Raw genomic sequence first — 57,671 nt, 5'->3', positions numbered from 1 at the left:
GATAGCCGACCTGGGCGTTGGCCGTGACATAGCTGCTGAGCGTATCCTGCGGCGCGCTGCCCAGGCGGGCCATGAAATCGTCCGTGTATTTCGCGTCCGCGCCGATGAAGAAGCCGGAGCGGTGCTCGTACAGCGCGCCCAGCGCCACGCTCCATTCCGGCGCTTCCGGGAAGGGCAGGCCGGACAGATTGCCGGCGCTGGCGCTGTCGAAATCCTCGAACTCGGTATCGACATACCCCACCGACAGAAAGCCGGTCAGCTCCCGCGTCAGCGACGCCTGGGCCTCCACCTCGAAGCCGTAGGCGCGCGAGCTGGCGGCATTCACGACCGACGAGGAGGAGAAATCCCCCGGCGTCGCCAGCGTTTCCACCTGCTGGTCCTTGTAATCGACATAGAACAGGTTGGCGGCCACGTTCAGCCGGTTGTTCAGGTAGCGGCCCTTGTAGGAAAGCTCATAGTTCCAGGCATATTCCGGGTCGAAGGTGTAGACTTGGCCGGTCGAGCGCTGAAGGCCGGCGCCACCCGCGCGGAAGCCTTCCTGGATCGTGAAGCCGACCGAATGGTCGGGACCCAGCTCCTTGATGATGCCGATCTTCGGCAGCAGCACCGTCTCCCGGACCGTATAGTTGAAATCGGTCGACGCCACGCCGTTGCGCGAAAAGAACTGGGTGCCGTCCTGGTCGGTATAGTCGACGCGGCCGCCAAGCACGAATTTCCAGCTCGGCACGAACTCGTAGGTCGCCTCGCCGAACATCGCCAGATTGCGCGTCTCCTGCGTCGACTGGCTGATGTCCGAGGAAGCGCCGAAATAATTCGGCCGCAGATAATTATTATCGTCGTCCTGGTAAGAACCATACAGGCCGAACACGGCGTCCAGCCGGTCGCCGTAATAATTCAGCCGGAACTCCTGGGTGATCAACGACTGAACGAACCGCCCCAGAGTGATATCGGTCTCGCCCGGCGTGCCGGCATTGACCGACGGCCGGTCGGTCTGCGAGCGGGTGAAGCCGGTGTGCGAGGTCAGCATCAGGCTGTCGCTGAAATCATGCGTGACCTCCAGCCCGGCATTATGCACGAAGCCGCGCCGAATCTCGGCGAAGTTCGGCGTGTTGAAATCGCCCCGCTTCTCGTCGAACGCGAAGCCGAGCCCGGGCCCGGCGATATCGCGCAGCGCCGGCGCGTCCTCGGAATAGGAGTAGGTCACCAGCGCCCGCGTATCGTCGAACTTGTCCGGTTCCAGCAGGAATTTGCCGCGGATGGTGAAATACTCGTCGGTGAAGATATCCTCGTAATTGGCGAAATTGCTGTAGGTCGGATAATTGATCTCGCTCTCGCTGCGCTGATATTCGGCCGTCAGGCGCAACGCCGCCTGGTTGTCCACCAGGGGGGCATTCACCATCAGCGCGCCGCCGCGCGTATCCATGTTGCCGACCAGCCCCTCGGCCTCGGCCTCGTATTCGTAGGTCGGATCCTTGGTCTTTACATAGACCGCGCCGGCCAGCGCGGCACGCCCGGCCAGGGTGGATTGCGGGCCGCGATAGACCTCCACCTGCTGCGCATCGAACAGGCCGCGCGCGCCGCGCCGCGCGCCCATCACGGTCTGCTGCACGCCGTCGATATAGAAACTGGCCAGCGGCGCGCCGCCGGGCGTCAGCCCCTCGGAATTCAGGCCGCGAATGACGAAGCCGGCATCGTTGAAATCCGAATCCTGCACATTCGCCATGGTGCGGAAGCTGCTGCGGATATCGCGGATTTCCCGGCGCTCGATATCCTGCTGGCTGACGATGCCGACGCTGGAGGTGACATCTTCCAGCGTGGTCGTCGTCTTGGCGCCAAACACGGTCACCGGCGCCAGCGCGAGCGCCGCAGCACCGCTCGCCGCGGCGGCAGGCGCGGCGCTTGGCGCGCGCGCGGGAGCCGGCACCAGCGTGACCGTGACGGCATCGACATAGCGATAGGTCAACCCTGTGCCGGCCAGCAGCGCGACCAGCGCCTGTTCCGCGCTGTAGATGCCGCGCGCGCCGGGCGACGCCACCCCGCGCGTCAGATCGCCGCTGACCAGCACCTGGATGCGGGTGGCGTTGGAGAAAGCCGTCAGCGCATCGTCGAGCGGCTGCGGCGCGATGGCGAGGGTCTGGCGGGCGCTGTTGGCCTGCGCCTGCTGCGGGGCCGTGGCCTGCGCCATGGCCGTGGCGATCCCCGTCAGCATCGTGGTGCCGGCCAGCACCGCAACCATCATCGACCGGAGACCGGCCGCCCCCGCCATACGCTTGTTCATCGTCCAACGCCCCTATCGTTCTAAAAATGCGACGCACTCGCATTCCCCTGCCGATAGGACGACAAAGGCGGGCCGATTACGGGGTGATTTTTTACGACCGCGCCGAAATCACCGTGACCAGGGGCGAGAACCGGCGGATTTCCAGCTTCATCACCGCCGCCAGAGCGGAGAGCGCGCGGTCGGTATTCTCGATATCGAACGCGCCGGTCACCGGCCGCTGCGCCAGCGTGTCGTCCAGCAGCAGGATCATGCCGGGGCGATAACGCTCCAACTCCGCCAGCACCTGGCCCAGCGGCCGCTGCCGGAAAACGATCCGACCGCCGCGCCAGGCCAGCAGGGAGGCGACATCGACCGTCTCTACCGGCCCCGTCGCCATCGCCTGGGTGCGGACCGACTGGCCGGCGCGCAGCACGACCGCCCCTTCGTCGCCCTGTCCCACGCCCTCCCCGTCGCTCCTTCCGGGTAACACCTCGACCGTGCCCTGCGCGACCGTCACCTTGGCCCCTTCCGGCAGCAGCCGCACCGCAAAGGCCGTGCCGGTCACCCGGACCGCGCCATAGGCGGTCTCGACCACGAAGGGCCGATCCGCATCCGGCACGATTTCGAAGAAGGCTTCCCCACGCAGCAACCGCACGCGCCGTTCCGTCGCGCTGCCGGCGATCTCCAGCGCGCTATCCACATTAAGTTCCACCCGGCTGCCATCGGCCAGCACTTGCTGGTGCCGTTCCTGCCCGCCGGTGCGGTAGTCGGCGCGCAGATCGATCCAGATATCCGGCCCCACCCGCGCCCCGACCATCAGCAGAATGGCGGCCGCCATGGCCCAGCGGGCCGGTCGCAGGCCAGGACGCGGCGCGCGCGGCGTCATGCCGGCGATGCGCGGCTCCATCGCCACGGCGCCGCTGGCGGCAAAGATCGCCTCGATCTCGCTCCAGGCGGCCGCGTGACGCGGGTCGGAATCGTGCCATGCATGGAAGGCCCGCCAATCGGCCGGGGTCGCATCGTCGGCATGCAGCCGGGCAAACCAGCCACTGGCATCGTCCACGATGCGCTCTTCGTCAGGTGCAGACGGGTTCGGCATGGCGACGCGGCTTTGTCCGATCCGGGAGGGAAACAGAGTCATGATTATAGGACGCTCGGCCGTCACGAATCACGGGGTCAGCCGCCGCGCATTTTGCGATGGCACAGGCGCAGGGCGTGCTGCACGTGATATTCCACGGTGCGCGGCGAGATGCCCAGACGCCCGGCGATGTCGCGATAGCTCAGCCCTTCCAGGCGGAACAGCAAGAACACCTCCCGGCTGCGTGGCGGCAATTCGGCGATGGCGTCGCGCACCAGCGCCAGCCGCCGCCGCGCCTCCAGCGTCACTTCCGGCGAGGCGGCGGGACTCGGCAGCGATGCCGCCACCGTCACGATATCGACATGCGGCCGGCGCGCCTGCTGGCGGCGCACGTCGCGGGCCAGATTGGCGGCAATGGTGAACAGCAGCCCCCGCCCATCCTGGGCCGGGGTCTCACGCACCGCCTTCAGGAAGCGAAGATAGGATTCCTGCGCCAGATCAGCCGCCTGGTCGCGCGAGCCCAGGAAGTGGGTCAGGAACCGGCACAGCGCCTGATGGTGCTGCGCGAACAGCGCCGCCGCCTCTCCGGCTTCTCCATGCTTATCGACCGTCACCGGCGCTTCCCTCTCCTGGACCCTTGAGAGGTATCGTTATTGCTTCTTACTCGCAATCAACAAATGGCGGTTCCGCCGACGGCGAGGGCGGCCTTGCGCAGATTCCCGCAAGCGCTTGTACCTCTCGATTAACGGCTGCGCCACACGATTTCCGGGGCTTCGCGCCAGCCAAACCGGGCGACATGGTCGGCGATCACCGTCTGCAACTGGTCTAGTGCTGCCGCATCCGGCGATTCGCAGCGCATCAGCAACGCCGCTGGCTGCGCCTCCAGCCGGCAGATGCCGATGGAAAAGGCGATGCTGCCGACGGTGTCGTCCAGCTCCACCGGCAGCTTATGGGCGAAATGCTTGCACAGCTGGGCCAGATAACGGCCGGCATTCTGCGTTTCCACCCGGCTTTCCGAGATCTTCATGAAACCATCCTTTCCTGGTTTAAAACTCTCCGCAGGCGCTGGAACAGGGCGGCGGAGACGAGCGCCATCGCCACCAGCATGCCGGTCCAGATACCGGGCAGCCCCACGCCTTGGCCAAGGCTGAGCCAGGCCGCCACGGGAATGCCGGCGCTCCAGAGGCCGAGAATGGCGATGCCGGCCGGCCATCGGGCATCGCCCAGGCCGCGCAGGATTCCGACCAGCGCGATGCGTCCGCAATCCAGCGGCAGGCTGGCGGCGGCGAACAGCAGGACGAGCTGGGCCAGCGCCGCCGTCTCTGTTGCGAAAGGCACGCCCGGTTCGAGCACCAGCGCGACCAGCGGCCCGCGCGCCAGCGCCAGGAAAGCGCCATACAGCGCCGAAACCGCCAGCGCCGCCGCCAGCGCCTGGCGGATGGCCCGACGGTAGCGCGCGCCATTCTCCTGCCCGCGATGGAAGGCGATGACGATGGTCGCGGCCTCGCCGATGCCGAACAGGAAGGCGATGCCGACCTCCGCCGCCTGCAGCGCGATGGCGTTGGCGGCCAGCGCCGCCGCGCCCAGCAGGCCGGTCATCATCGCGATGGCCGCGAAGAAGCCCATGGTGGCGCCTTCCAGCACCGCCATCGGCGCGCCATAGGACAGTACTTCCGGCAGATGCCGCCGCAGGCTGGCGAGGCTCCATCCGCCGAGCAGCCCGGCCAGCGCGCCGCGCCGGTACAGCCAGAAGAGCAGCGCCAGCATCTTCAGCAGGACCGTCAGGAAGGTGGCCACGCCCGCGCCGACAAGGCCCAGTTCCGGCAGGCCCAGCAGACCGAACATGAACAGCGCATTGCCGGCGGCGTTCACCGGTATCGCCAGCAGCGAAATCCGGCTGACGGCGGCGGCATGGCCGCGCACGGCGGCGATTGTCCACAGCGCCGCGAACACCGCGATACAGGGCGAGGACCAGGCAAGCCAGGCAAGATATGGCCCAGCGGCCAGCGCCAGGCCGGGTTCCTGGCCGAAGGACAGCAGCAGCGCCTCCCCGGCCACCGACAGCGCCAGGATCGGCAGCAGAAGGACGCCCCCGACGGCCGCCAGCGCCGTCACCGTGCCGCGCGCGTCCGCCAGATCGCCCGCGCCGAGCAGCCGGGCAAGCGGCGCGCCCGCCCCGCCGACGAAGCCCAGCAGGCAGAACAGCGGCAGATAGAACAGATGGCTGGCCAGCGATGCGGCGGCCAGCTCCGCCGGCCCCAGCCAGCCGATCATCACCAGGTCGGTCGCCGCGATGGCGATATGCGACAGATTCGCCAGCCCCAGCGCGAACGCCAGGGGCACAAGGCGCAGTCCCGCTTCAGCCATGCCGGTGCAGCGCCCGGGGCAGCGGCCGCACGATATGGACCAGGATGCCGCCGCCGGGCCGCGCCACGATCTCCGCCTCGACCTGGAAGACGGCGGCCAGGGTCTCCGGCGTCAGCACCTCGGCCGGCCGGCCGGCGGCGACGATGCGGCCCTGGCTCAGCAGGGCCAGCCGGTCGCAATAGCGCGCCGCCAGGTCGATATCGTGCAGGGCGGCGATCGCCACCCCGCCACGCTGCGCCAGCCGCTCGCGCACCAGATCCAGCACCACCATGCGCCAATGCAGGTCGAGGGCGGAGGTCGGCTCGTCGAGCAGCAGCAACGCCGGCTCGCGGATCAGCGCCAGCGCCAGCCCGACCAGCTGGCGCTTGCCGCCGGACAGGGTGTGCAGCGGCGACAGCGCGACCGAGGACAGGCCAAGGGCGGCGAACATCGCCTCGATGCGCGCCGCCAGCGCGGCATCGGGTATGTCCAGCGCCAGGGCGCGCGCGGTGCTCCACATCAGCTCCGTCGGCAGCAGGGCGGATGGCGAGGGCGGCGATTGCGGCATCGCCGCCACCTTGTCGCGCCAGCCCGTCGCGCCGTAATCCCCTTGCGCCACACCGTCCAGCGCGATCAGCCCCTCGGCCCGCATCTCGCGCGACAGGCAGCGCATCAGGGTGGATTTGCCCGAGGCGTTCGGCCCCAGCAGCCCCAGTATCTCGCCCTCAGCCAGATCCGGCAGCGTGACGTCGAACAGGATCTGCGTGCGGCCATAGCGCGCCGATACGCCCTGCGCCCGCAGCCTGGTCATGGCCGCCTCCGCTGGCCGATCAGCAGCGCCAGCAGCACCGGCACGCCGACCAGCGCGGTCAGGATGCCGACCGGGATGATCGCGCCGGGGATCAGTGCCTTCGACAGGAAGGAGGCGGCGGAAAGGATCAGCGCGCCGCACAAGGCCGAGCCGGGCACCAGCATGCGGTGATCCTCGCCCAGCAGCAGCCGCGCGATATGCGGGCCGACCAGCCCGATGAAGGCAATGGTGCCGACGAAGCAGACCGCGAAGGCGGTCAGGATCGACGATCGCAGGATCACCCAGAGCCGCAGCCGGGCAACATCGATGCCGACGCTGCGGGCATGCGCCTCGCCGCCGCGCAGCAGCGTCATCAACCAGACATGGCGCAGGCTGAAGGGCAGCACGGCCAGGAAGCAGGCGGTGACGATCCACACCTCGGTCCAGCCCGCCTTGGTCAGGTTGCCGATGGTCCAGAACACGATCTGCTGGATGCCGTCGGCATCGGCGATGTAGTGCAGCGCCGAGGTCAGCGCATTGCACAGGAACACCATGGCGATGCCGAACAGCACCACGGTCTCCCGCGCCCCGCCGACGAACCGCACCACCAGCAGGATCAGCCCGCCGCAGCCTAGCGCGAAGATCAGCGCCATGACCGGCAGCACCGCGGTTTCCGGCACGAAGGGCAGCGCCGGGGCCAGCACGATGGCGATACCCGCCCCCAGCATGGCGGAGGAGGAGACGCCCAGCGTGAACGGGCTGGCCAGCGGATTGTCCAGGATGGTCTGGGTCTCGACCCCCGCCAGCCCCAGCGCCGCGCCGACCGACAGCGCGATCAGCGCATCGGGCAGACGCACCTGCCACAGGATGATGCGGTGGCGCAGTTCCAGGCTTTCGGGATCGAACAGCCCACGCAGAATCTGCTCGGCGGTCAGCCCGGCCGGCCCGGCCATCAGATCGAGGCCGAGGCACAGCAGCAGGGCCAGCGTCAGCAGCCCGAGGACCAGCGCCCGCCGGCGCTGGATATGGCCGAAGCGGGCATGCAGCGACGGGGCGGCGTCAGTCACGCGGCACCGTGGCGAAATAGGTGCCTTCGAGCGTGAAGGGCAGATAGGCCTCGTAGATATGCGCCAGGGTGCGCTGCGGGTCGAGATCGCCGAACAGATCAGGATGCATCCACACCGCAAAGGCTTCCAGCGCCACGATATTGAACGGCGAATTATAGAAATTATGCCAGACCGCGTGCGCCCGCCCGCCGCGCACCGCATCCATCGCCTGGAATTCCGGGGCGGACAGATAGCGCTTCAGGCTATCGGCGGCATCCTGCGCTGAGATGCCCGCGCCGAGCGCCACCGGGCTGCCGCCGGCGCGATATTCCGCCGGCGTGCCGCTGGCAGTGCCGATCCATACATCGGGATTCTCGGTCAGCAGGAACTCCGCCGTGTGCTGCGCGGTGGGGCCGGGGGCGACGGCATCGGCTATATTGTGCCCACCCGCCAGGCCGACGAAGGGGCCCAGCATGCCCTCGGCCATGCCCCAGCAGCAATCGAAGCGGCCAGGATGGGCCTGCACGAACACGCTGGGGCGGGTCTTCGCCTGGGCGACGCGCTCGCGGATAGTCTTCAGCCGCCCGCGATAGAAGGCGGCATAGTCGGCGGCGCGGTCCTCTGCCCCCAGCAGCCGGCCAAGAAGATCGATGGAGGGCAGCGTGTTGGTCATCGGGTTGAGCCGGAAATCGATGAACACCACCGCAATGCCGGCCGCTTCCAGCTGGCGCAGCAATTCGGCATGCTTCGCCCCCGGCCCATGATCGCTGAGGCCGAAAATGGCGAGCTGCGGCTGCAGATCGATGATCTTCTCGACCGACACGCTGTCGGCGCTGTTGCTGCCGAACAGGGCGATGTCGCGCGCCGCCGGGAAGCGCTCGAAAAGCTGCGCCTCCAGCGCCGGCTCGGTATGACTCAGCGGCGACATGGTGCCGACCAGCCCGGCCACAGGGTTTTCCGGGCGCAGCAGGGCCAGCAGCGGAATATAGCGCCCCTCGCCGATGACGAAGCGCTCCACCGGCAGCTGAACCGACACGGCGCGGCCGGCCCGGTCGACAATGTCGATCCGTTCCGCCCGCGCCGGGGAGAACAGTGCCGCCAGCAACCCGGCGACGATGAGGAACGCCCGCATGCTCAGAAGGTGACCTTCGCTTTCACGAGAAAGGAACGGCCCGGCTCATAGAGCGGGATCACATTGCCGAATTCCTGGCCATAGGTGGCACGGTCGGCATAGGTCTCGTCGAACAAATTGTTCGCCTCCACCCGCAGGGTCAGGAATTGCAGCGTCGGCGGCTGGTATTCAGCAAACAGGCTCAGGGATTCGTAGGAACCCAGCGGCTGCAGCCCGACGCCGGCGGGGTCCTCGTTTTCCAGCGCCACATCCAGAGTGCCGCCAAGGGTCAGGCCGGTGCGGGCGAAGCTGTGGGCGACCTCGAAAGCGAAGATCTGGCCGATCGGCGTGCCGAGATATTGGCCGAAATCCGAATCGCCGGTGATGCCGTCGATCTCGAAATCGGTGTCGGTATAGGTCAGCCGGGCGAAGCCGGGACCCCAATTATAGCCGACCGAGATGTTGTAGCCCTGGGTCTCGAAATCCGAGGTGATCTGCGGGCCGCCGCCGAAGGTCTCGTTGCGGGCATTGTCGAAATCGCTGCGGAAGATGCCGGCCCCGAAGGTGAAGCCGCGATGATGCGTCTCGAAGCCCAGGGTCATGTTCTCGGCGCGCACCGGTTCGATGCCGCCGGCATAGGACCAGTTCTCGTTCAGGATGAAGTTCTCGGCCAGGGTGATGCCGCCGAAAACCCGGGAATAGCCCGCCTTCAGCGTCAGCCAGTCGGTCGCGTCATAGGCCGCCGAGGCGTTGCCGGACAGGCCGGCATGATCGATCTCGGTGCCGTCGGTGCCTTCGAACCAGTTCTGGTCGCCGCGCATGCCGAAGGACAGCCGCAGCCGGTCGACCGGGGTTATGCGCGCCTGGGCGTACAGGCCGACATTGGTGGACGCCTCGTAGATGCTGACCGTCGGATCGTCGTATTCCGCCTTGTCGTCGTAGAAATCGACGCCGACCGTCAGCGTGTTGCCGGGGCTGAAGTTGAAGTTGTTCTCCAGCTTGCCGGACAGGCTGCTGGTCTCGCCGACGCTGCCGAACGGCGTCGGCACGCCGACCTCGGTGCGGCCATAGCCCAGCACCGCCTTCGGGTCCCACATGCCATCGGCATTCGGCGTGGAATAGTTGAAGGCGAAGTTCTGGCGCTTCAGATCGTAGAGCCGCAGCCCTTCATTGCGGTTGGTCAGCCGGCCGATATTGGCGCGGAACGGGCGCACCGCCTCGTCATGCACCTGCTCGGCGGAGAATTCGAAGCGGTGGCCGCTGTCGCTCTCGAAGCCGACCTTGCCCAGCACGCTTTCCAGGCCGGCGCCGGTGCCCTCGACGGAACGGCCATCGCCATCCTTGTAGTTGCTGCCGTCGGAATTCTTGTAGAAGCCCAGCACTTCGAAGCCCTGGGAACGGCCATAGGCCGAGCCGCTATAGGCCAGGCTGTCGCCATTCGTGTTGTACTCGCTGCTGAGGAAGCCGCCGACCGAACGGCCCGGCTCCAGCACATCGGCCACGTCGACCGTCTCGTAGACGATGGAGCCGCCCAGGGCGCCGGGACCGGCATCGGCCGGGGCGACGCCCGGATCGACGCGCGCCAGCTTCAGCAGCGACGGGTCGATCAGATTGGTGGCGTTGTGGTGGAACACCTTGTTGTTCTGCCGCGCGCCATCGATGGTGATGGCGAGGTTGGTCTCCTCCACGCCCTGCACATAGACCTTCTGGCTCATCGGCTGGCCGCCGCCGACGGAAACGCTGGCCTCGCCGGCGAACACTTCCTTCAGCGAACTCGGGTTACGCCGCTCCAGATCCTCCAGGCCGATGGTGATCGAGTTGGCCCGGTCGGCCGCCCCGGCATGCTTGTCCGCGACCGCCGCACCCTGCACCATGACGGGGCTCAGCATGGTCGCCGAACCGCTGGTCGACGGCGCGGCGACAATCACCGCGCCGCCCTGCTCCAGGCGGAAGCTGAGGCCGGTACCGGCGAGAAGCTGCTGCAAGGCGATTTCCGGGGCCATCGTGCCGCTGACGCCCTGGGTGCGCGCGCCGCGCACCGCATCGCCATTGGCGGAAACCTGCATGCCCGACTGCCGGCCGAACAGGGACAGCGCCTCCGGCATTGGCTGCGGCGGAATGTTGAAGCTGCGCTGCTGCGTCTGAGCGGTGGCTGGCCCCGTGCCTTGCGCCTGGCCAGCCGTCGGCAGCGCGACAAGCGTGGTGGCCAGCGCGGTCGACATTGCCAGCGCCGCGGCCCATCGCCGCGAATTCCCGTGCCCCTTCGTCATCTCCGTCAACTCCCCCTCCAGACAGGAAATTGCGCGCAATCATCAGATGCGATTACGACGCATTTTTAATATCTGACTTAGAGACGATTGCGGATTGCCCGGCGTTCAAAAAAAAAATCAGCCGCCCGAAATCAGCACGACCCAGGGCGATAGCTGATGGAAGGATGCGCCCTGCGCGCTGGCGATGGCGCGGAAGGCCGCTACCGGGTCGGAAAGATTGTACACCCCGGTCAAGGGCCGGCCGGCCAGCGCGTCGCCCTGGACCAGGACAATGCCGGAATAATAATGCCGCAGCTCGGCCACCACCTCGGCCACCGGGAGATCCTGCACCACCAGCTGCCCGTCCAACCAGCTCGCGACGTTCTGCGCCGGCATATGGCCGCGTCCGTCGTCACCGCCATCCCATGAAAGGCGCGCCCAGTCACCGGCGCTCAATGTCTCGTTCACCGGCGGCACGACGCCGTCGCGACTGACGCGCACACTGCCTTCGCGCACGGCGACGCGCGTGGCCCGATGCGCCATGCGCACCTCGAAGGCGGTGCCGATCACCGTGGCCTCGACCGCATTCGCCGTCACCCGAAAGGGTCGCTCCAGATTGGCCGCGACCTCGAAAAATGCCTGGCCTTCCAGCAGCCGCACGCGACGCTCGGCCTCGGTATAGACGATTTCCAGGGCACTATCGGGGCCGAGCCGGACGATGCTGCCATCTTCCAGTCGCACGGTTTGCCGCTCGGCCGTCTCCGTTGCGTAATCGGCGGTCCATCGCAGTATCATGTCCGGCAATAGCGCGAGCGTCAGACAGGCCGCCATTGCCACGCCCGCAAGCCCCAGCCCGACGCGGCGGCCCGCCTTGCGGCGTGGCGCCACGGTCGGCAGCGGCCGGGACACGGCCTCACGGTCGGCCCAATAGGCGCGATGCAGCGGCGCCACTTCGCCCATCGCCTCATAGGTCTGGGCAATTTCCTCCCAATCCCGGGCGTGGGCGGCACTGGCCGCGATCCAGCGCGCGAAATCGGCGCGCAACTTCCTGTCATCCGGCTGATCGAGCAGGGCAACCAGCCATTCGCTGGCGCTGCTCGGTTGGCGTCGGTCATCCATGTCCGGCTGCATCCTCTCGCCGCGGCACTATTTTATAGACGCTCCGGCGACCGGCCCCGTTCAAAGATTGGCCGATCATCGGCCGCGGAACAGCCGGCGGCGGCAATGTTCCATCCCGTCGATGACCAGCGCATGCGCCGTACCGACCGAGATGTCGAGTCGGTTGGCGATCTCACGAATCGAGCAGCCGGCGAAGCGGTGCATCTCCAGCGCTACGCGCGTACGATCCGGCAGCTCCGCCATGGCCTGGGCGAGGAGGCGCACTTCCCCGCGCGCTCCCACTTCGCTCTCCGGCGAGGGACGGTCCTCGGCGATCTCATCCATCGCCGCCTCCCCGCCCGACGGCATCCGGCCACGCTCTCGCATCAGGCGGCGGCGCACATCTAGGGACAGGTTGCGCACGATGCGATAGAGATAGGCCAGCGGCTCGCGCAAGGGCTGATCGACAATAGCCGAATCCAGACGCAGGTAAGCCTCCTGAACCACATCCTCGGCATGCGACCGGTCGCCCAGGATTCTGCTGGCGTAATTCACCAGCTCGCCCCGATGCGCTGAAAACAGCTCCACAATGGTTGGCTCGTGGTTCAAAAAGGCCCCTGAATTGCGAATCATTCTTAGGCCTTAGAAATAGAAGCTATCGGCTCCCAAGGCAATCGGGAGCTGACCGCCATCCCGCGCCAGCGCATGCATGGCCTGAAGAACCGTCAGGCCCTGCTCGCGAGCCTGCGGCCTCGCTTTATGGCCGCCAATCGCCAGACATTCGAGCCGGCGTGGAATTGCGCAGCGCGCGCGACAGATTGTCGGCCGCCGCCCGCATCATCTCCAACGATTCATCCAACGGGCGGGAATTCAGCCGCTCGATCAGGCCGGATGCGCCCAGGCTGTAGATCACCCCGACATCCGGCAGCTCGATCGGCACGGCCAGCGCGCCCACCCCCGGCTCCATCTCATTCCAGCAGGTGGCGTAGCGGCGGTCGCGCACCTCAGCGTAGTCGGCCTTCACCGCGGCCGGGTCGGTCTTGGTTTCCTGCGCCAGCTTCACCAGCGGCTGGGAGAGTATTTCATCGATAAAGGCCGGCGCCTGATACGCCAGGATCGCCTTGGCGGAGGCCGAGGCGTGCGGCGGCATCATATGGCCGGGAAACACATAGCCCCGCAGCCCCTTCTCCGGCACCGCCCAGGCCAGCGACATGACATGATTGCCGGTCAGCCGGGTCACGAAGCAGGTTTCGCCGAAGCGGTTGGCCAGCCGGTCCAATACCGGCTGAACGGCGATCTGCACCCAGGCGTCGTCCGCACCGGCATGCAGCAGCCGCAACAGCCGCATCCCCAGCTGGTAATCCTTGCGCTTGCCGCCGCTGGCAGTGACCAGGCCGGTCTTCTGCAAGGCCTGAAGCAGCCGGTGCGTGGTCGCCACCGGCAAATCGCATTGCTGGGCCAGGCTGGACAGGCTCAACCCGTGCGGCGAGGCGGCGACCGCCTCCAGCGCCATCACATAGCGCTCCAACCCCGTTTGTTTTTCTGCAGTCACGACATTCCCCGACCCGAGTTCCTTGAGACTTCTTAGAAAAATCGACTTTAAAGCCCAGGGCGGCGGCGACAGGAGAAAAATCCACCCCAGAGCCTGTTGACTCTCGCGAAAGGCTAATATTAAACTTTCCGTAAATCAATAAAACTTTCCGAAATTCGGAAAATATGAATAGGCGAACAGGCTGAAGACAGGGCGCTCGCTTTCGTCATCTCAGCAGTCTTGGTGGAACCCGGACCCCCTTGATGGGGGCCGAATCAGGGGAGATTTACCTATGCATCGCATTATGAAGACGGCCGTATTCGGCCTGTGTCTCACGGCAATGGTCGGCCTGGCCGACGCGGCACGGGCGGATGCGCCCGGCGTTACCGACAAGGCGATCAAGATCGGCGTTCTCGGCAGCCTGACCGGCCCGTTCGCCATTTTCGGGACTGGTAACCTGGCCGGCGCCACCCTCGCCTTCGAGGAGGCGAACACCGCCGGCGGCATCAATGGCCGCCAGATCGAGTGGATATCGCTCGACGACGAATCATCGCCGCCGAAGGGCATCGCCGCCTATAAGCGCCTGACTGAACAGGAGAAGGTGTTTGCCGTGTTCGGCCCGGCCGCCAGCGCGGTCGGCCAGGCCCTGGTGCCGACCTTCAAGGCGTCAAAGACCCCGACCTTCATCTCGGTCTTCTCCACGCCGGTGGTGACCGAGCCGCCGATTCCCAACGTTTTCCGCACCGGCCCGATGAACGATCGCCAGCAGGGCACCGCGATCGCGGATTACGTCATCGACCATCTGAAGGGCCAGAAGATCGCGCTGATCCGCCAATCCGACGAGTATGGCAAGCGCGGCGCCGACAGCGTCGTGGCGCGCATCAAGGCACGCGGGCATAAGCTGGCGGCCGAAGAGACCTTCAACCTGACCGACACGGATTTCAGCGCCCAGCTCTCGCGCATTGCCCAGGCGACGCCGGACGTTCTCGTGGTTTATGGCTATCCGAACCCGTCTGCCATCATCACCCGCCAGGCCAGCCAGCTCGGCCTGAAGGCGACCATCATGGGCGCCAATTCGGCCGGCAGCCGGCGCTATCCGGAAATCGTCGGCGAGGCGGCGGCTGGCACGCAGAACATCATTACCCTCGAAGTGCTGCCGGAATCGGACGATCCGGCCGCCAAGAAGTTCCATGCCGCGTTCGAGAAGCGCTTCCCCGACCTCGCCCGCCAGGGCCGTCCCGACCTGGGCGATGTGCTGGGTTACGGCGGCGCGCTGACCTTCCTGGAGGCGCTGAAGCGGGCCGGCAAGGACCTGACGCAGGAAAAGCTGATCGCCGCGCTGGAAAGCCTGGACAACTACGCCACCGGCCTCAGCCTGCCGACCACCTTCGGCCCGAATATCCGCGAGGGCAACCAGTCGGCCCGCGTGGTCGAAATCCAGAAGGATTTGAGCCGCAAGATGTTGCCGGTCGTGGTGCGCGCCAGCGAAGGGGCCGCCAAGTGACCACGGCCCAACACCGCGTCGCGCAAATATTTGCCGACGATCTGGCGGTGGGTCAGGTATTCGCCGGTGAGCCGCGCGGAATCGGAGAAGAGCACTTCTCCGGCTTCGCCGCCCTCACCGGCGACAGCCACCCGATCCATTACCACGAGGCCTATGCGGCCAAGACGCAGTTCGGCAAGCGTCTGGCGCACGGGCTGCTGCTGGTCTCGATGGGCGCGCTGGGCGCCACCCCGCTGTCGCACCGGCTTGAGGATGCGATGATCGCCTTCGTCGAGCAGGGCTGCCGTTTCGTGAAACCGGTCTTCATCGGCGAGACGCTGACCAGCCGGTTCGAGGTGACGGCCATCGACCTGAAGCCGCATCGTAACGCCGCCCTGGTGCGCTTTGCGCTAACGCTGCTCGACCATGCCGGCAGCCCCGTGCTGGAAGGGCATCACACCTATCTGCTCAAATGCCGCCCGCAAGGCACGGACAAGGTGGCCTGAAACGATGTCCGCAATGACCTATCAGGCGGTGCGCCAGGCATTTAGCTGGCAAACGGTGCATGACACGCTGGGCTGGACCGGCAAGGAGACGGTCAATCTTGGCGCCACCATCATCGACCGCCATGCCGATAGCGACGCCACCGCGCTGATCTGGGTGGCCAGGGATGGCGCGGAGCGGCGCATCGCCTATCGCGAGCTGGCGGAAGCCAGCAACCGCTTCGCCAATCTGCTGACCCGCCTGGGCGTCCGCAAGGGCGACCGGGTGGCGGCGCTGATGCCGCGCGTGCCGGAGGGGCTGGCCGCCCTGTTGGGAGCGTTCAAGGTCGGCGCGATCTATGTGCCGATCTTCACCGGCTTCGGGCCGGACGCGGTGCGCTTTCGCCTGGAGCATAGCCAGGTGAAGCTGCTGGTGACCCATCAGGAGGTGCGCAGCCAGGTGCCCGCGGATGCCGCGACGCGGATCGTCTGCGTAAATCCCGACCCGGCGGCGCTACAGCAGGGCGACCTCGACTTCGCCGCCGAAACGGCGCGCGAGAGCGAGCGGTTCGAACCTGTGCAATGCCGGCGCGACGAGGTTGCCGCGATCATCTACACCTCTGGTTCCACCGGGCAGCCGAAGGGCGGGGCGATCGCGACGAACTTCCTGGCCGCGATCTGGCCCTATGTCACCTACGGCGTCGATCTGCGCGAGGACGACATCTTCTGGCCGACCGGCGATCCCGGCTGGGGCTATGGCTTCGTGTGCTACCTGGCGGCGCTGACCGCCGGCGTCCCCATCGTCTCGGTACAGGCCAATCCCACGCCGGCCCTGTGCCTGGAACTGATCGAACGCTACGGCATCACCAACCTCGCCACCACGCCGACATTGCTGCGCAGCCTGATGGCCGCCGACGCCGCGCCGAAGAGTCCGGTGCGCACGATATCGAGCTGTGGCGAACCGCTGAACGACAAGGTCGTCGATTATTTCCGCCGGGTCTGGTCGGTCACGCCGCTCGACCATTTCGGCGCCACCGAATATGCCCTGCCCATCGGTAATTATGCCGGCATCGACATGGCGGTGAAGCCCGGCTCGATGGGGCTGCCCTGCCCCGGCTTCACCATGGCCGTGGTCGACGAGGCGGGCAACGAGCTACCCGCGGGTAAAGTCGGCATGATCGGCAAGAAGGCCGACGAGAATTGCCTGTACTGGCTGCTGTACTGGAACGACGAGACGGCGACGCGCAATTTGGTACGCCAGGGCTGGATCGTCACCGGCGACCTCGCCAGCCGCGATGCCGACGGCTACTTCTGGTTCGAAGGCCGGGCAGACGACATGATCAAGAGCGCCGGCTATCGCATCGGCCCGTTCGAGGTCGAAAGCGCGCTGCTGAAGCACCCCGCCGTCGCCGAGGCCGGCGTGATCGGCAAGCCCGACGCGCTCAAGGGGCAGATCGTGAAGGCCTTCATCCTGCTCAAGACCGGCGTGGCGGCCAGCGATGCGCTGTCGGACGAACTGGCCGGCTTCGTGAAACGCACGCTGGGCCGCCACCAATATCCGCGCGAGATCGAATTCGTCGACAGCCTGCCGAAGACCGCGACCGGCAAGATTCAGCGCTTCGTGCTGCGCCAACGCCCCTAAGTCCGCGCCTCAAGGAGACACCGAGCCATGACCGTTTATGAACCGATCGTCCCCAACCCGAACTGGCCGAAGGGCTTCACCTTCTCGCCGGCGGTGCGGGTTGGCAATCTCGTCTTCCTGTCCGGCACCACGGCGGGCGATGAAAAGGGCAAGATCGTCGGCGTCGGCGATATCGCGGCGCAGACCCGCTACATCTTCCAGAAATTCGCGATCATCTTGGAGAGCCTCGGCGGCAGCCTGGCCAATATCGTCGAGACAACGGACTATTACACGACGCTGGAAGGCTACGAGAAGACCGCCGATGTGCGGCGCGAGCTGCTGAAGGGTCCGCCCTGGCCGGCCGCGACCGGAGTTCAGGTCGCCGGGCTGATCCGCAAGGACGCCCTGATTGAAATCAAAGCCATAGCCGTGCTGTAGGGATCGGCAGGCATGCTCGCCCAGCTCCTCGTCAGCTCGCTGACCGCCGGCGCCGTCTATGCGCTGATCGCGCTTGGCTTCGTGCTGCTGCACAACGGCACGGGCGTGGTGCATTTCGGCTATGGCGATCAGGTCACCTTCGGCGCGTATCTCGTGCTGATCGCGCAGAATTTCGTCGGAGTGCCATTTTCCGCCGCCATCATGATGGCGCTGCTGGCGTCGATGGCGCTGGGCGCCGCGATCTACGCCGTCTTCATGGTGCCGCTGCGAAACGCCTCGCTGCTGGCGCGGCTGATCGCGACATTGGCCATCGGCACCGCCTTGCGGGAATGGCTGCGCGCCTTCATGGGCCCCAATGCCTGGCCCTTCCCGTTCCTGCTGTCCCCTGCCCCGGTCGAGGTTGGCGGCCTGATGCTGGTGCCGGCCAACCTGGCGATCATCGGCGTCGTGCTGGTCATCCTGGCGGGACTGTACCTGTTCTTCGAGAAGACGCTGCAAGGCAAGGCAATCCTGGCCGCCTGCGAGAACCGCACCGGCGCCAGCCTGATCGGCGTGCGGGTGTCGCGCGTGTTCCTAGTGATCTGGGTGGTCGCCTCGCTGCTGGCCACGGTGGCGGGCATCCTGGTGGCCCCGCTGCTGACGCTGAGCCCGGATATGGGGCTGATCGCCATCAAGGGCTTCACCGCCGCCGTGCTGGGCGGCTTCAGCAGCCTGCCGGGCGCCGTTGTCGGCGGCTTGCTGCTCGGCGTGCTGGAGGCGCTGACCGGGGCCTATATCTCGACCGCACTCAAGGACATGATCAGCTACGCCATTCTGATCGCCGTGATCCTGGTGCGGCCGCAGGGCCTATTCGGCGGCCTAGCCTTGAAGAAGGTATAGGCGCATGACCGGCAAGACCCTGCTTTTCGCCGTGACCGGCATCGGCCTGTTCTTCGCGCTGCCGCATATGCTGGCCGACTTCCAGCTATTCCAGGTCTGCCTGATCGCGGTCACGGCGCTCATCGCGCTGGGGCTGACCGTGGTGACCGGACTGGCCGGCCAGGTGTCGCTGGCCCAGGCCGCCTTCGTGGGCATCGGCGGCTATGGCGCGGCGATCCTGGCGACCCGTTGGGGCGTGCCTCTGTGGGCCGGCATTCCGCTCTCCGGCATCGTCGCCGCGATGGCCGGCTTCGTGCTGGGGCAAGTCACCCTGCGCGTCTCCGGTCACTACCTCGCGCTGGCGACCATGGCGGTGACCGCCATCGTGCAACTGGCCTTCATCCATATGGACGACATCACCGGCGGCGCCGCCGGCATGCCGGTGCCCAGCTTCGAGATCGGCGGCCGGGCGCTGACCAGCGGCGGAGAGCTGTATTACGTGATCGTCCCCACCACGGCGGTGCTGTTTCTGATCGTCGGCAACATCATCCGGTCCCGTTTCGGCCGTGCCTTCGCGGCGACCCGGCAGAGCGAGATCGCCGTCGCCGCGATGGGCGTGGACGTGCTGCGCTACAAGGCGCTGGCCTTTGCCGGCAGCGCCTTCCTGGGCGCGGTCGGCGGGGGGCTGCTGGCCCCCCTGGCCAGCTATCTCGACCCAATGCAGTTCGGCATTCCGCAATCCATCTACTACATGGCCATCGCGGTGGTCGGCGGGCTGCGCTCCCCGGCCGGGGCGATCATCGGGGCGGTGGTCTTCATCCTGATCCCGGAATTCCTGCAGGCCTTCCAATCCTATCTGGGGCTGGTCTTCGCGCTGCTGCTGCTCGGCTTCATCGTGCTGTGGCCGAATGGGCTGTCCGGCCTGATTTTCCGGCGTCCCGGAGCCCGCTGGTGGGGAGGTGCCGCCCGATGACCGCGCCTCTCCTCAGCATCCAGGATATCGGCGTGCGGTTCGGCGGCATCGTCGCGCTGGACGGGATCAACATCGATGTCGAACCCGGCGCCATTCACGCCATCATCGGGCCGAACGGCGCGGGCAAGAGCACGCTGATCAACGTCGTCACCGGCATCTACACCGCCGGCCAGGGCTCGGTCACCTTCGCCGGGCAGACGCTGAACCGGCTTAAGCCGCACGATATCTGCCGGCTGGGCATCGCCCGGACCTTCCAGAACACCGAGCTGTTCGGCGAGATGACGGCGCTGGAGAACGTTATGATCGGCGCGCATCGCAGCGGCGGCTACGGCCCCTTCGTCGCGGCCACGCACGGTTTTGGCTTCGCCGCCGCCGAAAGCCGGATGCGGGCCGAGGCGATGGACCTGCTTGAACTGGTCGGCATCGCCGAGGATGCGGCCATGCTGGCCGGCGCGCTGCCGTTCGGCAAGCAGCGCCGGCTGGAGCTGGCGCGGGCGCTGGCGACGCGCCCGCGCATGCTGCTGCTGGACGAGCCGGCCGCCGGACTGAGGGCAGCCGAAATCGAGGCGTTGAACAATATCCTGCTGGATTTGCGGGCCAGGCGGGGCCTGACCATCCTGCTGATCGACCATGTCATGGCGCTGGTTCTGAAGATTTCCGACCGGGTCACCGTGCTGAATTTCGGTCGCAAGATCGCCGAGGGCCTGCCCGCCGAGGTGCGCGCCAACCCCGATGTCATCAAGGCCTATCTGGGCGAGAGGGCGGCCAATGCTATCGCTTCGTAATGTCCGCGCCGGCTATGGCGGCAAGGAAGTCCTGCATGGCCTCAACCTAGCGGTGCCGCGCGGCGCCGTCGTCACGCTGCTGGGGGCCAACGGAGCGGGGAAAAGCACGACGCTGAACGCCATCGTCGGTCTTGCCCGCTGTTCGGATGGCAGTATCGAGCTGGATGGCGTCCCGCTGACCAATGGCACGCCGGACCAGGCGCTGCGGCGCGGCATCGCCCTGGTTGCCGAGCAACGAGAGCTTTTCGGCGGCATGAGCGTTTCCGACAATCTGCGGCTGGGCGGCCTTTTGCGGGGGCGGTCGCGGGCGGTGGCGGAGGATTTCGAGAAGCTGCTCGATACGTTCCCCCGGCTGCGCGAGCGCCTGGCGCAACCGGCGCGCACCCTGTCCGGCGGCGAGCAGCAGATGCTGGCCATCGCCCGGGCGCTGATGGCCCGGCCCGCCTATCTGCTGCTGGACGAGCCGTCGCTCGGCCTCGCGCCGCGCATTGTCGACGAAATATTCGACATCATCCGGCGCATCAGCGGCGAGGACACGACGATCCTGCTGGTCGAACAGAATGCCATGCTGGCCCTGGAAGTGGCCGATTACGGATATGTCATTGAGACTGGCGAAATCACCTTCGAGGGCGACGCCGATGCGTTGCGCGGCTCCGCCGCCGTGCAGGAATCCTACCTGTGACGATACCGGCCCTGTTCACGCCCATCCGTCTCGGCGCGCTGGAACTGCCCAACCGCATCGTCATGGCCCCGCTGACACGCAGTCGCGCCCTGCCCGAGGGGGACGCGCCCGGCCCGCTGAGCGTCGATTATTACCGGCAGCGCGCCAGCGCGGGCCTGATCATCACCGAAGCCGCGCAGATATCGCCCGAAGGCAAGGGCTATGCCGGAACGCCCGGAATCCACAGTGCGGCGCAGACCGAGGCCTGGAGCCGGGTGACGGAGGCCGTGCACGCGGCCGGCGGCCGCATTTTCCTTCAACTCTGGCATGTCGGGCGGGTGTCGCACCATTCCCTGCAGCCGGACGGCCAGCCCCCAGTCGCCCCATCGGCCGTGATCGCCCGGACGCGCACCTATGTCGGCAGCGGCTTCGTGCCGGTCTCCCCGCCCCGCGCGCTGGAAACCGGCGAGATCGCGCGCATCGTCGCGGATTACCGGCACGCCGCCCGGAATGCCCGTGCCGCCGGCTTCGACGGCATCGAGCTACATGGGGCGAACGGCTACCTGATCGACCAGTTCTTGCGCGACGGCCCCAACCGACGGACCGACGCCTATGGCGGATCGCCGGAGAATCGCTGCCGCTTCCTGGTCGAGGTGCTGGAGGCGTTGACCGAAATCTGGCCGGCGGACCGCATCGGCCTGCGCCTCAGCCCGTTCAGCCCGGCCAACGATGCCGGCGACAGCGACCCGATGGCTCTTTTCAGCCACGTCATCGAGCGGATATCGGGCTTTGGCCTGGCCTACCTGCATCTGATCGAGGGCGAAACCGCCGGCTCCCGCGACAGCGCCGACCGGGCATCGGTGCGCGCCTTGAGAGGCCGCTTCGGCGGGCGCTATATGGCGAATAACGGCTATGACCGCTATCTCGCCATCTGCGCGGCCGAGACCGGCGCCGCCGACCTGATCGCTTTCGGGCGTCCCTATATTGCCAACCCGGACCTGGTCGACCGGCTGCGGCGCGGCCTGCCCCTGGCTATCGCAGACCGCTCTCATTATTACGGCGGCGGCGCAGCCGGATATACCGACTACCCGGCGGCTCAAGATCGTTAATCCCGGCCGCCTATTTCAGCGGGATCGTTTACCAGCGGCGGAAAATCACACTCGCATTGACCCCACCAAAGCCGAAGCCGTTGGATATTGCGTACGCCATCGCCATCGGTCGGGATTGGCGCGCGACGAAATCAATGCCGTCACCGGCGGGGTCCGGCGTCGTGAGATTAAGTGTCGGCGGCGCCACCTGATCCCTGAGCGCGAGTATGGCGAAGATTGCTTCCAGCCCGCCTGCGGCCCCAAGCAGATGTCCCGTGGCCGACTTCGTGCTGGTTACGGCGATGGAGCGGCTCGTGCCGAACACACTCTTGATTGCCTCCATCTCGCCCTTGTCGCCAATCTGCGTGGATGTGGCGTGAGCGTTGAGGTGCCTGATCTCTCCGGAATAAATGCCCGCCTGGGCGATGGCGATTTCCATCGCGCGCCGCGCGCCGTTGCCGTCCTCCGGCCCGGAGGTGATGTGGTGTGCATCGGCCGTCGTGCCATAACCGACTATTTCGGCAATCGGCGTCGCGCCGCGTGCAAGCGCGTGGTCAAGCGCCTCGATCACCAGGATGCCGGCGCCTTCGCCCATGACGAAGCCATCGCGCTCCCTGTCGAAAGGTCGGGAGGCCTGCGTCGGGGTGTCGTTGAAGCCGGTAGAAAGCGCGCGCGCCGCCGCGAAACCACCAAGGCTGACATCATTTATGCAGGCTTCCGTTCCGCCGCATACAGCAACATCGGCTTCCTCGTTACGTATGAGCCGCGCCGCGTCGCCAATCGCCTGAACGCCCGCAGCACAAGCCGTCACCGGTGCCCCGAGAGGCCCTTTGAGGCCATGACGGATTGAGACCTGACCAGCGGCGAGGTTCACGAGAAAGGACGGGATGGTGAACGGGGACAATCGCCGCGCGCCACGCTGATCGACCGTGCGGACGGCTTCGGACATGGCCGGGAACCCGCCGACACCCGACGCGATGATCGTCGCTGCGCGCAGCCGGCCTTCTTCTGAAGCCGCCGTCCATCCAGCCTGGGCCAGCGCCTCGTCTGCCGCGGCGAGCGCGAATAGGATAAAGCGATCGACCTTGCGCTGTCCCTTCGGGTCGAGCACGCCATCAGGATCGAACCCCGCCTCCGCATCGTCTTCCCGTGAGGGTACGATGCCTGCGATCTTTGCCGGCAGATCTCCGACCACTTCGTCTGACAGCCTGCGTATACCGGAGCGTCCTGCCAACAGCCGGCCCCAGGAGGCCTCCACACCTGTCCCAAGAGGGCTCACCGCCCCCATGCCTGTCACCACAATACGCCGCATCTTTTTCAGACTTTCATTCCGTATAAACAGCGCCTTATGCGCCACGGCGCGCCACCGTCGCGCTTAGTCCGCAAGCACGTCGCGGACGCCGGCGAGTATTTCGTCCGACAACGCCGGGTCGTCGACGGCGCGCGCCAGGATGAGCGCGCCCACCGCCGCCGACAGCAGATGGATCGCATTCTGACGCGCGGGCCGGTCCTTGCGCGCGGAATCGTCCCAGGCGAACCGCTCCGTCATATCGGCAATCATCCGCGCGACCTGCTCGGTGAAGGGGGCGCGGCTGGCCTCGCCACGCGCGACCTCCGGGCCGAGGGCGGCAATGGCGCAGCCGGCGCCGGGCCGGTCGCGATGCGCCACACTCAGATACCGGTCGAGGAATGCCTGCTTCGGATCGCCGGCATCGGTCCGCATGCGCGCGCTCGACTGCTCGAAGGCACGGACCAGCGCCGCGCCGGCCAGCGCGTCCTTCGAAGGGAAATGCGCGTAGAAAGCGCCATGGGTCAGGCCGGCCGCCTGCATGATTTCCGCCACGCCAGCCCCGGCAAACCCGCGCTCGCGGAACAGGCGGGCGGCCTCGGTTAGAATCTTCTCATGCTTCTCGGCGGTTTCCTCGACGGAATAGCGCATTCTTCTGGCCTTCCAAAATTGCGATTGACGGTGCTTTTGCTGTCTTGACTTTAAATATGATGACCATCATGTATGTTCAAGTATGACAGTCATCATATTTAATTTTACACGCTGCCACCACTGGTTCGGCTAGCGTTTTGGCAGGAGCTATCCCATGAAAATCGCAGGATCGACCGCGCTGGTAACCGGCGCGAACCGGGGCCTCGGCCTCGCCTTCACCCGCGCCTTGCTGGCCGCCGGCGTGACGAAAATTTACGCCGGCGCGCGCAATCCGGCATCGATCACCCTGCCCGGCGTCGTATCGCTGAAGCTGGATGTCACCCGCGAGGAAGACATCGCCGCCGCCGCACAGGCGGCCGGCGATGTGACGCTGATCGTGAACAATGCCGGCATCGCCCTGCCCGGACCCTTCCTGGGCGAGGGGGCCATTGAGGCGGCGCGCGAGCAGTTCGAGGTGAATTTCTTCGGTCCGTTGCGCATCGCACGCGCCTTCGCGCCGGTGCTGAAGCGCAATGGCGGCGGGGCTATGCTGAACGTGCTGTCGGTCGGCAGCTGGATCAACGGGCCGATGCTGGCCACCTATGGCGCGTCGAAATCGGCCGCCTGGGCCCTGACCAACGGCCTACGCATCGAGTTGCAGGAACAGGGCACCCAGGTCATCGGGCTGCATGCCGGCTTCATCGACACCGACCTGACCCGCGACATCACGGCGGCGAAGAGCACGCCCCAGGCCATCGTGCAGGCGGCGCTGGAAGCGCTGGAGCGCGGCGAGCAGCAGGTGCTGGCCGACGAAATCAGCCGCCAGGTGCATGCCGGACTGTCGGCCGCCCGCCCGATCTATCTGGAAAACGGCGCGGCGCTACGCCCCTGATCGCCCCGCCATGGCAGGAGAGTTCCGTGTCCACGCTCAATGCTAACGACATTCCCGCCGACATCCCGGCACAGCGAAAGCTGACCGGCGGCGTGCTGACGCTGCTGGCCGGCCTGGCGGCCATCGGCGCGCTGTCCACCAACATCACCCTCCCCTCCTTCCCGTCGATGGCGGCCGAGTTCGGCGTTTCGGCCCGGGATATGGGGCTCACGCTGTCCAGCTTCTTCGTCGCCTTCGCCATCGGCCAGCTGCTCGTCGGGCCGCTCTCCGACCGGTATGGCAGGAAGAAGCTGGTGCTGGGCGGGCTGATCGTCTTTCTGGCCGGCACCGCCCTATGCGCCGCCGCCGACACGCTGGAGACGATGATCATCGGTCGGGTGGTGCAGGCGCTCGGCGTCTGCGCCGCGTCCGTTCTGTCACGCGCCATCGCCCGCGATCTGTTCGACGGCGACGCGCTGAGCCGCGCCCTGTCGCTGACCATGATCGCGATGGCGGCGGCGCCCGGCTTCTCGCCGCTGCTGGGCAGCACGATGGACGCCACGCTCGGGTGGCGTTCGACCTTCCTGCTGGTCGGCCTCAGCGGCGGCGCGCTCGTCCTGTACTACCTGTTCGGCATGGGGGAAACCCACCCGGCCGACCGTCGCGCCGCCCATACGGCGCGAACGGTCGCCGTGGCCTATGGGCGGCTGGCGACGGACCGGCGCTTCATCATGCCAGCGCTGGCCGTCAGCCTGATCGTCGGCGGCCTCTACGCCTTCTTCGGCGCGGCGCCGGCCATCCTGATCGGCCTGATTGGGCTGTCGCCTGTACAACTGGGCCTGTTCTTCGCCGCTACGGTCTTTATCGTCTTCGGGGCCGGCCTGCTGGCGCCGCGCCTGGCGCATCGCTGGGAAGCGACGAAAGTGGCGACGGCTGGCATCGCCATCGCCCTGGCCGGCGGGGCGATCTTGCTGGCCGGCGGCGGCACGCCAAGCCTGCCCCTGTTCACCGCCGCCATCGTGGTGTTTCTGTTCGGCATGGGGCTGGTCAACCCGCTGGGCACCGCCATCGCCCTGCAACCCTTCGGCAAGCAGGCCGGACTCGCCTCAGCCCTGCTCGGCTTCCTGCAGATGGCCTGTGCCGCGTTGGCGACGGCCTTGAGCACCGCCCTGCCCTACGATTCCTGGACCGCACTCGGCGTCATCCTCACCGTTACCGCTGCCATTGCCCTGCTCCTGTTCGCCGGCATCGTCTTGCGGGGCAGCCGATGATGGTGATGTACGCTTCCTCATAACGCTCGCGCCCGGCCGGCTATGTCACGCCAAATCTCTGGCGGTAGGTGGCGGGGCCGACGCCCGTGATGCGCTGGAACACCTTGCGGAAGGCAGCGGGGTCGGAATAGCCGACCTGCCAGGCGATCTGCTCAACCGGCTGATTGGTCGCCTCAAGCTGTTCACGGGCCTTGGCGATGCGAACCTCCTGCGCGTATTCAGTCGGCCGCAGGCCTGTCGCCTTCCTGAACCGGCGCAACAGGGTGCGTTGCTCCAATCCGCTGATTGTGGACAGTTCGGCCAGGTCATAGGTCTGGGCGCGCGTGGCGTGAAGATGATGCTGGGCGCGCAGAATCGCGGCATCGCCATGGTCGAAGCGCGGAATAAACTGCGCGAAGGGGCGTTGCTGCCGGCCGGGCGGTTCGATCAGCAGAAATCGCGCCGTCGCAAGCATCGTGCTTGGTCCCATGAGCTTTTCCACCAGGGTCAGGCCGAGATCGGTCCAGGCGAGAATGCCGCCCGCCGTCATGATGTCGCCATCGTCGATCACCATGCGTTCGACCGCGACCTCGACATCGGGGAAACGGTCGGCCAGCGCATGGGCGAACGCCCAATGGGTCGTGGCCCGTCGCCCGTTGATCAACCCGGTCTCGGCGAGCACGAAGGCGCCGGCGCAAATCGCGCAAAGCGTCGCGCCGGCGCGATGCCGGCCCGCCAGCCACGCCGCCGGCGCCTGCATCGACGGCATCTTGTCGGGCATGATGATGCTGGGCGGGACGATCACATGCGACAGGCTATGACCGTCGCCGGGATGGCTGTCCCAGATGCATTCCATGCGTGGTTCGGGGCCTGTTTCGGGGCCGCTTTTCCAATGGGTAACCCGGATGGCGGGGCGTGGGCCGCCCTCCAGCGGCAAGGCCCATTCACCGGCAATGCGGAAAAGATCCGTAAGCCCGTAGACCGCCGCCAATTGCGCGCCGGGATAGATCAGCAGGCCGATCTCCGCGACGATCTTGATATCGGACCTAATTGTCATTTTTGCCCCGATGATTGTCGATTTCGCCACGTGTACTCTGCCGCGACAGGGCTCATCTTGTCCATATGGACGGTCGGTATGGCGCCGGCCCGCGAGACGAAAGGATACGGCAATGAGCACGATCACAACCAGCGACGGCACCCACATCTATTTCAAGGATTGGGGCCCCAAGGACGCGCAACCCATCGTCTTCCACCATGGCTGGCCCCTCAGCGCGGATGACTGGGACAACCAGATGCTGTTCTTCCGCGCGAAGGGCTATCGGGTCATCGCCCATGATCGTCGCGGCCATGGACGCTCCGACCAGACCGATACCGGCAACGACATGGACACCTACGCCGCCGATGTCGCCGAGCTGACCCGCGCGCTCGATCTGCGCAACGCCGTCCATGTCGGGCATTCGACCGGCGGCGGCGAGGTGACGCGCTATGTCGCCCGGGCCGAGGCGGGGCGCGTGGCCAAGGCGGTGCTGATCGGCGCGGTGCCCCCGATCATGCTGCAGACCGAGGCCAATCCCGAGGGCCTGCCGATGTCGGTTTTCGATGGGTTCCGGGCGGCGCTGGTCGCCAACCGCGCGCAATTCTTCATCGATGTGCCGGCCGGCCCCTTCTACGGCTTCAACCGCAAGGGCGCCACCGTCAGCCAGGGGTTGATCGACAATTGGTGGCGCCAGGGCATGATGGGCGGCGCAAAGGCCCATTATGACTGTATCGCAGCCTTCTCGGAGACCGATTTCACCGAGGATCTGAAGGCCATCACGGTGCCGGTTCTCCTGCTGCACGGGACCGACGATCAGGTCGTGCCGATCGCGGATTCCGCGCACAAGGCGATCAAGCTGCTGCGCAACGGCACGCTCAAGACCTATGAGGGGCTGTCACACGGCGTCTTTGCAACCCACCCTGATCTGGTGAATGCCGACCTTCTGGCCTTCATCGAGGGCTAAATTCCGGGAAGGGCGTGGGCGCGTCATGTGCCCACGCCACCCTCCGCCATCGGCTGGGATATTTTCTGAGATCGCCCCATGGGCGATCAGCCGCCGCCCCCCGCGCGAATCTTACAGGCTGCGCACCCGGTCCACCGCCAGCAGACCGCGCAGGGTACGGGACAGGGCGTCGATGCCGATGGTCGCCAGCACGGTCAGCAGCAGCAGAAAGATCGCCCGGTCGGCGCGAATCTCGGCGATGGCGTTGTCGATGTAGAAACCCAGCGTCGCCACGCCCTGCAAACCGACGATGGGGGATTCGCGCATGATGATCTCCCAGCGATAGAAGCACAGCGCCAGGAAATTCCCATAGAGGCGCGGCACCATCTCCCAGGCATAGAAATTGAGGCCGTGCGGCGCGTCCGGTCGCAGGGCGGCATACAGCCCCTCCGACTGGCGGCCCAGCAGATGCGCGATGATCGCCCCATTGTGCAGCCCCAGCGCCAGCACCGCCGGCAGCATGGAGGGGCCAAAAATCTGCAGCAGGATATAGGCCAGCATATATTCCGGCGTGGAGCGCCCGACCACCAGCCCGAGATGGCCGAAAAGACTGCCGAACCGGCCGGCCAGCTGCGGCACGATCAGCGGAAAGCCAACCAGCGCGACGATCCCGGCCAGCAATTCGCTTGAGGATCGGTGATAACTTGCCCAGCGCAACCAGGCACAAGAGCCCGTTCTTCAGGAGTCAGCGACTTCAACGAGCCGATGCTGAAACGGCTACTCGGCACGCTGAAAGTAGGCCCGTGGCGAGACGCCCAAGGAGCGCTTGAACATGGCGGTGAAGGCGACTGGATTGTCGTAGCCGAGATCCAGGGCGACAATATCTCTACTGTCCGGCAATGCGCCGCCATGCCCCGGATCGCCAAAGGGTCGAGATACAGATTGCGCATCTTCACCGCACCCAGCATCCATCGTCGGCGCCCTGCCGTTCATGCTGATCCTGCTTATGTGGGCCTGACCGCGAGGATGTCCTTCAGCATCGTCATCGGGGGCGTGTCGCCATTAGCTAAGAAGCAAATTCATTAGAATTATTTAAATTTTTTAATAATAAAAAATATACATAAAACAATATTTATTACATAATAATATATATTTCTAATCTGTAAACAAATTCACGCCGCCGAACGAATATTAACACTTTTTTAGTTGCCAATTCAAAGTGATGACGTTTTCATTTGCCGCCATGAGTTAAAGAATCCGTTTGGCGCGAAGCTTTCCGATTTTTCAGACGCCTTGACTGAAGAAGTCTCTGGTGACGGCCAAGGAATGGTCTGCTTGCCGGAGAAGATGGGTTTCAGGCGCGGCGCAGTCGCACGCATAGAAAGACGCGGGCTTTTTGCTGAGGAGATTAAGAGAGTGGCTGATTCAGCAGCAGTTGGGTCAAGCGGCATCGATTACATCGATTCCCTGATATATGGCCGGAAATGGGACGGCACAGCGCTCACCTATGCCTTTCCCGACACTGCCGCCAATGTTGGCTATGACCTTGATGACGAGTCTGACTTCACAGCGCTGAGCGGCGGTGAGCAGACCGCCTTCGAGGCGATCCTGCAGCAGTGGGCCAGGGTTTCGGGCCTCACCTTCACGCAGGTGGCTGCCGCCGACGCGGCGACCGCCGACATCTCGGTCTACTGGTATCGGTCGCCGGATAATCTGACGGCGCGGGTTGTGGGATTCCCGGATAATTCGGTCGAGGCCGGCGATATCCAGCTGGGCAGCGGGATCAATGGCGGCCAGCTGGGGACTGCCGGTAGCTATTCCCATTTCATCGCGATGCATGAGATCGGCCATGCGCTGGGGCTGAAGCATCCGCACGAGGCGATCAACGGCTTCCCAGGCGATTCGGGGGTGCCCGTCGAACTGTCGGTGATGAGCTATGTCAGCTACACCGGCGGGTCGCTGGGAGCCTATTCGATTGCCGACGGCAGCTACCCGACCGGTCCGATGATGAACGACATCGCGGCGATCCAGTATCTCTACGGCGTCAACACCAACGCGCTGACCGCCAATCTCGGCGATACCACCTACACCTTTGATCCCACAGCCTCGGTCATCTTCCAGGCGCGCTGGGATGGCGGCGGCTACGATACCTTCAATTTCGCCAGCTATGCGACCAACCTCTCGGTCGATCTGCGGCCCGGCCAGTGGACCGATCTGGGTGGCCAGTACGCCACGCTGGAGACGCTGGATGCCAACGTCCTGCCGCTGGGCAACATCGCCATCCCTTATCTGCATGATGGCAGCGCGGCCCATCTGATCGAGGCCGCCTATGGCGGCAGCGGCAACGATCTGATTGTCGGCAATGAGGCGAACAATCTGCTGCGCGGCAATGGCGGCAATGACACGCTGCGGGGCGGGGCCGGGACCGACACGCTGGTCGGCAGCGCGGGCCAGGACACCTTCGATTTCAGCGATGGCGTGGCGAGCAGCAATACGGTCAGCGACTTCACTGCCGACGATTCCATCGTGCTGCGCGACGCCGTTGTCGGCGGGATTGTGCGCGGCGACGATGGTGCCGCACTGGCACAAGGCGAGGCCGGCTTCGCCTGGAACGGCGTCTATAACGTGCTGTATGTCGGGTTGGACGCGACGGCGGGTTCCGACCTGCAGATCGTGCTGGCGAACAGCACCGTCTTCGATAATCTCAGCCTGTCCGGCAATACGATTTCCTTCATCGCCGACACCGTAGCCCCGGTGTTCGAGAGCGGCAGCGGCCCGGCGGACAATGCGGTCAGCGTCGCCCGGGACGCGACCCCGACCCTGACCTTCAACGAAGAGGTGCTGGCGGGCACCGGCGACTTCATCATCTACAACGTCACCGACCAGACGGTGTTCAAGACTATTGCCGCCAACTCGGCCGCCGTAAGCGGCTGGGGCAGCTATCAGATCACCATCGATATCGACCCGGACGGGCTGACGCCGCTGCCCTATGGCGCGGAGATCGCGATCCACTGGGATGAATCGGCGGTGCGCGACCTGGCCGGCAATCCCCTGGCGGAGAACAGCAGTGACACGCTGTACAGCTTCACCGCCAATGTCCGGCCGACCGCCACCGCGTCGGCGGCAGATGTCGCCCATACGGCGGCCGGGCAGACCAGCTACAGCTTCGCCGTCACCTACAGCGATGCCGACGGCACCATCGATGGCGACTCCATCGACACAAACGACGTCACCGTCACAGCACCCGACACCAGCACCCTGACGGTGACCGGCGTCAGCTGGAATGCGGGCAGCAATACCGCGACCTATACCGTAGCCGTGCCCGGTGGCAATGGCTGGGAGGAAGCGCTGGAGGGCGCCTACACGGTCAGCCTGGTAGAGGACGAGGTAACCGACAATCACGGTGACGGCGTGGCCGCAGCGGCGGATGCCGACAGCTTTACCGTGGACCTGACGGTGCCGCCAACGGATCCGGACCCAGATCCGGATCCGGGCCCCTCGCTGCCGCCCTCGACCGATACCAGCGTAGGCGGGATGGATGTCGCCACCCGCTACAGCATCGATTCCAGCGGCCGACAGATCGAAACCGTGACCATCACCCCGAATGGCGGCCAGCAGACGACTCAGGGCGTGCCGCTGATCGGTCCCGCGAACAATCCGGTGCTGTCCGGTAATCTGCCCTCGACGGTATCCATCACCGTGACCGGGCCGAGTGCGACCGTCGCCAATTCGGCACTGGGCGGCGGCCTGCTGGCGGAGGTGCCGTCCGGCATCGTGCTGCCGCAGGGTGCCTCACTGCCGGTGCTCTCGACGGTCAATCCCGATGCGCCGGCCGAGGGCCTGATGCGCGTCATCACCCTGACGCCGTCCGGTACGGGCGATCCTGGCCCCATCATCATCGAGGGGTCGCCGGACAGCGGCCAGGCCAGCGCCATCGTGCTGGATGCGCGCGGCCTGCCATCGGGAACGGTCATCCAGCTGAACAATGTCGATATCGCCATCATCTCCGGCGAAGTCGTGATCAACGGCGGGGCGGGCTCCACCATCGTGCTGGGCGATGCCGGCAACCAGAACATCGTGCTGGGCGAGGGCAATGATCACCTGAATGGCGGTGCGGGCAACGACACCATCGGCTCGGCCACCGGCAGCGACACACTGCTGGGCGGCGATGGCGACGATTCCGTGTTCGGTGGCATGAACGCTGATTCAGTGATGGGGGCCGAGGGCGACGATATCCTGCGCGGCGGCAAGGGCCATGACAGTCTGGATGGCGGCGCCGGCGACGATATCCTGTATTCCGGTTTCGGCAACGACACGCTGACCGGCGGGGAGGGGGCGGACCTGTTCGTGCTGCGCGGCTACGATGCCAATTTCGCCGGCGCAGCGCTGACGGCGACAATCACCGATTTCGAGCAGGGAACCGATTTGCTGGCGGTGGAGAACGCCAGCCTGGCGGAACTGGAGACGGCGATCGCCAGCCAGACCGCCACCGAGGCCGGCGTCATCATCCAGGTCGCCGGGGCCAGCCTCACCTTCCTCGGCGTCGCCGCCCTCACCGAGGCCGATATCGACCAGGCATTCTACGTCTAACGCCTGACTGTCCAACGGCTTAACCTGCCATGGCGGTGGTGAATTTCAGGAGCCGTCACGATGCTCGTGCAGTTGCCCCCCGCCACACCTATGCAGCCGTTAGATAATCGTAGGCGGACAGGGCGTGGCATTTCACGACGTGGATGAACTCCTCGATCGGCACATGCTCATCGACGCTGCCCATGCCGCGCGGCGCCGGGCCATAGACGATGGCCGGCACTTCCTTGTAGCGCCACAGCCGTGCGTCGGTGCCGCCCAGGCTGATGACCGGCACCGGATCGACGCCTGAAACCAGCATGGCGTTGGCGCGCACGATGCGGGCCATCTCGGTATCCGGGTCGGTCCATGCGGGCGGGTTATAGACCAGCGTCTTGTAGGTGACCTGCGGATAGGCCTCCAGGATGCGCGCCACTTCCTTGTGAATGTCCTCATCGGTCAGCCCGTTGGGCACCCGGATATCGACCTGGAAGGTGCAGTCGGCAGCGACCATGTTCACCTTCACGCCGCCGCTGATGGTGCCGGGATTGACCGTGACGCGGCGCACGATGCGCGCTGCCCCGTCGCCGAACTCGTGGTCGATCACCGAGGAGGCATCGCGGATCAGCGCCTCCAGATTGCCGAGGTCCGCCGGCTCCATGTCGCTGAGATCTTCCAGCTGGGTGATGATGCCGACGGCGATCTTGGTCGCGCTGGGGCTGGCATGGGTATAGGCGCCATGCGCGCCGGCGGTCTTCACCGTGAATTCCAGCCAAAGCGGTCCCTTCTCGCCAAAACGCAGGGAGCCCATGCCGCTCGGCTCGCCATTCAGGCAGCAATCGCCGAACACTTCAGGATGATGATCGGCGAGATAGCGGGCACCCCACGGGCCGAAGGTCTCCTCGTCCGAGACCGCGACCAGGGTCAGCTTGCCCTTCAGCTTCTCGCGCAGCCGGTTGAGATAGATGTAGGTGAAAAGGGAGGCGGTGGTGCCGCACTTCATGTCGGCGGCGCCGCGGCCATAGACCTTGCCGTCCTCCACGTCGCCACTCCATTGATCGCGGTCGCCGGGCACCGGCTCCTGCTCCGGGAACACGTCGATATGGCCGTTCAGCGCCAGATGCCGGCCGGGCGATCCGCCTTCGAAGCTGGCGACAATGTTCGGCATTACCTTGTTCGGGTCGATCACCCTGTAGTCCAGCCCGTTCCCGGTCAGCGCCTCCATCACATGGGCGGCGGCCTCCAGCGTGTCACCGGGCGGATTCGGACTGCGGCGGCGGATGAATTCGCACAGGAAGGCGACCAGCTTGTCGCGGTCGGCCTCGATCCAGTCGAGAAGCTGCTGCTTGTCGTCGCCGGTGGAAGCGGACATGGGAATACCTTTCCGATAGAGCGGATATGACGAGAAAGTCCGGCGCCGCCCGGAGACGGCGCCGGCAGTCAGGGGCTGGGATTATTTCTTCACTTCGGTGGCCGGGCCGAACGGCACCATCACCACCTTATCGACATAGCGGCCGGTGCCGCCGTACGGCTCCGCCATCTTCTCCCAGCGGCCGGTCAGCAACATGAAGTCGATGGAGGTGTTGAGGAAACGGCGCAGATCGTCATTGCCGCGCTTCACCGCCCAGGCGATGGGCAGCACATTGTAGGGCTGGTCGCCGAACAGGTCGGTCACGCCCGGCTGCGCGGACGCGAAGCGGCGGGCCTGCCAGGCATCCTCGATGCCGACATCGGCGCGGCCCGAGGCCACCTCGATGAAGGGCGCGGTCAGATTGCCGGTGGCGAGCTGCACCATCTCCGCCTTGGGGAAGTTCTCGCGGACATATTCCTGACCCGCACCGCCCTGCACCACGGCTATCTTGATGCCTTCCTTGTTGAAATCGGCCAGCGACTTGAAGCGCTCGTCGCCCTTCTTCACGATGGCGCTGTAGCCGAGATAATGGATCGGGTTGGTGAACTCCACAGCCGCCGCACGCTTGATGGTGGCGAAGGTTCCGGCCATGGAGAAATCGAACTGGCCGGATTGCAGGCCAGCGGCGAAATTCGCCCAGGTGGTCTCGACGAATTCGATCTCGACGCCGATCTGGTCGAACATGTAGCGCACGCCCTCGACATAGAAGCCGGTGACCTGGCCCGAGGCCGGGTCCTTGATGGTGCCCGGCGGCGACGGGATGTAGCCGATCTTGATTTTCTTGTCCTTCAGGATCTTGTCCATGGACTGGGCGTCGGCTGTCGCCGCAGCACCCACAGCTATGCCGAGCGCCAGAACGACGAGGCCCAATTTACGCAGTGTCGATTGAAACATGACTGCCTCCAACTGTTGACGATTGTTGTTTCGCCTGTGGTCAGTACCCCCGGGAGAGATCGACGACGTTTCTTGGTTTGCGCCCGGCCAGCAGGCGTTCGATGTTGCGGAAGACGAGTTCCAGCGTCTTTTCCGCGTACAGCTCGGCATCGTCCGACGAGCAATGCGGCGTCAGGATCAACCGCGGCACGCTCCAGAGCGGGCTTTCCGCCGGCAACGGCTCGGGCGAGAAGACATCCAGCACGGCGCCGGCCAATCGGCCCGATTCCAGCGCGCGGGACAGCGCCGCGTAATCCACCAGATGCGCACGGGCCATGTTCACCAGCCCGGCTGTATCCTTCATCAGCGCGAGTTCCGTCTCACCGATCAGGTGCTTCGTCTCCTCCACGGCCGGCGCGGTGACGACAACGAAATCGGCGCGCGACAGGAACTCATGCAGCCGGTCGGGCGTGCCCATCTCGTGGACATAGCGGTTCGGCTTGCCACTGCGCCTTATGCCCAGCACATGCAGCCCGTTGCGGTGGGCGTAGCGCGCAGCCTCCGCCCCCATATGGCCGACGCCGATGATCAGCAGGGTCTTGCCGATGCTGATCGAGGCGAAGGCGCGGTCCCATTTGCGTTCCGCCTGGGAATGGATGAGCTGCGGCATGCGGTTGTTCAGCATCAGCACGCTCATGAAGGCGAACTCGCCCGCCTTCTCGCCATGCACGCCGCTGTTGTTGGTCAGCCTGGCCTTGGGCGGCAGCCAGTCGAACGGCCGCAGATGGTCCAGCCCAGCGCCAGTGATATGCACCAGCACCAGATTTTCCGCCTGCGTGCGGATCGCCTTGCGGTCGAAATCCCAGCCGACGATGACATCCGCCTTGGTCACGTTGGCGGCGAATTTCTCGTTATCGAAACTCAGCACCGGCTCGATCCGCGCCGCAATCTCCGGCAACCGGGCAGCGACACGAGCATAGCGTTCCGGCGTGATGTGGAACACCGGCGGCTGCCGGGTCAGCGATTCGACATAGAGCTGGATCTTACCGTTCCGCATCACAGCACCTGGTCCAGCACCCAATTGTCGATATCGCGCACCAGCGGCTCGCGGTGGGAGAACCGGCCCGGCAGGGCGAACGGGCTGTCCAGCCCGCGCTGCTGCAGGCCGCAGGCGACATTGTCCTCCTCCGTGGTGATGTCCCAGCGGCGGTAGTAGTTGCGCACCGATTCCTCGAAATCCTTGCGCGCCAGATTGTTCTTCGGGAACAGCGCGCCATGGATCAGCTTCATCCGCTTCGGCCCCAGCGGGTGGATTTCCAGATACCAGGCGCAGTCGATGGTGCAGGCGAGGTAGGTGCTGGGATAGATCAGCGGCGCCGTGGTGCCGCCACGCAGATCTCCCATCAACGTGGAGATGACCGGAAAACCCGCATCGCCCTTCAGCAGCGCCATCGAGCCTTCATGCATGGAGAAGGTGGAGCAGTAATTGCCCGCCGTATCCTGCACCCGGTAGCCCGCCGACTTGGCCGAGGCATAGCGGTTGATCGTGTTCCGGTGGACCGTGCCGATGTGATACGCCTCCTTGGCGTTCTCGACATAGATCTTCCAGTTGCAGTCGATGGTGTATTCGGTGCGGCGGACGCAGACCATGTCGTCGAAATTGTACGGCGTGACGCGCTGGGGAAAATCGCCCAGATAGGTCAGCAGGTCGGGCGCGTCCTTATCAAAATTAATGAAGATGAAGCCGCCCCAGCTTTCCAGCCGCACCGGGGTCAGCCCGTATTCCGCCATGTCGAAATTGGCGGTCTTCTCCATCGACGGCGCGCTCAACAAACTGCCATCCAACGCGTAGGCCCAGGAATGGTACGGGCACTTGAAGGCACGGCACCGCCCCTCGCCCATCGCGATCAGCGCGCCACGATGCCGGCAGCTGTTGGCGAAGGCACGCACCTTGCCGTCATCGCCGCGCGCGATGATCAGCGGCACCCCGGCGAAGGTCAGCGTGAAATAATCGCCCGGATTGGGAATACGGTCGGCGCGGCCGAGGAAATTCCAGACCTTCAGGAAGATGCGTTCCACCTCGCGCTTGTAGAAGCGCTCGCTGGTGTAGCACCAGGGCGGCAGCGTTTCGGCCTCGGCCAGCGGCTTGCGCACATTGGCGTAGAGGGCGGGATCGAACAGGTCCTGCGGTTCCTTGTTCAGGATCATCGGACCGTCTCCTTCTCGTCGGAATTTGAATAGACCACGCAACGGATCGGCGACGGGTCGTAGCCGGCCGCCGGGTTGAACATCTGCGGGCAGTTGGACAGCACGACCAGCACATCGGTCTCGGCGCGCAGCACGATGTAATCGCCCGACCGGGAGCGGCTGTCGCTGATCGCCATGGCGCCGTCCGGCAGCACCGGCACGGCCATGAAGAAATTGATGTTCGCCACGATGTCGCGCTTGCCGAGGCCGTGGCGCGCAAGCTGGTCCAGGAAATTGTCCCGGCAGTTCGCCTCCCCCGGCTTACCATAGCGCGCGAGATTGCTCTCCCGGCTGCAGCAGCCGCCGATGGTGTCGTGGAAACCCACCGTGTCCTCGACAATGGTCAGCAGCACGCGCCCCATATCGGAATAGAGCTTGCTGCCCGCCGTCAGGAAGATCGACCCGGCGATCTTCATCGTGTCGGCAGCGTTGTAGCGCTCCTCCGGCCGGTCCGCGGCATAGGCGAGGAAATCCACCGCCTGGGCGCCGCGCAGATCGACGATCTTCAGATGCTGCCCGGCGGCCAGCCGGCAGGACCAGCCGGCCTTCGGGGCGACCACCTCGTCGAGATGCACGACCTCATCCATGTCAGTGCACCACCCGGCGCAGGAAATCGGCGGTGCGTGCCTGGCGCGGGCTGCCAAAGATCACCTCCGGCCGGTCGATCTCGACCACCACGCCCTCATCCATCATCATCACCCGGTCGGAGACCTCGCGGGCGAAGGACATCTCGTGAGTGACGATCACCATCGTCATACCGCCCGTGGCGAGGCTTTTCATCACGTCCAGCACCTCGCCCACCAGCTCCGGGTCAAGGGCGCTGGTAGGCTCGTCAAACAGCATCACCTCCGGCTGCATGGCGAGCGCGCGGGCGATGCCGACGCGCTGCTGCTGGCCCCCGGACAGCTTGCTGGGATACTGTTCCGCCTTCTCCGAGAGGCCGACTTGGGCGAGCAGATCAAGCGCCATCGTCCGCACCTCCCCGCGCGGCTTCTTCTGCACGATGACCGGACCTTCCATGACGTTCTCCAGCACGGTCTTGTGCGAGAACAGATTGAAGCTCTGGAACACCATGCCCATGCGGGTGCGCAGCGCCGCGATGGAGCCGGCCCCGGCGCGCAACCGCTTGCCCACCGTCTCGCGATAACCCACCAGCCGGCCGTCGAAGCGCACATCGCCTTCCTGATATTCTTCCAGGAAATTCAGGCAGCGCAGGAAGGTGCTCTTGCCCGACCCGGACGGGCCGATGACGGAGAAAACCTCGCCCTTGGCGATATCCACGTCGATGCCGCGCAGCACATGCAGCGTGCCGTAATATTTATGCAGGTTCCTGACCTCGATCATCGCGCCCTCACGAATTGGTCTTCCAGTACCGCTCCAGCCGCTGCGACAGCAGGATGATCGGGTAGATCAGTACGGCGAAGGCGAGCGCCAACACGGTGTAGATCTCCAGCGGGCGGTAGGTGTTGTTAATCAGGTTGTTGGCCTCATGCAGCAGCTCGTACACAGCCAGCACGGAGCCCAGCGTGGTCAGCTTGATCAGCGTGGCGAACTCGTTGATGAAGGGCGGCACCATACGGCGGACAGCCTGCGGCAGAATGATTCGCCACATCGCCTTGCCGTAGCCCATGCCGATGGAGCGCGCGGCGTCCCACTGCCCCTTGTCGATGGAGGCGATGCCGGCGCGGAAGATTTCCGCGAAATAGGCGGCCGCGTGCAAACCAAGGCCGACCGACACCGAGGCGATGCCGCTCATCTGCAGGCCGGTCAGGATCGGCAGTGAGTAGTAAATCCACACCAGTTGGACCAGCACCGGCGTCGCCCGGAAGAATTCGATATAGACCGCCGCCGGCCAGCGCAGGATCACGATGTTGCTAGACCGGAACAGGCCGAACAGCAGGCCGAGCGAGACACCGATCAGTGTCGAATAGAGGGTAAGCAGCGCGGTGATCCCCGCCCCGCGCACGAAGACCAGCCGGTAGTCCCAGACGATGCCGAAATGCCAGACATAATCCATGATGCGTCCTCAGGCCGGGTCGAGCACCTGGTCCAGCACCCAATTATCGATGGCGTGCACCAGGGGCTCGAGATGGGAGAAGCGGCCCTCGCGGTAGAGCGGCGAGCTGAGTCCGCGCTGCTGGAGCTCGGAAATCTCGTTATCCTCGGGGATCGAGACATCCCAGCGCCGGTAATAGCGGGTGACGATCTCCTCGAAATCCGGCCGCGCCACCACATCCTTCGGGAAGGCGGAACCGACGATCAGCCGCATGCGGTCGGCGGCGATGGGGTGGATTTCCAGCCACCACATGCAATCGATGGTCGCGCCGAACATGGTGCTGGGATAGATCAGCGGGTAATGCGTGCCAGCGGCAGCCGGGCCGGTCAGGCTGGGGATCGGCGGGAAGCCGGTCTCACCTGCCAGCAGCGCGCGGCTGCCGGTATGCTCCTTGAACAGCCCCACCCACTCACCCTTGGTCTCAATGGGCTGGGCGGTCGGCCCCTTCTGGCGCTGCAGGGTCGATTTATGCACATATGGGACGTGGTACGCCTCCATGGCATTCTCGACATAGATCTTCCAGTTGCAGTTCAGCTCGTACTCGACGCGCCGGACGCAGACCATCTCCTCGTAATTATAGGAGGCCAGCCGCTCCGGCAGATCGCCCAGAAAGCTCATCAGATCGGGAGCGTCCTTGTCGAAATTCACGAAGATGAAGCCGCCCCAGCTTTCCAGCCGCACCTCGATCAGCCCGTAATCGGCGGGGTCAAAATTAGCGGTCTTCTCCATCGAAGGTGCGCCCAGCAGCGTGCCGTCCAGTGCGAAGGCCCAAGAATGGTAGGGACACTTGAAGGCCCGGCAATTGCCCTCCCCCAGCGCCACGATGGAGCCGCGATGCCGGCAGCTGTTGGCGAAGGCACGCACCTTGCCGTCATCGCCGCGCGCGATGATCAGCGGCACCCCGGCGAAGGTCAGCGTGAAATAATCGCCCGGATTGGGAATACGGTCGGCGCGGCCGAGGAAATTCCAGACCTTCAGGAAGATGCGTTCCACCTCGCGCTTGTAGAAGCGCTCGCTGGTGTAGCACCAGGCCGGCAGCGTCTCCGCTTGATCCAGCGGGCGGCGCATCGCCTTGTAATGATCGGGGGAGAACATGTCGGCCGGTTCCGACAGGCCGATGGCGGAGTTGGATAGGGTGGCCGCTTCGATCATCCGTTTGACTCCTCGCTTTGGCGCGCCGCGCGGGGCTTTCCTCCCGCCTCGGATCAGGCTGGGGATCAGGCTGGTTCGACGATGAAATGAATGTCGGCGGGGGTGCCGTGATTGATCTGGATGATGTCCTGCGGGCAGGCCGACATGGCGACAATCACGTCCATCTCGGCGCGCAGCAGCACATGGTCGCCGGCCTTGGAGACGGTCGGCAGGAATTCGGTCTTGCCGCCTTCCGAGATCGGGATGTTCATCCACAGATTCAGCGGCTGCGGCACTTCCGGCACGGTCAGCCCTATGGCCGCCATGGCCATGCGCAGATTGTCCGAGCAGTTATCGTGATAACCAGTCACATCCAGGATGCGGTAGCGGTAGAGATCGCAGGCCGCGTAGATCGTGTCGTGGATGCCGGGTGAGGTATCTTCCAGGAATTGCAGGATCGGCCGCCGGCGGTTGGAGCCGAGCGGATCTCCGGCCCCCGGATTGACCCGGCTGATCATCACCCTGCCATGCTCCCAGGACATGAACTCATGCAGGTTGGCCTGGCTGAAGGCCCAGGTATCGCAGACCTGCGTGCCATGCGTGTTGACGATGCGGATGGTCTGCCCTCTGGCGACCCTGACGGCACGTCCTTCGCGTGCCGGGACCGTATAACGCCGCCCCAATACTGGCGTTCCGTCACTGGATATCGGATTATTCAGGGTGGCGTTAGTACCTAGCCACTCACTGTTCAGTAGTTGTATTTCTTCTGTCTTGCACATTACAGCGCAAACCCCACAATTATTAAGGGTTGAATGACGCTGCCGGCTACGACTTCCCGAAAATCCTGTTTTCTTTGTTGACAAGATTGACGCATCAGGATGCGCTTAAAGAAAATATCTTTCTTTCAAACCTTACATAAGTTTTCCTCAAACAAGCTGTCGGGCAGCCATGCGTCTCGCCAACACCGACATCCGCGCGCTCCATGTCTTTCAGGCCATCGTCGAGCATGGCGGCTTTGCCGGTGCCGAAATCTCACTCGGCCTCACCCAGTCGGCGCTGAGCCTGCATCTGAAGAAACTGGAGGAGCGGCTGGGCTTCACCCTGTGCCAGCGCGGCCGGCGCGGTTTCCAGCTGACCGACCGCGGCGCCATCGTCTACCGCCAGGCCCGGCTGATCCTGGCGGAGCTGGACAGTTTCGAGGAAAGCCTCAGCGAACTGCGCCGCCGGGTCACCGGCAAGCTGCGCATCGGGCTGGTGGACAACACCGTCTCCAACTATGACTTTCCGATATCAGAGGCTATTTCGGGCTTCCTGAAGAAGATGCCGGAGGCGGAGATCGAGGTTGTGGTGGATATCCCCGAGCATCTGGAGACGGAGGTGGCGAACAACAATCTCCACCTGGCGCTGGGGCCGATCATCTATCACCGCGAGGGGCTGCAATACCGGCAATTCTATGTCGAGAAGCACTCGCTTTATTGCGGCCGCCGGCATCCGCTGTTCCTGGACTCCGACGACGAGCCGAAGCTGTCAGTCCTGCGCCAGCATCCTATGGTGGTGCGCAGCTATGGCGGCGACGAGGAGCTGGGCATCATCAAGAACGCCCTCGTCGGCTCCCGCGTGTCCAGCATGGAAGCCGCCGCGCACCTGATCCTCAGCGGGAGCTTTATCGGTTTTCTGCCCGATCATTACGCCCGGCGCTGGCTGCAGGTCGGCGAGATGCGCAACCTGTCCGGCAGCGACCTGGCGCTGCACACCGCCTTCTTCATCATCACCAGGAGCAGCCGGCAGAAGCAGCCGCTGCGCGACAAGTTCATGCAGGAGTTGGTCGCCATCCTGAACCGCCGCCTCCATGAGGGATAGGGCTGCAGCGATTCCGCCAGCGCCGGGCGGCGCGGCTGGTGCAGCAGGCCGGACGCCTCTTCACCTCAATCGCCATCGACACGCCTTCAGAAGGCGCAAACCGGCCCAGCAAACCGGTGGGTGAAAAGTGGACACGCGGCGGGGCCTCCCAGTAACCCCGCATAACGCTCCCGCTTACTACTAGGCGCCAGAGCTTGATAAGCAGCCGTTCCGGTTACTGGCATGGTGGATACGAAGGCCTCCACCGCGTCAGATTTCTGTTCCTCCGATAGGACAGGCAGCCTCTATGTCCGGGCCGAGATAGCGGACGGTCTTTTCGATCTTGGCATGCCCCAAGCGAGCCCCCTAAAAGCCGCCGCTGCCGCCATCGGCGAAGGAGATCATGCCGACGAAATTGGCGGGCATTGGCATTGCCATCTGTTGCCCCGCGCCGCCGACCACCGCGTCCAGAGACTCGTCGTCCAACTCGTCATCAGCATTTGCAATGACGACAGGTACATAGACCGTCAAACCGGCAGAGCGCCCCAGCACCTCCGCCACCCCGGGCAGTCCTGTCTCTACACAGACAAATCGGATATCCGGCGGCACTGATATGCCGACCGACTGCAACAGGGCAAACGGTTCGGCTTGCAGGCGGCGGCGGAAATGCCCGTCAGTATTGGCCAGACTGACTATCTGCTGCCAGACCGTGTCCTTCAGCCGTTCGGCAGGAGACATGGTGGCCTGTCGCGGCGTGGCGTCACGGGAGGAATCCTTCCACATCAGGTCGCATTGTTCATAGAGCAGGAATTCGCAGCCGCCAGGCCGGGCAGGTTGGCGGCACTATCCTGCAGAAACACGGACAGCGTATCGGCTACGCTTTCGTGCAAGACCGTCAATCTTTGTGCCGAAAGCTTAGCCATGGCCGCCCCCCTTCATGATTACGCTATGGGTGCGGAAATTATGAAATGAGCCTCGGTCAGGGAGGCTGCTGCAACCCCAAGCAGAGTGACATTGCTGTCGGCTCCCAAGTCAAGCACAGCACTGCCGTTGGCATCCGAAGACAGAAGCGCCAAAAGGTCCGCTTCGCTGGAAATGGCCGTGCCATTGATGCCCTGGCTGACTTCGATGCGGTTTCCGCCACGCCAGAAATCCATGATCGTATCGGCACCGCTGTTGTCGGCGAACACGAACACATCGTCACCCAGGCCACCATACATCACATCGTTGCCACCGCCGCCTTCCAGCCGGTCGTGGCCCTTGCCACCGCGCAGCGTATCATCGCCAAGCCCGCCCACCAGCGTGTCGGCGTTCTTGTTGCCTTCCAGGAGATCAGCGCCGTCTCCCCCGATGAGAACATCGTGACCCCGCCCCCCGGACAGCAAATTGCCGAGGTCGTTCGCGGTCAACCGATCGCCGCCATCGCCCGCCAGGATGGCGGTAACCAGCGAACCGTCGGCAATTGCGAAGTCGGCACCGGCAATGCTGCCGAGCATCCCCGGGGTGAGGTCGATCGTCACATCGCCACTGACGGCAACTGCGTTGATCTGTCCATCTTCCTCTAGGGACAGCATCCCACGGTCGGGGGCGGCGGCCACAAGATCGGCATAGCGGTCAGTGTAGAAATAGGTCTTCGGCCCCGTCTCTTCCGGGCGGCCATAGAGCAGCAGGGTCAGATCCTCGAGGACACCGAAACCAGCCGCGCCAACATCGGCGACATTCACCGTCCAGGTGCCTGCCGCCATTTCCCCGCGCGAGGCGTTGCTGGCAAAGATGAACTGCAATCCGTCATCGCCTTCGAAACCGGAGATATTGACCGGAAGATCGAGCCCGGCATTGGTATCCGGCGTCACGCCGGGCCGGTTCATCAGAACGCTTTCTGTACCGTCCGGCGACAGCAGGGTAATCGTGAGATCGCCCCACCAGCTGTGATCCAGCCCCGCGGCAAGCTCGACCCATTCGATGGTGAAATCGGCCTCAACCTCGAAACTGTAGCTGAGCGGAGCGCCGGTATCGGGAATAGTGGTGTCGATGTCCTGCGCCTCGACAACTTCCATCTGCTCGTTGTAGCGCGTGCGCTGGTCGGTCCAGCTTTCGGCCAACCGGACGGCGGCCAGCCCATCGACGAAGCCGAAGCCGTAATCGTGGCTGAACTGCAGGCCGCCGCCATTCCAGTAATCGGCGCCGTTGGTCTGCCAATCGTAGAGTTCATATTCGCCTTCCTGCCAGTTGGCGCGCGCCGTCAGCGCCAGGATTTCCTGCACATCGCGGTATCCCAGCAGCGGATTCGCCTCCAGCATCAGCGCGACCACGCCGCTGACCATCGGTGCCGCCGCCGAAGTGCCGTTCATCTAGTCGGAATAGGCGTCGCTTGTAATCTCTTCGGCATTACTGCCGGAATAGCCGAGACTGCCGAGCAGGTCGGTGGTGACCGATTTGAAGCCGTCATCGTCCGGGTTGCGGTCCACCGGCGCGGTGGCGACCAGTGATGCGCCGGGATTGCTGTAATAGATGATGTCGCCCTCGGCAGAACCCGCAGCGACATTGATCGTGTAGCGCAGATTCCCGAGATCGCCGTAGGTCGTCATATTGCCCTGGTCGCGCTCATTGCCGCCGGCGACGACATGGACGGTGCCCAGCCCGTTCCGGCCCATCAGGCTGGCCCGGTCGAAGGCCGCCAGTTCGGCGAAATTCTCATATTCGGTGAAGTTCGCAATGAAGGGCTCATTCGGCCCGTAGCTGTGATTGATCACATCGAACCGGGCCATCTGGTAACGCAGTGCCTGCAGCTCGATCATGTCGAGCGTCTCGTTCTGCGACTCATAGGTATCGGACAGGATCAGGTTCACCGCGCCGAAGGTGGCATCATAGGCAACGCCGACCACGCCGAAACCGTTATTCGCGGCAAGAATCAGCCCGGCAACGGCGGTGCCGTGCCCGTCATTCGTCACGAACCGCCCATCGACCGGGTCGGGATCATGCGTCCCGGAAACCGTGGTCGGCTGTAGCGCCGGATCCAAGTTCACCAGCAGGTCGGGGTGGCTTATCTGTACGCCGGAATCGTAGATGCCGACCTTCACGCCCTTGCCGGTATAGGCCTGCCAGACCGGCAACACATTGAGATCAACCCCCGCCCTGGCGCCGCCCTGGCCCGTATTGATCAGGTGCCACTGGTAGGCAAAGTATGTGTCACTTGGGGGTGTGTTCGGGAGCATGGGAAATCCGATCCTGTGTTCCGGTTCTTCGCATGGGTCAGCTTTCACAATTATCCCTACCGGCGCGGCGCACCTGACATTCTGTTCCAGAATGATGCCCATTTCGTTTTGGAGCGCCCGGAGGAAGGGAGGGCGGGTTGAACCGAATACACCGATATGCGAGGCTTTTTATTAATTAGAACATTCGTAATCAGATATGGGGAGAGGGTCGATGGGAGACGCGCTGCCGCATTCCTATTTCTCGACCGACCGGCTGGGGCGGGAAGATAAATTCCCGGTCTGGCGCGATAGTGTCTCCGTCATATATCAGGCCGATCTCACCGCGCCCGGAGATGAGGGTGGCTTTCATGCGCTGGCCGACGGCTATCTGTTCGGCGCCATGTCGCAGATCAGGTGCAGGGCCAGCCGGCAGCATTTCAAGCGTGACCGGATGCGCATCGACCGCGATGGCATCGACCATTACATGATACAGCTGTTCATGCGCGGCCGTTGCCACGCGCGCACGCCGCAGGGAGATGTCGCCATAGAGGCAGGCGACATCTGCGTGTTCGACAATGCGCAGACCCTGGACACCACCAACGATGATTTCGATCTGCTGGCCCTGTTCGTGCCGCGCTCCCTGCTGGCGCCGCACATCAAGGATGCGGACCATCGCCATTATCAATGCATCCGGGAGAACAATCCGCTCACGCGTCTGCTGCGCACCCATATGCTGGAGCTGCAGAAACAAGCGCCTTATATGACCCTTGACCAGGGCGGGCTAGCCGTTTCGCCCACGATAGCCCTGCTGGCCGCCGCACTGAACGGCAACCCGCACGAGAATGAAAGCGGAGAGCAGGCGATCCGCATGGCTATCGTCACCATGCTCAAGCGCTATATCGAGGAGAATATCGAGGATTCCGCCCTCTCGCCCGAAAGTGTCGCCGAAATCTTCGGGGTATCGCGCAGCCGGCTGTACAAGCTGTTCCAGCATTATAATGGCGTTGCCGCCTACATCCGTGACCGCCGGCTGGCGCATGCGCTGACCATCCTGACCGACCCGACCCAGCAGCAGCGCAAGATCATCGATGTGTCTCTATCGGTGGGTTTCAGCAGCGAATCCTCCTTCATCCGTGCCTTTCGCCGACGGTATGGCTTCACGCCATCGGAGGCGCGTCAGGCCGGGGCCTGCGCCTACCTTCCAGGCGGCGGTTTGGATAAGCCCGAAACCGGATTGTTCGGTGACAGGGAATGGGAGTGCTGGATACGGTCCCTTCAGGCGTAGAAGGCCATGTCAATGCCGGCAGCGGAGAGGACGCTGATACCGAGGAAGGTGAGGGTCGTCCCCGCCACCTCGATCACCACGCCATCCCCGGTCACGGCCTGATTGGTGATCGCTGCTTGCAGCTCTGCCAACGTCGCATTCTCCACCGCAAGATGGTCCGTGCCCTGCTCGAAATCGATAACGGTAGCCGTCAGTACGGCATTTGCGAAAGCCGCGTCGAAGCCGCGCAGCACGAACACATCCGCCCCCTCGCCGCCGGTCAGCGTGTCCTCGCCGAACCCGCTGTAGAGCACATCGTCACCGGCCCCGCCTTCGATGGAATCATGGCCCTTTCCGCCGCGCAGCACATCGTTGCCGTCGCCGCCGGAAACCGTGTCGCCCTGCATGCCGCCCTGCAGCGTGTCGTTGCCGCCGCCGGAGCCGATCCGGTCAAACCCACCGCCGCCATTGATGATGTCGTCGCCCGGACCCAGCACGATCAGCTGGTTCGCACCGTCACCGGTCACGTGATTAGCGCCCGCGCCGCCGATGATCGCGACCGATCCGATGACGGTCGCGAATTCTATGTTGTCGAGCGTCAGCACCGTGCCCGACGGCAGCTGCGTCGCATCGATCACGAGGGCTTCCTGGCGGCTGGCATTGAAGCCGCCGCTTTCCCCACGGATGGTGATGGCAGGCGGCTGATCGCCGGCCCAGCCCGGCGCCTCCAGCGTGATGGTGCGAACGCTGAGCGTCGGGCCTTCACTGATCAGGGCGAGGAAGCTTTCGCCGTCGCGCAGCATGTCCCGCCGGGCATCGGGCTGGCCGTCGCTGCGCGCCTCGATCTGCCGCAGCATATCTTCCAGCGCGGCATTGCCGCTGCTGCGCTCGTCTCGGCCATTGGAATGGATGGTCACCCCGGTCGGAATATCCGCCTGCAACGCGGCATGGTTCAGCACACCCGGCACGTCGGGCAGATCATTCTCGATGGGAATAAGATCGACGGATAGTGTTTGTCCCGGCGTCGCGGGATCGCCGACTGGCTCCCAGCGTATCGTCCGGCTGGCTTCGCCCGTGCCGGAACCGGCGCTGGCGGGGCTGTCCTCCTCAATCAGGCGGATGCCGTCGGAGGTTTCGGTAACGCTTCTGATCGTCGTGCCGGTGCCGGTCTGCTGCGTGGTGCGGGTAAGTGTCGCCGAACTGCTGCTGCCGTCGCTGCCGGTCAGCGTCTCCGTCATGGTCACCTTTGTCGTGGTCTCGTCCAGCGTGTCCGTCACGCTGGTACGCTCGCGCGTCAGCGTGACCGGCGCGCGGCCCGGCGCGTTCACCGTGGAGATTGCGGTTTCGCGGATCGTGCCGCCTTCCAGCGCCTGTTCCCTGACGGTGGCCTCGATCTGTGTGGTGAGGCTCGCACCATCCGCCATGGTTTGGGTCTGGTCGATGCGGACATTGATGCCGTCTGCGGTTTCGGTGACGGCGGATTCGGTATTGAGGCTGCTGCCGTCAGGGCCGACCACGGGCGGCGTATCGGGCGACTCGATGGGCGGCAGCGTGGGCGTTGCGGGCGGTCTGGGATCGGGAGGCGGCGCGACAAGGATGATCGTCGTCTCGTCGCCATCGTAGCTGGCCGAGAAGCTGCCGCTCGCCGGGGACAGGCCGGACAGTGCTAGCCCGCCCTCGCCATCCACGACCGTAATACTGCCACTGGCAGTCTGGCCGTCCAACTCCGATAAATCGGCGCCTTCGATGACGATGCGGTCGCCGACGCCGAAATCGGTGATGGTGCCGTTGACGAAATTATCGGTGTCATAGGTCCGGAATTCGTCACTGCCGGCCCCGCCGGTCATGGTGACCGTACCAACCCCGGCGACCAGCGTGTCGTTACCGGCATCGCCGCGCAATGTGTTGCTGCCGGAATCGCCGATAATATAGTCGTTGCCGTCACCGCCCTCGATCAGATTGCCGGCGCCCTCCGCCTGGATCTGGTCGTCGCCGGCGCCGCCGATCAGCGTGTTGTTATCGCCTTGCGCGACAATGGTATCGGCGCCGGCCCCACCCTCGATCCGGTTGCCATTGCCGATGGCGGTCAGCTGGTCGGCACACCCGCCGCCGACAAGGGTGAAGGAATCGTGCATGAAGCCGGCTGTCACCGCGCCGGCGACATCGGTTTCGACCCGCTCCCAACTGGTGAAGGCAAGGGTCGTCAGATCGAAGGAATCGCCATCGCTGCCGCGCAGCACCAGCGTATCCTCTCCAGCGCCGCCGACGATACTGGCGATACCGGCCTCGACCTGATCCCAGGTCAGGGTGATTGTGCCACCCTCGGCATCCGTGGTCTGAACCGCAGCGATGCTGTCCAGCTCGATGCCGGTAAGGTCGAGATCACCGGCAACGCGCAGCGTGGTATCGACGTCCTGTGAACCGTAGATGGCGGCCAGTCCGGCAAGCTGCCCCTCTGCCAGGGTGATGAGTGAATCGGCCGTGGCGACGCTCTCCACCGCGTCTATGTTGGTCAGGCTAACCTTAGACAGGTCGAAGCCGGCCTCGCCGTTGACAATGGCGATATCGGCGTCACCCTCGGTCGCTTCAATCGCGTTCAGCGTGTCGATATCCGCCTGGTCGAGCGCGAAGACGCCGAGCGTGGCATTGGTGATGCGCAGTGTCGTAAAGCCGCTGATCGCGATCTCCGACAGGTCGATCAGCGTGTCCGGTGTCGCCAGCACATCGCCGCCATTGCCCTGGAGGGTGGTGAGATCGCAGCCACACAGCTGTGCCTCGCCCATGGTCAGGGTCGTGGCGCCGCCGGCGGCCACGGTGAGCGCCTCGACGCCGATGAGGATCATCGCACTGAGGTCGAAATCGCTGTCATCCGCACCAGCCAGGATCAGCGCGTCGCTGCCAGAGCCGCCGGCGATACGGCCTACGTCCAGCCACTTGTCCGCCGAGACGGTGAGCGCCAAGCCACCGGCGTTCAGCATGCGGATGACGGATATGCCGCTGACGCTGGCAGCGGTTGTCAGGTCGGCCGTCCCGCCTTGCACGAAACTCAGCGTATCGCTCCCGCCCTCGCCATCGATCACCGAGCCGGCGAGATGGGCATTGTCGGCGATGCGGATCGTGTCGTTGCCGGCGGTGGCGGGGCCGCTGAGATTCCTCCCGTCCCTGCTGTCGAACCCCGCACCCGTGCTGTCGAGGGGCGTATTGTCGATGGTGGTGAAGATATAGGCATCATCGCCGGTTAACGCCGCGATGGGGTTGCCGGCGGCATCCAGCACCGCGCCCGCCTCGATCTCGATATGATAGGTCGTCAGCCGCGACAGGTCGCCGGCCGGGTTCAGCACGATATCGGTGTCGTTGCTGACCGACAGGCCGGCGACGGCGAAGCTCTCGACCGTGGTGCCGTTTTCGTCCTTCAGCAGGATATTGCCCGTGCCGAGCTGGATCGCCTCGTCGAAGCGCAAGGTGATGTCACTGCCCAGCGCGATGTCAAAGTTGCCGGCGACAGGCGATGATTCGGACGGGTCCAGGGCGGGCCGTAGATTGTCCAGCACGGCATTTTCGTCGCTGTACAACGAATTGCTGCCATCCGCATTGACCGCCGCAACCTCGACCTCCAGGTCAGTATCCTCGATCGCTCCCTCGAGAATGGTGTAGCTGGCTGTCCAGATGCCGCCCGTCTCGGTCGCCTCCACCGTTTCATCAGCGCCGAATAGCCCGAAGTCCATTGTGACGGACTGGATGCCGGCATTGCCATCGGCGGTCGCGTTCCATTCGACGGTGACTGTGTCGCCGATCCTGAACACGCCGCCCGCGCCGCTGGCGCCGGAGATCGCGATGCTTCCAGCCGTAATGGTGGGGGCACTCATATACTCATCCTCGGAATGCGAAGCCTGTGCCGGACTGCGTTAGCGGCACGACACAGGGTAGGCACCCAGGGATAAAGCACCTGACGCAGGGTTCCGGATCGATTGACGATCCGTCCTTTTTCTGCCGCTCAAAATAGGATGAGGACTGACCTGATGGGATGGACGGCCCCTGCACCAACTGTGGGACGATGGCCGTAGAGCCACGTCTATAGGAGCCGTCCCATGCAGCAAGAGATAGTGACCATCGGATTAGATCTGGCGAAGAACGTATTTCAGGTTCACGCGATCAGTGCAGAAGGTAAGGTTATTGAGCGCCGGCAGTTGCGGCGCGCAGAAGTTCTGAGGTTCGTTGCTGGATTGCCGCCTTGCCTGGTGGGCATGGAGGCGTGCGCGTCGGCGCATTACTGGGCGCGAGAGCTGATGAAGCTGGGCCATGAGGTGCGATTGATGCCGCCGGCTTATGTGAGCCCTATGTTAAGCGCGGGAAGACCGACGCTGCCGATGCCGAGGCCATCTGTGAAGCCGTGACTAGGCCGACCATGCGTTTTGTCGCGGTGAAGACGCCTGAACAGCAAGCTGTCCTGATGCTGCACAAGACCCGCGACCTGCTGGTTCGGCAGCGGACCGGTCTCATCAACGCGCTACGCGCCCATCTGGGTGAGTATGGCATCATCTCGAGCAAAGGGCCTGGCGGCGTGACGACGCTCGTGAAGCTTGTTCATGAGGTGCAGGATCTCGTGCCCGCGCAGGCCCGTTCGGCGCTGCACACCATCGCGTCCCAACTCCGTGGCCTCGCCGACGGGATTGCCGGAGGCTGTTGGGTTTAAGTTATGCGGCCTGCTTTCGCCCGTCGAGCGCGGCGTAGTAGTTTGCCTCGGCCTCGGCTGGCGGGATGTTGCCGATGGGCTGCAAGAGCCGGCGATTGTTGAACCAATCGACCCATTTCAGCGTGGCGAACTCGACGGCTTCGAAGCTCTTCCAGGGCCCACGCCTGTGGATCAGCTCGGCTTTGTAGAGGCCGTTGATGGTTTCGGCGAGAGCGTTGTCGTAGCTGTCGCCCACACTACCGACGGAGGGCTCGATGCCGGCTTCGGCAAAACGCTCGGTGTAGCGGATGCTCACATACTGCGACCCGCGATCGGAGTGATGGCTCAGACCGCCTCGATGGACCGGACGCCGGTCGTGCAGGGCCTGTTCGAGCGCATCGAGGACGAAGCCTGCATGCGCCGTTCGGCTGACCCGCCAGCCGACGATGCGGCGGGCGTAGGCGTCGATCACGAAGGCCACGTAGACGAAGCCAGACCAGGTACTGACATAGGTGAAGTCCGACAGCGCCCAAGCCATCAGGCGGGTTGTGTTGATCTGGAAAGTGGACATCGTCCCGTTTCCGCATATCGTGTAGGTTTATCTTCAAATCGGTGTGTTCGACGCTGGTCGGTTTGTTGGCTGTTGTCGCTAGCCTTCGCGGGGCCTCCCGGACTGCTTATTTCTCAGGGCGCCCTGAGTTCTCCCGTCTTCAGCGTTGCGCTTCTCGGGCCCGGCAACCTTCTCGCTATCGTGATCCTCATGGGGATGGACCTGCTCGGCCTTCCACGGGTCGAGGATCTGCTCGGTCTCGAAGGTCCTTCGATCCACATTCTCGTTAGTCTGCTGATGGGCGTCGTGTTTTGGTGGGCGCTGGCATTAACCCTTCTGTTGCATCGCCGCCGCAAGCTGCTCGCGTCCGAAACGGCAAACAGCTTGCGGCTGGACGCTTCACGGTAGCGCCGTCTCGCGTGCCTCCTATGGATTACCGAGCAGCCCGAAAGACATTCACACTCCCAGATCGGCGGCTGTGCCGACATCCGATGTGGAGAGGCTGCTGACTCCCTGCACGGTGACGGTGGCCCCGGCGATGGTGAACTGCACCCCGCCTGACACTGTCGTCTGGCCGGCCAGCGCCGTGGCAATCTCCGCGTCGGTCACGCCCTGCAGGGCGATCCTGTCGATGCCGGCCTCGAAATCGGTCACGGTCGGCTGCAGGTTGGCGTCCGGGAACCGCGCATCGTAGCCACGCAGCACAAAGACATCAGCACCCTCGCCACCGGTCAGCGTATCGGCCCCCAAGCCGGAATAGATCGTGTCATCCCCGGCCCCGCCCTCGATGACATCCAGCCCCTTGCCGCCGCGCAGCTCGTCATTGCCGGCGCCGCCGAAGATGGTGTCGCCCTGGTTGCCGCCATTGGCGATGTTGTTGCCGGTGGTCAGGCGCAGATCGATCCTGTCGAATCCATCGCCGGCGAAGATGGTGTCGTTGCCATTGCCGGCGAGGATGGTGTCGTTGCCGGCCCCGCCCAGGATCGAATCGACGCCATCGCTCCCGACATGCCGCTGTCCCGGTCCTGAGAGCGCGCCCAGCCGGACCACGCCATATTCGTGGCCATAGCGCTCCCCCACCAGGCCATCCGGCAGCCAGTAATCCTGCACGCCATAGACGACATCCTGGATGCCGTCGCCATTCACATCGGCGAAGGCGAATTTCTGGTTGGCCGGAAAGAGATCGCCATTGAGCTGGGTGAACCCGCCGAAACCGTCATTGAGGAACCAGAGCGTGCGCTGCGCCGTCCAGTCCTCGGTCCACATGCTCATCGCGATATCCAGCGACCCGTCACCATTCAGGTCGACCACTTGGAAGTTTGGCGCGCCGGCCATGACGGGCAGCAACCCGCCATTCTCCTGCCCCGGTATCAGGTGCGAGACATCGGTGTAACCATTCGGCCCGTCATTGCGCAGATACTGGAAATAGGTGCCCTTCACGGCGCCATTGGCCGTCCAATAGACCAGCAGGTCCAACAGCCCGTCCTTGTTGAAGTCGGCGGCCTGGGTGTATTCCGGCGCATCGGTGGGCAGTTCAAGCGTCGGATAGGCCGGGCGCAGGCTTTCGTCGAATACCAGCTCGAAATTGGCGTTGCCGTCGTTCAGTATATAGCCGAAGCTGGCAAGCTGCTGCCCGCCGCCGCGCAGATAGATGTCGCCCAGCCAGACATCCGCCACGCCATCGCCATTCATGTCAAACCGGTCGGGGTGATAGCCGCTCTCGATCGTCGTGAAATCTGTCGAGAAGCCGGGCGAGCCCGGCTCGCTCCAGCGGTAGGGCTCGGAGAAATTGCCGGCCCCATCATTCAACAGCAGATAGCTGACATGGAATTCGTCGTCGCCGAGATTGTTGATGTAGAGGTCGATATCGCCATCGCCGTCGAAATCGTCCGCCACCGAGCCATGGCTGAAATCGGTGATCTGCGGCAGCGTCGCCGTATTGTCGGTGTAGCTGCCCTGGCCATTCGACAGGAACAGCCTGTTCTGCTCGCCGGGGAAAGGCGAATAGGCTTCGGTGCCGGTATTGTTCAGAAAGATGTCGTCGATGCCATCGCCGTTGAAATCGGCAAGCACGATGTTGCGCAGCAGCACCGCCTTGGCGGTTTCCGGCAGGACCGAAGCGGTGATATCAACCAGCCCCTGCCCGTCGAAGGACAGAACCATCACATTGCGTTCGCTGGTTTGCAGATTGACCTGCTCCAGCAGCGAGTGCGGGCCAATCAGTACTTCCTGGCGCCCGTCGCCATTGATGTCGATGGGGACGGCGCGGTCCCAGCCCCAACTCCAGTCCGAGAATGTGATTCCCAGCAGATCGTCCATATAGATCGGGTCGTTGTAGGAGAGCGCTCCCAGCGACATGGCGGTTCCTCCCTGTTATTCGGTTGCCGTCAGATGCCGAAGAAGTCGGCGGTGCCGATATCCGACGCCGCCAGGGTATTGACGCCCTGCACGGTGACGGTCGCCCCGGCGATGGTGAACTGCACGCCGCCTGATATTTGCGTCTGGCCAGCCAGCGCCGCGGCGATCTGCGCGTCGGTGACGCCCTGGATCGCCAACTTGTCGAGCCCGGCCTGGAAATCGGTCACGGTCGGGGCGAGCACCGCGCCGGGAAAATTTACGTCGAAGCCGCGCAAGACGAAGATGTCGGCCCCGTTACCACCGGTCAGCGTGTCCTGCCCAAGGCCGGAATAGATCGTGTCGTCTCCGGCGCCGCCGACGATGCTGTCCAGACCCTTGCCGCCGCGCAGCTCGTCCCCGCCATCGCCGCCCAGGATGGTGTCGCCCTGATTGCCGCCATTCACTACATTGGTCGCGGTGACCCCGCGCACATCCGCAAAGTCCTTGCCCAAACCCATGAAAATGTCGTGGCCACCAATTTCGGAATAGACATGATCTTCAATGTCGGTCCCCACATACGCGGTCGCTTCCTCCAGGACGATTGCCTCACCGAGATCGCTGTCCAGGAAGTTCTGCGGCGCGCCACCAAGGAATTTGACGAGTTTTACGACGTCGTTATCGGATGTGCCGACTGGCAGGAAGTCCTGATCGATCAGCTCCTGCACATTCAGGAAGCCCATATAGGCATCGAGCGATTCCAACTGAATTCTAAATATTTCAGTTAGTTGCTCGTTTACGAGCCGATGACCGGAACCCAGATAAATAGTGTTAAATCCGTGCCCCGTGGCGATCGTCTGGTCGAGGGTCTCGTTATAGAAAAGCATCCCCTGGCCGGCGGGTTTCTCGCTGGCTATGCCGGATGCCACAATCGTATCAGTACGCCAGTAACCAATATTCCAATCGCTGCCTTCGACGATATCCGGCAGGTAAAGAGCATCCAGGCCTGGTCCGGGTATGGCGATGACGTCGCCATCGCCTTCTCGGATCGTGATTGAATCCCTTCCCCACCCGCCAACAACGATCTGCACCCCGTCGGCTATCCGGTCTGCCGAGAAAGCATCGCTTTCGACGACGGGATGGTTGGATGAAAAACTGAACACGCCATGCGTGATGCTTTGCCCCAAGAGGCTGTTGAAAGGCTCCGGGTGCTTCGTCTTCAGTTCTTCGAGCGTGGACATGAATGCTCCCTTCGTTCGCTGGCCCTGACGGCGTTTGACGTCATTAGGCCGGAACGAGGGAAAGCCCGTCCTCCCCCGTACGGGTGAGGCAGGATGGAAATCGCCGCTATTTTAAGAAAATCTTGTGCCGCCGTGCTGGGTGCTGAGACGTTGCAGCAGGGCGACCAGCTCTGTCTGGCGTTTAGTGTCGGTCTTGTGGAAGATCGATTTCAAATGCGTGCGGGCGGTTTCCCGGCCGATCTCCAGCCGCACCGCCGCCTCCGCGAGGTCGAGCCCTTCGGCCAGCCGCGCCGCCAATGCGGCCTCCCGCTGGGTCAGACCGAAGGCGCGGATCAGCGTGGTTTCCCGCGGCACCGGGCTTCTGTCGAGGTCGGCCAGCACCAGCAGCGCCTTGCCGAACAGGAAGGGCGCGCGCGCCGCCGCCGGAATCGGCAGCACATGAACCAGGATTGGCCGGCGCAATGGCCGGGGAATAGCCACAGCGCCTTCCTCCTGCGGACCATCGCGTAAGGTGCGGCCAATCAGGCTCTGCAGCGCTGCGTTGCTGTCGACATCGCGGGCCAGCAGCCGGCTGCCGGCAATGGTCAGCCCGTCGCCCAGCATGGTCTCTGCCTGCGCATTCACGGCGATCACCCGGCCGCGCGCATTCACCAGGATGCCGCCGCAATCCAGCGCTTCCAGCGTGCTGAGGCCGCCCCTGGCGGTCGCCGTCGCCAGCCGCTCGGCCATGGTCAGCGCCCGCGACAGATGTCCGGTCAGCGCCTGGAACAGCCGCCTGTCGGTTTCGTCGAACGGATTCTGGTCGGGCCGCCGGGATAGCGAGACAACATAATGCTGATCGAAGGATTTGAAGGTGATCCCCGCCCACCACAGCATGCCGTGGCGCTGGTAGAATTCCTGGTACAGCGGCTCGCGCGCGTGATCTTCCGACGTGACGATATCCTGTTCCAGCACCACCGGCCGGCCGGCATCGACCAGCGGCCAGCCGCGCTCCGCCCGCAGGTCACGCCGGTACCATTCCTCGGCCACGAAGGCCTTGAGGAAATCCTCCATTTCCACGGTGCAGGGCAGCAGCAACGTGTTCTCGGCGGCGATGCGCGGCACGGTAACCGCCGAATGCGCGCCAACGGCGCGGCAGAGGCTTTCCAGCCCCTCCTGCCACAAGGCGGTGTCGAAACCGGCCTCGTAGAGCTTGCTGATCGCCGCATTTACCGGCTCGGGCAGTTCGGTCGTTATGGCCGTCCCCCTTAGCTTCTTTAGAGATTATTTTTCCCAACAGGGGGCAATCAATCAAGCGATAGCGATTCTCAGTTCAATCACGCTATCCTTAGATACAGAAGGTGGCCGGCAGCGGAAGATCGGCTCTTGGCATCCAAGCTCGGCAAGCTGCCATCCCGGCCGCGGCGCCGTTCCGAGACGATCAGCTTATGAATGGCGAAGCGCTCCGGACGGGGGATTTGCACGAGTATGCCCCTACGATAGATCACCGCCGCCGGGATCGGCTCGGCGCTTCCTGCGCACCGGCCAGTATCTGGCCGTGGTGGCGCCCTTCGATCCGGGCGCCTGGACCGAGGCCATGGTCGAGGCCAGGGCAGCGGCCCCCAATGCGCTGGATGCGGAGGGCAAGTGGCCAAGCAATTCCCAATCTTCCGGGTCGGCGTGACCTGATCCCCTGATTGTGTCCGTTCAGAAGTTGAGTCTTGTCACCGTTTGATGCCCGATCTGGGCGGGGATGGCAATGTGGGCCGGGGCATGCCCCGGCCCACATTGCGCGCGTGATCTTGTTGCGGCTGGCACCGGGGCTAGGCCAGCGAGGGCCGTGTGGGGCCGCACATGGTTGTAGTCCTGTTTCCAGGCGGCAAGGACGGCCCGGGCGTGGTTCATCGACGTGAACAGCGTCTCGTTGAGGCACTCGTCTCGGAGCTTGCCGTTAAAGCTCTCGACGAAGCCGTTCTGGGGCATCGCGTGGCCATCAGGCTCCGGGTCGATCCGCTCTGGAAAATACCGGTCTCGCCGCCGGTGCTGGAGGACGCCCTGATCACGCCCTACATCCTCGCCCAGGCGGCCGGCCTGGTGCGGGCGCGCTGCCGCAGCGGCCGGCTGCAGGGGTTTCTCCTCACCCGCGTAAAGACGGGCACCACCTTCGGACTCCGCATCGCCGATTGCCCCGCCCTCATTGCCGTTCTCGACGACTTCCAACCCGGCCTGCTGCCACCGGGCAACAAAGCGCCGCCGGGCGAGAGGCTGGCGCCGACGCACTGCCGGCGCAACGGCAAGCAGGTGCACCTCTCCAGCATCTATCGCGGCCCGATCGGCCCCCGCACGCTCGACAGGGCCGGCCGCATCACCGTGAGCGCCCTGGACCCGGATTGGCGGCGCC

General features: G+C 64.7%; 51 protein-coding genes and 4 pseudogenes (1 of these 55 running past the window's edge). 18 read left to right on the top strand and 37 right to left on the bottom strand.

Going from position 1 to position 57,671, the window contains the following annotated elements; all coding sequences use genetic code 11:
• From AUP43_RS14730 to AUP43_RS14675, 12 genes are all read right to left on the bottom strand, one after another.
• A protein-coding gene (locus tag AUP43_RS14730; protein WP_084462837.1) for a TonB-dependent receptor domain-containing protein crosses the window boundary here: on the bottom strand, positions 1–2,278 show its 5' portion. Its footprint begins 137 nt before the window's first position; 2,278 of the gene's 2,415 nt are visible here — the first part of the coding sequence; it begins with the start codon at positions 2,276–2,278; the stop codon falls past the left edge of the window.
• A 91-nt stretch (positions 2,279–2,369) separates the two neighbouring features.
• Positions 2,370–3,398, bottom strand: coding sequence for a FecR family protein (locus AUP43_RS14725; protein ID WP_084462836.1), 1,029 nt, complete (start codon positions 3,396–3,398; stop codon positions 2,370–2,372).
• A gap of 35 nt (positions 3,399–3,433) precedes the next feature.
• Positions 3,434–3,949 (bottom strand): RNA polymerase sigma factor, encoded by a 516-nt coding sequence (locus AUP43_RS14720; RefSeq protein WP_067558685.1) that lies wholly within the window; start codon positions 3,947–3,949, stop codon positions 3,434–3,436.
• 128 nt (positions 3,950–4,077) lie between these two features.
• Entirely contained in the window at positions 4,078–4,362 is a 285-nt protein-coding gene (locus AUP43_RS14715) for a DUF2218 domain-containing protein (protein ID WP_067558682.1), read from the bottom strand.
• On the bottom strand, positions 4,359–5,702 hold the full coding sequence (locus AUP43_RS14710) for an MATE family efflux transporter (protein ID WP_067558679.1): 1,344 nt from the start codon (positions 5,700–5,702) through the stop codon (positions 4,359–4,361). The genes AUP43_RS14715 and AUP43_RS14710 overlap by 4 nt, the downstream gene beginning before the upstream one ends.
• Positions 5,695–6,492: an ABC transporter ATP-binding protein gene (locus AUP43_RS14705; RefSeq protein WP_067558676.1), complete on the bottom strand. Its 798-nt coding sequence runs from the start codon at positions 6,490–6,492 to the stop codon at positions 5,695–5,697. The genes AUP43_RS14710 and AUP43_RS14705 overlap by 8 nt, the downstream gene beginning before the upstream one ends.
• Positions 6,489–7,538, bottom strand: a complete 1,050-nt coding sequence (locus tag AUP43_RS14700; protein ID WP_067558674.1) for a FecCD family ABC transporter permease — start codon at positions 7,536–7,538, stop codon at positions 6,489–6,491. The genes AUP43_RS14705 and AUP43_RS14700 overlap by 4 nt, the downstream gene beginning before the upstream one ends.
• Positions 7,531–8,649 (bottom strand): ABC transporter substrate-binding protein, encoded by a 1,119-nt coding sequence (locus AUP43_RS14695; protein ID WP_067558671.1) that lies wholly within the window; start codon positions 8,647–8,649, stop codon positions 7,531–7,533. The genes AUP43_RS14700 and AUP43_RS14695 overlap by 8 nt, the downstream gene beginning before the upstream one ends.
• Positions 8,650–8,651: 2 nt before the next feature.
• Entirely contained in the window at positions 8,652–10,850 is a 2,199-nt protein-coding gene (locus AUP43_RS14690) for a TonB-dependent receptor (RefSeq protein ID WP_232315192.1), read from the bottom strand.
• Between the two features lie 165 nt (positions 10,851–11,015).
• Positions 11,016–11,996, bottom strand: coding sequence for a FecR family protein (locus AUP43_RS14685; protein WP_198154924.1), 981 nt, complete (start codon positions 11,994–11,996; stop codon positions 11,016–11,018).
• Positions 11,997–12,071: 75 nt separating this feature from the next.
• Positions 12,072–12,563 carry a sigma-70 family RNA polymerase sigma factor gene (locus tag AUP43_RS14680; protein WP_232315191.1) on the bottom strand — a complete coding sequence of 164 codons (492 nt, stop codon included), beginning with the start codon at positions 12,561–12,563 and terminating at the stop codon, positions 12,072–12,074.
• A gap of 169 nt (positions 12,564–12,732) precedes the next feature.
• Positions 12,733–13,527: an IclR family transcriptional regulator gene (locus AUP43_RS14675; protein WP_157089372.1), complete on the bottom strand. Its 795-nt coding sequence runs from the start codon at positions 13,525–13,527 to the stop codon at positions 12,733–12,735.
• 271 nt (positions 13,528–13,798) lie between these two features.
• Here AUP43_RS14675 and AUP43_RS14670 point away from each other — a divergent pair, with 271 nt between their 5' ends.
• From AUP43_RS14670 to AUP43_RS14630, 9 genes are read left to right on the top strand one after another with little or no spacing between them, the layout of a single operon-like run.
• Complete coding sequence (locus AUP43_RS14670; protein ID WP_067558660.1) at positions 13,799–15,010, top strand: ABC transporter substrate-binding protein; 1,212 nt, start codon at positions 13,799–13,801, stop codon at positions 15,008–15,010.
• Positions 15,007–15,495 carry a MaoC family dehydratase gene (locus AUP43_RS14665; RefSeq protein ID WP_067558657.1) on the top strand — a complete coding sequence of 163 codons (489 nt, stop codon included), beginning with the start codon at positions 15,007–15,009 and terminating at the stop codon, positions 15,493–15,495. Before AUP43_RS14670 ends, AUP43_RS14665 begins: the two co-directional genes overlap by 4 nt.
• A gap of 4 nt (positions 15,496–15,499) precedes the next feature.
• Entirely contained in the window at positions 15,500–17,113 is a 1,614-nt protein-coding gene (locus AUP43_RS14660; protein ID WP_198154923.1) for an acyl-CoA synthetase, read from the top strand.
• A 27-nt stretch (positions 17,114–17,140) separates the two neighbouring features.
• Positions 17,141–17,530, top strand: a complete 390-nt coding sequence (locus AUP43_RS14655) for a RidA family protein (protein WP_067558652.1) — start codon at positions 17,141–17,143, stop codon at positions 17,528–17,530.
• Positions 17,531–17,542: 12 nt separating this feature from the next.
• Positions 17,543–18,409 carry a branched-chain amino acid ABC transporter permease gene (locus AUP43_RS14650; RefSeq protein ID WP_067558649.1) on the top strand — a complete coding sequence of 289 codons (867 nt, stop codon included), beginning with the start codon at positions 17,543–17,545 and terminating at the stop codon, positions 18,407–18,409.
• Positions 18,410–18,413: 4 nt separating this feature from the next.
• Positions 18,414–19,361 (top strand): branched-chain amino acid ABC transporter permease, encoded by a 948-nt coding sequence (locus tag AUP43_RS14645; protein WP_067558646.1) that lies wholly within the window; start codon positions 18,414–18,416, stop codon positions 19,359–19,361.
• Positions 19,358–20,146 (top strand): ABC transporter ATP-binding protein, encoded by a 789-nt coding sequence (locus tag AUP43_RS14640; protein ID WP_067558643.1) that lies wholly within the window; start codon positions 19,358–19,360, stop codon positions 20,144–20,146. The genes AUP43_RS14645 and AUP43_RS14640 overlap by 4 nt, the downstream gene beginning before the upstream one ends.
• Positions 20,130–20,828: an ABC transporter ATP-binding protein gene (locus tag AUP43_RS14635; protein WP_067558640.1), complete on the top strand. Its 699-nt coding sequence runs from the start codon at positions 20,130–20,132 to the stop codon at positions 20,826–20,828. The genes AUP43_RS14640 and AUP43_RS14635 overlap by 17 nt, the downstream gene beginning before the upstream one ends.
• Complete coding sequence (locus tag AUP43_RS14630) at positions 20,825–21,916, top strand: alkene reductase (RefSeq protein WP_067558637.1); 1,092 nt, start codon at positions 20,825–20,827, stop codon at positions 21,914–21,916. The genes AUP43_RS14635 and AUP43_RS14630 overlap by 4 nt, the downstream gene beginning before the upstream one ends.
• A 28-nt stretch (positions 21,917–21,944) precedes the next feature.
• Here AUP43_RS14630 and fabF read toward each other — a convergent pair whose 3' ends face one another.
• Entirely contained in the window at positions 21,945–23,252 is a 1,308-nt protein-coding gene (fabF, locus tag AUP43_RS14625) for a beta-ketoacyl-ACP synthase II (protein ID WP_067558634.1), read from the bottom strand.
• An 18-nt stretch (positions 23,253–23,270) separates the two neighbouring features.
• Positions 23,271–23,834 carry a TetR/AcrR family transcriptional regulator gene (locus tag AUP43_RS14620; RefSeq protein ID WP_067558633.1) on the bottom strand — a complete coding sequence of 188 codons (564 nt, stop codon included), beginning with the start codon at positions 23,832–23,834 and terminating at the stop codon, positions 23,271–23,273.
• Between the two features lie 154 nt (positions 23,835–23,988).
• Here AUP43_RS14620 and AUP43_RS14615 point away from each other — a divergent pair, with 154 nt between their 5' ends.
• Both AUP43_RS14615 and AUP43_RS14610 read left to right on the top strand, forming a co-directional pair.
• A complete protein-coding gene (locus AUP43_RS14615) occupies positions 23,989–24,705 on the top strand; it encodes an SDR family oxidoreductase (protein ID WP_067558630.1) in 717 nt (238 codons plus the stop codon).
• Positions 24,706–24,731: 26 nt separating this feature from the next.
• Positions 24,732–25,955: a multidrug effflux MFS transporter gene (locus tag AUP43_RS14610; protein WP_067558628.1), complete on the top strand. Its 1,224-nt coding sequence runs from the start codon at positions 24,732–24,734 to the stop codon at positions 25,953–25,955.
• A gap of 40 nt (positions 25,956–25,995) precedes the next feature.
• Here AUP43_RS14610 and AUP43_RS14605 read toward each other — a convergent pair whose 3' ends face one another.
• A complete protein-coding gene (locus tag AUP43_RS14605) occupies positions 25,996–27,117 on the bottom strand; it encodes a GlxA family transcriptional regulator (RefSeq protein WP_232315190.1) in 1,122 nt (373 codons plus the stop codon).
• On the opposite strand from AUP43_RS14605, the gene AUP43_RS14600 reads away from it, so the two are divergent.
• Complete coding sequence (locus AUP43_RS14600) at positions 27,104–27,934, top strand: alpha/beta fold hydrolase (protein WP_067558622.1); 831 nt, start codon at positions 27,104–27,106, stop codon at positions 27,932–27,934. The two genes, AUP43_RS14605 and AUP43_RS14600, sit on opposite strands and share 14 nt — an antisense overlap.
• Before the next feature lie 111 nt (positions 27,935–28,045).
• Here AUP43_RS14600 and AUP43_RS14595 read toward each other — a convergent pair whose 3' ends face one another.
• A complete protein-coding gene (locus tag AUP43_RS14595; protein ID WP_067558618.1) occupies positions 28,046–28,594 on the bottom strand; it encodes a PhnE/PtxC family ABC transporter permease in 549 nt (182 codons plus the stop codon).
• 96 nt (positions 28,595–28,690) lie between these two features.
• Positions 28,691–28,906 (bottom strand): helix-turn-helix domain-containing protein, encoded by a 216-nt coding sequence (locus tag AUP43_RS19480; protein ID WP_232315189.1) that lies wholly within the window; start codon positions 28,904–28,906, stop codon positions 28,691–28,693.
• A gap of 423 nt (positions 28,907–29,329) precedes the next feature.
• Here AUP43_RS19480 and AUP43_RS14590 point away from each other — a divergent pair, with 423 nt between their 5' ends.
• Positions 29,330–32,503, top strand: coding sequence for a M10 family metallopeptidase C-terminal domain-containing protein (locus AUP43_RS14590; protein WP_067558615.1), 3,174 nt, complete (start codon positions 29,330–29,332; stop codon positions 32,501–32,503).
• Positions 32,504–32,591: 88 nt separating this feature from the next.
• On the opposite strand, the gene AUP43_RS14585 is transcribed toward AUP43_RS14590, so the two are convergent.
• The 9 genes from AUP43_RS14585 to AUP43_RS14545 form a co-directional block, all read right to left on the bottom strand.
• Positions 32,592–33,851 carry a M20/M25/M40 family metallo-hydrolase gene (locus tag AUP43_RS14585; protein ID WP_067558612.1) on the bottom strand — a complete coding sequence of 420 codons (1,260 nt, stop codon included), beginning with the start codon at positions 33,849–33,851 and terminating at the stop codon, positions 32,592–32,594.
• Positions 33,852–33,932: 81 nt separating this feature from the next.
• The gene (locus AUP43_RS14580) at positions 33,933–34,784 is read right to left on the bottom strand and encodes a substrate-binding periplasmic protein (protein WP_067558607.1); all 852 of its coding nucleotides are present in this window, start codon (positions 34,782–34,784) and stop codon (positions 33,933–33,935) included.
• Between the two features lie 40 nt (positions 34,785–34,824).
• Entirely contained in the window at positions 34,825–35,820 is a 996-nt protein-coding gene (locus tag AUP43_RS14575) for a D-2-hydroxyacid dehydrogenase (protein ID WP_067558604.1), read from the bottom strand.
• Positions 35,820–36,971 (bottom strand): aromatic ring-hydroxylating oxygenase subunit alpha, encoded by a 1,152-nt coding sequence (locus tag AUP43_RS14570; RefSeq protein WP_067558601.1) that lies wholly within the window; start codon positions 36,969–36,971, stop codon positions 35,820–35,822. Before AUP43_RS14570 ends, AUP43_RS14575 begins: the two co-directional genes overlap by 1 nt.
• Complete coding sequence (locus AUP43_RS14565) at positions 36,968–37,597, bottom strand: DUF1989 domain-containing protein (protein WP_067558598.1); 630 nt, start codon at positions 37,595–37,597, stop codon at positions 36,968–36,970. The genes AUP43_RS14570 and AUP43_RS14565 overlap by 4 nt, the downstream gene beginning before the upstream one ends.
• Position 37,598: 1 nt before the next feature.
• Entirely contained in the window at positions 37,599–38,354 is a 756-nt protein-coding gene (locus AUP43_RS14560; RefSeq protein WP_067558595.1) for an amino acid ABC transporter ATP-binding protein, read from the bottom strand.
• A 7-nt stretch (positions 38,355–38,361) separates the two neighbouring features.
• On the bottom strand, positions 38,362–39,027 hold the full coding sequence (locus tag AUP43_RS14555) for an amino acid ABC transporter permease (RefSeq protein WP_067558593.1): 666 nt from the start codon (positions 39,025–39,027) through the stop codon (positions 38,362–38,364).
• Positions 39,028–39,036: 9 nt separating this feature from the next.
• Positions 39,037–40,218 carry an aromatic ring-hydroxylating oxygenase subunit alpha gene (locus AUP43_RS14550; protein WP_067558590.1) on the bottom strand — a complete coding sequence of 394 codons (1,182 nt, stop codon included), beginning with the start codon at positions 40,216–40,218 and terminating at the stop codon, positions 39,037–39,039.
• 65 nt (positions 40,219–40,283) lie between these two features.
• A complete protein-coding gene (locus tag AUP43_RS14545) occupies positions 40,284–40,880 on the bottom strand; it encodes a DUF1989 domain-containing protein (protein ID WP_198154922.1) in 597 nt (198 codons plus the stop codon).
• A 265-nt stretch (positions 40,881–41,145) separates the two neighbouring features.
• Between AUP43_RS14545 and AUP43_RS14540 the strand changes: the two genes are divergently transcribed.
• Positions 41,146–42,057, top strand: coding sequence for a LysR family transcriptional regulator (locus AUP43_RS14540; protein ID WP_067558583.1), 912 nt, complete (start codon positions 41,146–41,148; stop codon positions 42,055–42,057).
• A 345-nt stretch (positions 42,058–42,402) separates the two neighbouring features.
• On the opposite strand, the gene AUP43_RS14535 is transcribed toward AUP43_RS14540, so the two are convergent.
• From AUP43_RS14535 to AUP43_RS19470, 4 genes and pseudogenes are all read right to left on the bottom strand, one after another.
• Positions 42,403–42,819 carry a hypothetical protein gene (locus tag AUP43_RS14535; protein WP_067558581.1) on the bottom strand — a complete coding sequence of 139 codons (417 nt, stop codon included), beginning with the start codon at positions 42,817–42,819 and terminating at the stop codon, positions 42,403–42,405.
• Complete coding sequence (locus AUP43_RS19305; RefSeq protein WP_198154921.1) at positions 42,819–42,959, bottom strand: hypothetical protein; 141 nt, start codon at positions 42,957–42,959, stop codon at positions 42,819–42,821. Before AUP43_RS19305 ends, AUP43_RS14535 begins: the two co-directional genes overlap by 1 nt.
• Positions 42,960–42,977: 18 nt before the next feature.
• On the bottom strand, positions 42,978–43,532 hold the full coding sequence (locus AUP43_RS19475) for a calcium-binding protein (RefSeq protein WP_232315194.1): 555 nt from the start codon (positions 43,530–43,532) through the stop codon (positions 42,978–42,980).
• Between the two features lie 186 nt (positions 43,533–43,718).
• Positions 43,719–45,251: pseudogene (locus AUP43_RS19470) on the bottom strand (S8 family serine peptidase); the annotation flags it as partial.
• A 211-nt stretch (positions 45,252–45,462) separates the two neighbouring features.
• Between AUP43_RS19470 and AUP43_RS14520 the strand changes: the two are divergent.
• A complete protein-coding gene (locus AUP43_RS14520) occupies positions 45,463–46,515 on the top strand; it encodes a helix-turn-helix domain-containing protein (RefSeq protein WP_067558572.1) in 1,053 nt (350 codons plus the stop codon).
• Here AUP43_RS14520 and AUP43_RS14515 read toward each other — a convergent pair.
• The gene (locus AUP43_RS14515) at positions 46,506–50,360 is read right to left on the bottom strand and encodes an Ig-like domain-containing protein (protein WP_067558568.1); all 3,855 of its coding nucleotides are present in this window, start codon (positions 50,358–50,360) and stop codon (positions 46,506–46,508) included. The two genes, AUP43_RS14520 and AUP43_RS14515, sit on opposite strands and share 10 nt — an antisense overlap.
• Positions 50,361–50,582: 222 nt before the next feature.
• Between AUP43_RS14515 and AUP43_RS14510 the strand changes: the two are divergent.
• Positions 50,583–51,160, top strand: a pseudogene (locus AUP43_RS14510) (IS110 family RNA-guided transposase); the annotation flags it as partial.
• A 28-nt stretch (positions 51,161–51,188) separates the two neighbouring features.
• Here AUP43_RS14510 and AUP43_RS14505 read toward each other — a convergent pair.
• Positions 51,189–51,692, bottom strand: a pseudogene (locus AUP43_RS14505) (IS3 family transposase); the annotation flags it as partial.
• A gap of 240 nt (positions 51,693–51,932) precedes the next feature.
• On the opposite strand from AUP43_RS14505, the gene AUP43_RS19095 reads away from it, so the two are divergent.
• Positions 51,933–52,124 (top strand): hypothetical protein, encoded by a 192-nt coding sequence (locus AUP43_RS19095; protein WP_157089370.1) that lies wholly within the window; start codon positions 51,933–51,935, stop codon positions 52,122–52,124.
• A 48-nt stretch (positions 52,125–52,172) separates the two neighbouring features.
• Here AUP43_RS19095 and AUP43_RS14495 read toward each other — a convergent pair whose 3' ends face one another.
• The 5 genes and pseudogenes from AUP43_RS14495 to AUP43_RS14480 form a co-directional block, all read right to left on the bottom strand.
• Positions 52,173–54,074: a calcium-binding protein gene (locus tag AUP43_RS14495; protein WP_067558562.1), complete on the bottom strand. Its 1,902-nt coding sequence runs from the start codon at positions 54,072–54,074 to the stop codon at positions 52,173–52,175.
• 29 nt (positions 54,075–54,103) lie between these two features.
• The gene (locus tag AUP43_RS19090; protein WP_157089369.1) at positions 54,104–55,291 is read right to left on the bottom strand and encodes a calcium-binding protein; all 1,188 of its coding nucleotides are present in this window, start codon (positions 55,289–55,291) and stop codon (positions 54,104–54,106) included.
• Positions 55,292–55,402: 111 nt separating this feature from the next.
• Positions 55,403–56,455, bottom strand: coding sequence for a helix-turn-helix transcriptional regulator (locus AUP43_RS14485; protein WP_067558557.1), 1,053 nt, complete (start codon positions 56,453–56,455; stop codon positions 55,403–55,405).
• Positions 56,456–56,607: 152 nt separating this feature from the next.
• A complete protein-coding gene (locus tag AUP43_RS19610; RefSeq protein ID WP_269746877.1) occupies positions 56,608–56,925 on the bottom strand; it encodes a GSU2403 family nucleotidyltransferase fold protein in 318 nt (105 codons plus the stop codon).
• A 52-nt stretch (positions 56,926–56,977) separates the two neighbouring features.
• A pseudogene (locus AUP43_RS14480) lies at positions 56,978–57,247 on the bottom strand (integrase core domain-containing protein); the annotation flags it as partial.
• Between the two features lie 9 nt (positions 57,248–57,256).
• Here AUP43_RS14480 and AUP43_RS14475 point away from each other — a divergent pair.
• Positions 57,257–57,671 (top strand): hypothetical protein (locus AUP43_RS14475; protein WP_157089367.1); only part of this gene is annotated, 415 nt, incomplete at its 3' end.

The sequence above is a fragment of the Oceanibaculum pacificum genome (assembly GCF_001618175.1).
In the GTDB taxonomy this organism is placed as follows: Bacteria; Pseudomonadota; Alphaproteobacteria; order Oceanibaculales; family Oceanibaculaceae; genus Oceanibaculum; species Oceanibaculum pacificum.
Note: the sequence above shows the minus strand (reverse complement) of the source record. Positions and strands in the feature narration are given on the sequence as shown.

Coding starts and splice junctions, on each gene's coding strand:
- AUP43_RS14725 (WP_084462836.1), bottom strand. CDS start 3,398: ATGACTCTGTTTCCCTCCCGGATCGGACAAAGCCGCGTCGCCATGCCG.
- AUP43_RS14715 (WP_067558682.1), bottom strand. CDS start 4,362: ATGAAGATCTCGGAAAGCCGGGTGGAAACGCAGAATGCCGGCCGTTAT.
- AUP43_RS14710 (WP_067558679.1), bottom strand. CDS start 5,702: ATGGCTGAAGCGGGACTGCGCCTTGTGCCCCTGGCGTTCGCGCTGGGG.
- AUP43_RS14705 (WP_067558676.1), bottom strand. CDS start 6,492: ATGACCAGGCTGCGGGCGCAGGGCGTATCGGCGCGCTATGGCCGCACG.
- AUP43_RS14695 (WP_067558671.1), bottom strand. CDS start 8,649: ATGCGGGCGTTCCTCATCGTCGCCGGGTTGCTGGCGGCACTGTTCTCC.
- AUP43_RS14690 (WP_232315192.1), bottom strand. CDS start 10,850: ATGTCGACCGCGCTGGCCACCACGCTTGTCGCGCTGCCGACGGCTGGC.
- AUP43_RS14685 (WP_198154924.1), bottom strand. CDS start 11,996: ATGGATGACCGACGCCAACCGAGCAGCGCCAGCGAATGGCTGGTTGCC.
- AUP43_RS14670 (WP_067558660.1), top strand. CDS start 13,799: ATGCATCGCATTATGAAGACGGCCGTATTCGGCCTGTGTCTCACGGCA.
- AUP43_RS14660 (WP_198154923.1), top strand. CDS start 15,500: ATGTCCGCAATGACCTATCAGGCGGTGCGCCAGGCATTTAGCTGGCAA.
- AUP43_RS14655 (WP_067558652.1), top strand. CDS start 17,141: ATGACCGTTTATGAACCGATCGTCCCCAACCCGAACTGGCCGAAGGGC.
- AUP43_RS14650 (WP_067558649.1), top strand. CDS start 17,543: ATGCTCGCCCAGCTCCTCGTCAGCTCGCTGACCGCCGGCGCCGTCTAT.
- AUP43_RS14645 (WP_067558646.1), top strand. CDS start 18,414: ATGACCGGCAAGACCCTGCTTTTCGCCGTGACCGGCATCGGCCTGTTC.
- AUP43_RS14640 (WP_067558643.1), top strand. CDS start 19,358: ATGACCGCGCCTCTCCTCAGCATCCAGGATATCGGCGTGCGGTTCGGC.
- AUP43_RS14635 (WP_067558640.1), top strand. CDS start 20,130: ATGCTATCGCTTCGTAATGTCCGCGCCGGCTATGGCGGCAAGGAAGTC.
- AUP43_RS14620 (WP_067558633.1), bottom strand. CDS start 23,834: ATGCGCTATTCCGTCGAGGAAACCGCCGAGAAGCATGAGAAGATTCTA.
- AUP43_RS14615 (WP_067558630.1), top strand. CDS start 23,989: ATGAAAATCGCAGGATCGACCGCGCTGGTAACCGGCGCGAACCGGGGC.
- AUP43_RS14600 (WP_067558622.1), top strand. CDS start 27,104: ATGAGCACGATCACAACCAGCGACGGCACCCACATCTATTTCAAGGAT.
- AUP43_RS19480 (WP_232315189.1), bottom strand. CDS start 28,906: ATGAACGGCAGGGCGCCGACGATGGATGCTGGGTGCGGTGAAGATGCG.
- AUP43_RS14585 (WP_067558612.1), bottom strand. CDS start 33,851: ATGTCCGCTTCCACCGGCGACGACAAGCAGCAGCTTCTCGACTGGATC.
- AUP43_RS14580 (WP_067558607.1), bottom strand. CDS start 34,784: ATGTTTCAATCGACACTGCGTAAATTGGGCCTCGTCGTTCTGGCGCTC.
- AUP43_RS14575 (WP_067558604.1), bottom strand. CDS start 35,820: ATGCGGAACGGTAAGATCCAGCTCTATGTCGAATCGCTGACCCGGCAG.
- AUP43_RS14570 (WP_067558601.1), bottom strand. CDS start 36,971: ATGATCCTGAACAAGGAACCGCAGGACCTGTTCGATCCCGCCCTCTAC.
- AUP43_RS14565 (WP_067558598.1), bottom strand. CDS start 37,597: ATGGATGAGGTCGTGCATCTCGACGAGGTGGTCGCCCCGAAGGCCGGC.
- AUP43_RS14560 (WP_067558595.1), bottom strand. CDS start 38,354: ATGATCGAGGTCAGGAACCTGCATAAATATTACGGCACGCTGCATGTG.
- AUP43_RS14555 (WP_067558593.1), bottom strand. CDS start 39,027: ATGGATTATGTCTGGCATTTCGGCATCGTCTGGGACTACCGGCTGGTC.
- AUP43_RS14550 (WP_067558590.1), bottom strand. CDS start 40,218: ATGATCGAAGCGGCCACCCTATCCAACTCCGCCATCGGCCTGTCGGAA.
- AUP43_RS14540 (WP_067558583.1), top strand. CDS start 41,146: ATGCGTCTCGCCAACACCGACATCCGCGCGCTCCATGTCTTTCAGGCC.
- AUP43_RS14535 (WP_067558581.1), bottom strand. CDS start 42,819: ATGTGGAAGGATTCCTCCCGTGACGCCACGCCGCGACAGGCCACCATG.
- AUP43_RS19305 (WP_198154921.1), bottom strand. CDS start 42,959: ATGGCTAAGCTTTCGGCACAAAGATTGACGGTCTTGCACGAAAGCGTA.
- AUP43_RS19475 (WP_232315194.1), bottom strand. CDS start 43,532: ATGCTCGGCAGCATTGCCGGTGCCGACTTCGCAATTGCCGACGGTTCG.
- AUP43_RS14520 (WP_067558572.1), top strand. CDS start 45,463: ATGGGAGACGCGCTGCCGCATTCCTATTTCTCGACCGACCGGCTGGGG.
- AUP43_RS14515 (WP_067558568.1), bottom strand. CDS start 50,360: ATGAGTGCCCCCACCATTACGGCTGGAAGCATCGCGATCTCCGGCGCC.
- AUP43_RS19095 (WP_157089370.1), top strand. CDS start 51,933: ATGGACCTGCTCGGCCTTCCACGGGTCGAGGATCTGCTCGGTCTCGAA.
- AUP43_RS14495 (WP_067558562.1), bottom strand. CDS start 54,074: ATGTCGCTGGGAGCGCTCTCCTACAACGACCCGATCTATATGGACGAT.
- AUP43_RS19090 (WP_157089369.1), bottom strand. CDS start 55,291: ATGTCCACGCTCGAAGAACTGAAGACGAAGCACCCGGAGCCTTTCAAC.